The 53,420-nt window shown below is 44.7% G+C and carries 41 protein-coding genes and 2 tRNA genes (1 of these 43 only partly in view); 29 read left to right on the top strand and 14 right to left on the bottom strand.

The features are described 5' to 3' along the window. Positions 1–372 precede the first annotated feature (372 nt). From ACE1CD_RS23100 to moaC, 6 genes are all read right to left on the bottom strand, one after another. Positions 373–678, bottom strand: coding sequence for a DUF3181 family protein (locus ACE1CD_RS23100; RefSeq protein ID WP_374826365.1), 306 nt, complete (start codon positions 676–678; stop codon positions 373–375). A gap of 88 nt (positions 679–766) precedes the next feature. Further along, on the bottom strand, positions 767–1,048 hold the full coding sequence (locus ACE1CD_RS23095; protein ID WP_374793162.1) for a 2TM domain-containing protein: 282 nt from the start codon (positions 1,046–1,048) through the stop codon (positions 767–769). A 50-nt stretch (positions 1,049–1,098) separates the two neighbouring features. Further along, entirely contained in the window at positions 1,099–1,614 is a 516-nt protein-coding gene (locus tag ACE1CD_RS23090) for a DUF4276 family protein (RefSeq protein ID WP_374826364.1), read from the bottom strand. Next, positions 1,614–1,781 (bottom strand): hypothetical protein, encoded by a 168-nt coding sequence (locus tag ACE1CD_RS23085; protein ID WP_374826363.1) that lies wholly within the window; start codon positions 1,779–1,781, stop codon positions 1,614–1,616. The genes ACE1CD_RS23090 and ACE1CD_RS23085 overlap by 1 nt, the downstream gene beginning before the upstream one ends. A gap of 278 nt (positions 1,782–2,059) precedes the next feature. Next, positions 2,060–3,580, bottom strand: a complete 1,521-nt coding sequence (locus tag ACE1CD_RS23080) for an alpha-amylase (RefSeq protein WP_374826362.1) — start codon at positions 3,578–3,580, stop codon at positions 2,060–2,062. A gap of 114 nt (positions 3,581–3,694) precedes the next feature. Beyond that, a complete protein-coding gene (moaC, locus tag ACE1CD_RS23075; RefSeq protein ID WP_374826361.1) occupies positions 3,695–4,189 on the bottom strand; it encodes a cyclic pyranopterin monophosphate synthase MoaC in 495 nt (164 codons plus the stop codon). Positions 4,190–4,226: 37 nt separating this feature from the next. Between moaC and ACE1CD_RS23070 the strand changes: the two genes are divergently transcribed. Further along, positions 4,227–4,300 (top strand) — tRNA-Arg (locus ACE1CD_RS23070). A 126-nt stretch (positions 4,301–4,426) separates the two neighbouring features. Here ACE1CD_RS23070 and ACE1CD_RS23065 read toward each other — a convergent pair. The 3 genes from ACE1CD_RS23065 to ACE1CD_RS23055 form a co-directional block, all read right to left on the bottom strand. Then, positions 4,427–5,704, bottom strand: a complete 1,278-nt coding sequence (locus ACE1CD_RS23065; protein ID WP_374826360.1) for an MFS transporter — start codon at positions 5,702–5,704, stop codon at positions 4,427–4,429. Positions 5,705–5,806: 102 nt separating this feature from the next. Beyond that, positions 5,807–6,826 (bottom strand): glycosyltransferase family 2 protein, encoded by a 1,020-nt coding sequence (locus ACE1CD_RS23060; RefSeq protein WP_374793183.1) that lies wholly within the window; start codon positions 6,824–6,826, stop codon positions 5,807–5,809. 163 nt (positions 6,827–6,989) lie between these two features. Then, the gene (locus ACE1CD_RS23055) at positions 6,990–7,670 is read right to left on the bottom strand and encodes an NlpC/P60 family protein (RefSeq protein ID WP_374793185.1); all 681 of its coding nucleotides are present in this window, start codon (positions 7,668–7,670) and stop codon (positions 6,990–6,992) included. A gap of 109 nt (positions 7,671–7,779) precedes the next feature. Between ACE1CD_RS23055 and ACE1CD_RS23050 the strand changes: the two genes are divergently transcribed. Further along, positions 7,780–8,730 carry a serine hydrolase gene (locus ACE1CD_RS23050; RefSeq protein WP_374826359.1) on the top strand — a complete coding sequence of 317 codons (951 nt, stop codon included), beginning with the start codon at positions 7,780–7,782 and terminating at the stop codon, positions 8,728–8,730. A 490-nt stretch (positions 8,731–9,220) separates the two neighbouring features. After that, positions 9,221–10,048: a hypothetical protein gene (locus tag ACE1CD_RS23045; protein WP_374826358.1), complete on the top strand. Its 828-nt coding sequence runs from the start codon at positions 9,221–9,223 to the stop codon at positions 10,046–10,048. 116 nt (positions 10,049–10,164) lie between these two features. Here ACE1CD_RS23045 and ACE1CD_RS23040 read toward each other — a convergent pair whose 3' ends face one another. Both ACE1CD_RS23040 and ACE1CD_RS23035 read right to left on the bottom strand, forming a co-directional pair. Further along, positions 10,165–11,538: an ABC transporter substrate-binding protein gene (locus ACE1CD_RS23040; RefSeq protein ID WP_374793191.1), complete on the bottom strand. Its 1,374-nt coding sequence runs from the start codon at positions 11,536–11,538 to the stop codon at positions 10,165–10,167. Positions 11,539–11,871: 333 nt separating this feature from the next. Further along, positions 11,872–11,963: transfer RNA gene (locus ACE1CD_RS23035), tRNA-Ser, on the bottom strand. 273 nt (positions 11,964–12,236) lie between these two features. Here ACE1CD_RS23035 and ACE1CD_RS23030 point away from each other — a divergent pair. Next, positions 12,237–13,505, top strand: a complete 1,269-nt coding sequence (locus ACE1CD_RS23030; RefSeq protein ID WP_374826357.1) for a glycosyltransferase family 4 protein — start codon at positions 12,237–12,239, stop codon at positions 13,503–13,505. Positions 13,506–13,585: 80 nt separating this feature from the next. Here ACE1CD_RS23030 and ACE1CD_RS23025 read toward each other — a convergent pair whose 3' ends face one another. Beyond that, positions 13,586–15,709: a GumC family protein gene (locus ACE1CD_RS23025; RefSeq protein ID WP_374826356.1), complete on the bottom strand. Its 2,124-nt coding sequence runs from the start codon at positions 15,707–15,709 to the stop codon at positions 13,586–13,588. Positions 15,710–16,537: 828 nt separating this feature from the next. Here ACE1CD_RS23025 and ACE1CD_RS23020 point away from each other — a divergent pair. The 15 genes from ACE1CD_RS23020 to ACE1CD_RS22950 all read left to right on the top strand — a co-directional run bounded on the left by ACE1CD_RS23020 (position 16,538) and on the right by ACE1CD_RS22950 (position 34,364). Continuing rightward, a complete protein-coding gene (locus ACE1CD_RS23020) occupies positions 16,538–18,913 on the top strand; it encodes a polysaccharide biosynthesis protein (RefSeq protein WP_374826355.1) in 2,376 nt (791 codons plus the stop codon). A 160-nt stretch (positions 18,914–19,073) separates the two neighbouring features. Further along, positions 19,074–20,429, top strand: a complete 1,356-nt coding sequence (locus ACE1CD_RS23015) for a lipopolysaccharide biosynthesis protein (protein WP_374826354.1) — start codon at positions 19,074–19,076, stop codon at positions 20,427–20,429. Next, positions 20,395–21,588, top strand: coding sequence for a glycosyltransferase family 1 protein (locus ACE1CD_RS23010; protein ID WP_374826353.1), 1,194 nt, complete (start codon positions 20,395–20,397; stop codon positions 21,586–21,588). Before ACE1CD_RS23015 ends, ACE1CD_RS23010 begins: the two co-directional genes overlap by 35 nt. After that, positions 21,566–22,930, top strand: a complete 1,365-nt coding sequence (locus tag ACE1CD_RS23005) for an O-antigen ligase family protein (RefSeq protein ID WP_374826352.1) — start codon at positions 21,566–21,568, stop codon at positions 22,928–22,930. Before ACE1CD_RS23010 ends, ACE1CD_RS23005 begins: the two co-directional genes overlap by 23 nt. Further along, a complete protein-coding gene (locus ACE1CD_RS23000) occupies positions 22,927–24,117 on the top strand; it encodes a hypothetical protein (protein ID WP_374826351.1) in 1,191 nt (396 codons plus the stop codon). Before ACE1CD_RS23005 ends, ACE1CD_RS23000 begins: the two co-directional genes overlap by 4 nt. 38 nt (positions 24,118–24,155) lie before the next feature. Continuing rightward, positions 24,156–25,346, top strand: a complete 1,191-nt coding sequence (locus ACE1CD_RS22995) for a glycosyltransferase (protein ID WP_374826350.1) — start codon at positions 24,156–24,158, stop codon at positions 25,344–25,346. After that, positions 25,343–26,488 carry a glycosyltransferase family 4 protein gene (locus ACE1CD_RS22990; protein WP_374826349.1) on the top strand — a complete coding sequence of 382 codons (1,146 nt, stop codon included), beginning with the start codon at positions 25,343–25,345 and terminating at the stop codon, positions 26,486–26,488. The genes ACE1CD_RS22995 and ACE1CD_RS22990 overlap by 4 nt, the downstream gene beginning before the upstream one ends. Further along, entirely contained in the window at positions 26,485–27,624 is a 1,140-nt protein-coding gene (locus ACE1CD_RS22985; RefSeq protein WP_374826348.1) for a DegT/DnrJ/EryC1/StrS family aminotransferase, read from the top strand. The genes ACE1CD_RS22990 and ACE1CD_RS22985 overlap by 4 nt, the downstream gene beginning before the upstream one ends. 66 nt (positions 27,625–27,690) lie before the next feature. Beyond that, entirely contained in the window at positions 27,691–28,890 is a 1,200-nt protein-coding gene (locus tag ACE1CD_RS22980) for an ATP-grasp domain-containing protein (RefSeq protein ID WP_374826347.1), read from the top strand. Positions 28,891–28,892: 2 nt separating this feature from the next. After that, positions 28,893–29,519 carry a sugar transferase gene (locus ACE1CD_RS22975; protein WP_374826346.1) on the top strand — a complete coding sequence of 209 codons (627 nt, stop codon included), beginning with the start codon at positions 28,893–28,895 and terminating at the stop codon, positions 29,517–29,519. Positions 29,520–29,547: 28 nt separating this feature from the next. Continuing rightward, positions 29,548–30,477: a hypothetical protein gene (locus tag ACE1CD_RS22970; protein WP_374826345.1), complete on the top strand. Its 930-nt coding sequence runs from the start codon at positions 29,548–29,550 to the stop codon at positions 30,475–30,477. Positions 30,478–30,752: 275 nt separating this feature from the next. After that, positions 30,753–31,400, top strand: a complete 648-nt coding sequence (locus tag ACE1CD_RS22965; protein WP_374826344.1) for a sugar transferase — start codon at positions 30,753–30,755, stop codon at positions 31,398–31,400. Beyond that, a complete protein-coding gene (locus ACE1CD_RS22960) occupies positions 31,375–32,172 on the top strand; it encodes a GNAT family N-acetyltransferase (protein ID WP_374826343.1) in 798 nt (265 codons plus the stop codon). Before ACE1CD_RS22965 ends, ACE1CD_RS22960 begins: the two co-directional genes overlap by 26 nt. Beyond that, positions 32,153–33,232 carry a FemAB family protein gene (locus ACE1CD_RS22955; RefSeq protein ID WP_374826342.1) on the top strand — a complete coding sequence of 360 codons (1,080 nt, stop codon included), beginning with the start codon at positions 32,153–32,155 and terminating at the stop codon, positions 33,230–33,232. Before ACE1CD_RS22960 ends, ACE1CD_RS22955 begins: the two co-directional genes overlap by 20 nt. 1 nt (position 33,233) lies before the next feature. Next, complete coding sequence (locus tag ACE1CD_RS22950; RefSeq protein WP_374826341.1) at positions 33,234–34,364, top strand: DegT/DnrJ/EryC1/StrS family aminotransferase; 1,131 nt, start codon at positions 33,234–33,236, stop codon at positions 34,362–34,364. On the opposite strand, the gene ACE1CD_RS22945 is transcribed toward ACE1CD_RS22950, so the two are convergent. Both ACE1CD_RS22945 and alr read right to left on the bottom strand, forming a co-directional pair. Further along, on the bottom strand, positions 34,320–35,207 hold the full coding sequence (locus ACE1CD_RS22945) for a mechanosensitive ion channel family protein (protein WP_374826340.1): 888 nt from the start codon (positions 35,205–35,207) through the stop codon (positions 34,320–34,322). The two genes, ACE1CD_RS22950 and ACE1CD_RS22945, sit on opposite strands and share 45 nt — an antisense overlap. A gap of 130 nt (positions 35,208–35,337) precedes the next feature. Further along, positions 35,338–36,519 (bottom strand): alanine racemase, encoded by a 1,182-nt coding sequence (gene alr / locus ACE1CD_RS22940; protein ID WP_374826369.1) that lies wholly within the window; start codon positions 36,517–36,519, stop codon positions 35,338–35,340. A gap of 223 nt (positions 36,520–36,742) precedes the next feature. Between alr and ACE1CD_RS22935 the strand changes: the two genes are divergently transcribed. The 10 genes from ACE1CD_RS22935 to nuoH form a co-directional block, all read left to right on the top strand. Continuing rightward, complete coding sequence (locus tag ACE1CD_RS22935; RefSeq protein ID WP_374826339.1) at positions 36,743–40,693, top strand: adenylate/guanylate cyclase domain-containing protein; 3,951 nt, start codon at positions 36,743–36,745, stop codon at positions 40,691–40,693. A 333-nt stretch (positions 40,694–41,026) separates the two neighbouring features. Continuing rightward, on the top strand, positions 41,027–41,197 hold the full coding sequence (locus ACE1CD_RS22930; protein ID WP_374793229.1) for a hypothetical protein: 171 nt from the start codon (positions 41,027–41,029) through the stop codon (positions 41,195–41,197). Continuing rightward, on the top strand, positions 41,187–44,492 hold the full coding sequence (locus ACE1CD_RS22925; protein WP_374826338.1) for a PAS domain S-box protein: 3,306 nt from the start codon (positions 41,187–41,189) through the stop codon (positions 44,490–44,492). Before ACE1CD_RS22930 ends, ACE1CD_RS22925 begins: the two co-directional genes overlap by 11 nt. Before the next feature lie 80 nt (positions 44,493–44,572). Continuing rightward, positions 44,573–45,070, top strand: a complete 498-nt coding sequence (locus ACE1CD_RS22920) for an HNH endonuclease (RefSeq protein ID WP_374793233.1) — start codon at positions 44,573–44,575, stop codon at positions 45,068–45,070. Between the two features lie 224 nt (positions 45,071–45,294). Further along, complete coding sequence (locus tag ACE1CD_RS22915; protein WP_374793235.1) at positions 45,295–46,575, top strand: bifunctional oligoribonuclease/PAP phosphatase NrnA; 1,281 nt, start codon at positions 45,295–45,297, stop codon at positions 46,573–46,575. Positions 46,576–46,766: 191 nt separating this feature from the next. Next, positions 46,767–47,948 carry an RNA-guided endonuclease InsQ/TnpB family protein gene (locus ACE1CD_RS22910; protein ID WP_374826368.1) on the top strand — a complete coding sequence of 394 codons (1,182 nt, stop codon included), beginning with the start codon at positions 46,767–46,769 and terminating at the stop codon, positions 47,946–47,948. A 1-nt stretch (position 47,949) separates the two neighbouring features. Beyond that, positions 47,950–48,501 (top strand): phosphohistidine phosphatase SixA, encoded by a 552-nt coding sequence (sixA, locus tag ACE1CD_RS22905; RefSeq protein WP_374826337.1) that lies wholly within the window; start codon positions 47,950–47,952, stop codon positions 48,499–48,501. Between the two features lie 247 nt (positions 48,502–48,748). Then, entirely contained in the window at positions 48,749–49,885 is a 1,137-nt protein-coding gene (locus tag ACE1CD_RS22900) for a citrate synthase (RefSeq protein ID WP_374793243.1), read from the top strand. Between the two features lie 307 nt (positions 49,886–50,192). Next, a complete protein-coding gene (locus tag ACE1CD_RS22895; protein ID WP_374826336.1) occupies positions 50,193–52,013 on the top strand; it encodes a DUF6745 domain-containing protein in 1,821 nt (606 codons plus the stop codon). A gap of 833 nt (positions 52,014–52,846) precedes the next feature. After that, a protein-coding gene (nuoH, locus tag ACE1CD_RS22890; RefSeq protein WP_374793247.1) for an NADH-quinone oxidoreductase subunit NuoH crosses the window boundary here: on the top strand, positions 52,847–53,420 show its 5' portion. 545 nt of this gene lie beyond the right edge of the window; 574 of the gene's 1,119 nt are visible here — the first part of the coding sequence; its start codon is at positions 52,847–52,849; its stop codon lies off the right edge, out of view.

The following is a 53,420-nucleotide window of genomic DNA, read 5'->3' as shown; positions in this document are numbered from 1 at the left end:
GCTGTATTTGCCATTCAGTTGAAGTTGCCAGAAGTCGATATTTTTGTCTCCCGTATCCGCCAACGATTTGTTAAAAAAAGCTAGAATTTGGTAGGTTGGGTTGAGGCACGAAACCCAACGCTAAATGGGTGGTTGTTGGGTTTGGCTATCGCTCAACCCAACCTACAATTTTCTATTGCCATTTAGTTGAAGTTGCCAGAAGTCGATATTTTTGTCTCCCGTATCCGCCAACGATTTGTTAAAAAAAGCTAGAATTTGGTAGGTTGGGTTGAGGCACGAAACCCAACGCTAAATGGGTGGTTGTTGGGTTTCGCTATCGCTCAACCCAACCTACAATTTTCTTAACCGAGCAGGCAATGCCCACCCAAACGGCTACATTTTGCGTTGAAATTCTTCCAGAATATCCATCAAATTCACCTGACTGGCTGTAGGTATCAAATCTGCAAGAGGAATTTCCCGTTTTCCGCCTATCTTGACAGGAAGATCTGAGAGAATTTGTAGTACCTTACTTTCTTCAAGAGAATTATTCTGAAGCATGGGATAAACCCGTTGCGCCAGGGCGGTGTGTAAATGAGCTTCCCGCAAGTAGAGATGCCACTTGGCAATGTCGATATAAACATTTTCGCCAATTTCTGCGGCTAGTTTTTCGATCGCTTCAGAAGTATTGGTTTTTGCCATAGGACTTACTCCGATAAAAAGCTACCTCGATCCTAATTGAATCAACTCCAGTCCCGGCGTAAATCCCTGCTTAGCAAGATTTTTCAATCTATCCTTGGGGAGATTTTGTCGGCGTTTCCGATGTCAGTTGGGGTTGGGAGTAGTTTGCGATCGCAAAAATATACACAGCATGGGCCACCAAAACCAGCGCCCATCCACCCGTCACCCACTTGGCCCAAGGCCATTCAGCATTTTTCAGGATATCGAAAAACCACATACCGGAATTACTAGCAGCAAAAATTGCTACATGAATAGCGAAATTCATGCGATCGTCTAGTTTACGATAGGCGGGGTCATTGCGATCGGGTTTGCGGGGCCAACGAGGAGGCATAAAGTATTTCTATTGAGTGAAACAGAGTTAGTACTTATCTAGATTGTAGGTTAAGACTGAATAATTCTTTTGATTGAACTGATAAAATGATAAAAACTGCGCGAGCGTGTGTTTTCAATATTTAAGTAAGGTGCTATTATCCGAGAACCGTTTATCTTCTGGTATTCAGGTACAAGCGATTTCAATTCTTGTGATGGATTTCCAAGCTCATCGGGATTTCGGAATTTCTTTTCATTTTGTCGTGAAGAAAGATTGCTTAGATCGTAAGCTTTTTCCACCGCCTCTAGATCGGAAAGATACCAGCTTTCCAGTTCGCGACAGGCAATACGTACAATAGCTTGAGACTTATTTGCTTCTTCGCATTTTTGTTTAAGTTTCGTTTTAATATCTTGGCAGTCGCCAGAATCTCGATCGCGCAAAATAATAAATGTTGCATCCGGATTCTTATATTTTTGGAGTTTTCGTACCATCTGCTTTTCCAGGTCTTGTTTCCCCTCAAACACAATATACCGAACAACTATATCCAGTTCTGTCGATATTATTTTCGGTAAAATACCTTCAATCATTACTTGTGCCGATAGTTCTTCTTATTAGCAACTCTAATTTCGGCTAAACGTTTTTTATATTTTTGGTTTACCTCCAAAGTAAAATCAGCTAATTCCTTCATTTGAAGCTCGGTAATTTTAGCTAGTTCGAGCAGTTCTTTCATTTTAGCTAATTCGACTTCACTCATAGATGGTTATGTCACGCTCAATCCTCCAAACGAGTTTTAAGTTGATTAGCATTCATTTTAACTCAGTGAAGTGAAATCAGCGGCTATAAATCAACCCAAAGATAGATAGCGAAAGCACCTCGTTCCTGAGTAGTGTAAAGCTGTATTGAAAAAAGTGAATAAGCGATCGCACTTGTCAGCACGATCGCCAAAACATCAGCAGTCTTCAACCAAAAAACAGACTACCGCAGTCGAGAGAAATATAGCTCGAACTTATTACTTTGATTGAGTTAGAAGTACTATTGTTCGATCCAGACGGAAACGGAACCGCCATCGCAGGGAAACTCGCCCCAGCCCTCCTCATTAGTATGCACGGGTTCTTTGATATATTCCATTAGATCGACAAAAGTCGAGTTAGGTTTACCGACTTCCATCCACTTGCTGCCTCCAGGCCCATCGCTCATCATCACAGCCATTCCCTTGGGATGTTCCGAGTCGCCCAAGCGCGTCCAGCCGATAATATTGGGATGGTCGAAATAGTCGTACTGAGGCCCATAGCCATAGTGTTTGCGAGCGTAAAGAAACTTATCGATCGCATAACGGTGAGATGGCATATTGATGTGAATCCCTTTGTCGTCATACTCTGCGCCGTAATAGTCAGCATAGAAAACGCAGGGATAACCTTCCTGCCTTAACAAGATGAGAGCATAAGCCAACGGCTTGAACCAAGAGGCTATAGACGATTCCAACGACTGCAAAGGTTGGGAATCGTGGTTTTCCACAAACGTCACCGCCAAAGAAGGCTGTTGCTGCATCAGAGTGTTATTTAAAATATGCCGCATATCGTAGTGTCCCGCCCCTTGGCTAGCAGTATGGAAATTGAAGTGCAGCGGCACATCAAAAAGGGACATTCGCCCACCAGTATTATTGATATACCAGTGCAGCGACTCCAGATCGGATGTCCAGTACTCACCGACAACAAAGAAATTGCGTTGCGCGTACCGACGCATTTCATCCAACCAGTCTACAAAAAACCAGGAAGAGATATGTTTGATCGCATCCAGTCGGAAACCATCTACACCTGTGGTGTCCAGATACCATTTGCCCCAGCGTGCTAGTTCTTCCCGCACCTCTTCACTTTCCATATCCAAGTCACACCCAAGCAGAAAAGCGAAATTGCCCTGTTCCAGACTGACAAAATCGTCAAAACTTTTACCTTCCAGCAGATAAACGGTGTTCAAATCCTCCGGACGCTGGTGATTGTAGTTAACCGCATCAAAATGCCACCAGTGCCATTCCATAGGGGAATACTTGCCTTTGCGACCGGGGAATTTAAAGTGTGTGTAGGCTTCAATTTCCTGAAGTTCGCCGCTTGGGGTACTACGATCGTGTCCGTAGAATGGTGTCGCCTTCACCATTTCCGTGTCATCCGCACCATCTTTGTGGTTGAGAACCACATCGGCATAGACCTCAATTCCCTCAGCTTGTAACGCCTTAATCGCAGCCAAGTACTGTTCGCGGGTGCCGTACTTTGTTCGCACACTCCCTTTCTGGTCAAATTCACCCAAATCGAACAAATCGTACACCCCATAGCCCACATCTTCCGCGCCGCTTTTGCCCTTAAAAGCCGGTGGTAGCCACAGTGCTGTAAACCCCGCTTCAGCCAGTTCTTTAGCTTTTTTCTGTACTTCCTCCCAATAAGTACCATCGTTGGAGTTGTACCAATGGAAATACTGCATCATCACGCCATTAGTTTCTGCCATATTTACGCCTAAAGATAAGGTTTGGATTGCAAATCGCTCAAAATCAGCATAAGTCACCTGCTTTCCCAACTTGGATTCACAAGCAAACTTAAAACTGCCTCAAATTATCAACATTAAAGCAGTTTTTAAAAGAGTTGCCAGTTCTGGCAATTGGCAGGCTTGTGGAATTATCTAACTTTCTTGCCGATAATCTCCCGATTTTCCACCCGTTTTACTCAGCAAACGAATTCCTTCAATCTGCATCGATTTCTCTAAAGCTTTCGCCATATCGTATAGAGTGAGCGCCGCTACCGACACCGCCGTCAGCGCTTCCATTTCCACCCCCGTTTCCGCCTTAGTCTTGACTTCCGCCCGAATTTGATATCCCGGCAATTCCGGATCGGCTGTTATTTGCACTTCCACCTTAGAAAGCGGCAGGGGATGACACAAGGGTATCAATTGGGCAGTCTGTTTCGCCGCCATAATGCCGGCTAACCTCGCCGTTCCCAACACATCCCCTTTGGGGGCATTACCAGCTTGTATCGCTGCCAATGTTTTGGGTGACATCCGCACCTGACCGGCTGCTACTGCCTGCCGCACAGTTACCTCTTTGGCTGAAACGTCCACCATATGGGCTTCGCCGCGATCGTCTAAATGCGTCAGTTTATTTTCAGAAAATTGTTGCATTATCTAATTAGCCTGTGTTACTATAAATTTCTGGCAAGGGCTTGTAGCTTAGTGGATTAGAGCGTGTGGCTACGGACCACAAGGTCGGGGGTTCGAGTCCCTCCAAGCCCGTCCCAAACTAAAAAATAAAAGTAAAAAGGCAAAAGAAGCAACCTTTTGCCTTTTTACTTTTATTTTGGCTGAGACGATCGAACATGAGGATTTTTGTTTGGAAAACATCCTGTCAGTTTCCAGTCCCTAATCCCCAGTCAAGAGTCCCCTTCCTTCCTGAAAGGCATACATATCTTTTTCCTGTCCCAAGGCAAACTTGAGCGAATGACCCAAATCTTTGCTACAGGAAGTGATGAAAACGAGCAAAGCTAAAGTAACCAATCCGCTGCAAACAGCGAAAATGTTCGCGTAGCCGATATACTGGGCAAGAGAACCAAAAGTCGGCGCTGCGATCGCCGCTCCCAAATCGAACCCGCTAATGCAGACCGCAAAAATTCGCCCTCTTTCTAGAGGAGAAGAACGATCGGACAGCAAAGCAACCATCATGGGCAGCAACGTTCCCAAACCTGCACCTTCAATTAAACCAGCGAACAAAAAGCCGATCGCACTTTTCGCCTGCCACAGCATCAACATTGCCACACAATAGCAGAGAATACTAGCTGTGATAAACAGTCCCCGTCCGTAGCGATCAGAAGCGCGACCGATGAAGACCCGGACGCTGAAACTCGATATTGCAGCTGCTGTGTAAAACCACCCAGCATTCAAATCCACCTTTGCCGCCGCCACATACAAAGGTACAAACGTACTCAACGCCCCAAAAGCAAAACCAACCAGCAACAGCACTAAAGATGGAATCACCAAAGCAGGCGCGGTCAAAATTTTCCATATAGGTTTGACCTGCGGTTGTCCGAAAATATCTGACTTGTTTGCTTGTTTCTTACTTTTGAGTTTTCTTGCTTCTTCGATCAGACCGACACCGAAGTAACTGCTAATTCCCAATGCAGCTGCGAAGAGAAACAAGCGATCGTAACCCGCCCCAGCCTGTAGCAATCCCCCTATTGCTGGGCCAAGCGCTACGCCGATCGGAGTTACCAGACTCATATAGCCGATCAACTCACCTCGTTGGCTTATCGGCGACAAATCTACCACCAAAGCACTATAGGCAGTAGTAAAGGCAGCAATAGCAATACCGTGAAAAGCGCGAATTGCGATCAGCAGGGGGATAGACTGTACGAACAAGTAGCCAAAAGGTGCGATCGCAGCCACAAAAGCACCCAGCAACAACACCAGTTTGCGACTGCGGCGATCTGCTAACTGTCCCAGCCAAGGACGAAATAATAACAGCCCGATCGCAAAAGCGCCCATCACAATTCCTACCTGTCGATCCGTACCCCCTACGTGCTGGACGTAGAGAGGTAGCGTCGGCAGCAGAGAACCCATACAAGTCCAAAACAATAAGCCAGAAGCGAACAATATTAGTAAATTACGTCGCTCTGGCGGTTGAAGAGTCCAAAAAACTTTCACTTGTTAATTGCTATTTGCTATTCGCTATTTGTTGGTTGCCATTAGCCTGATTCCCAGCTCTGGGACTGGTAATGCCATTAGCAACAAACAAAACTTCTACTGTTAACTATTTTTAACGATCGGCTCCACAACTTCCCTCACCCGATAGATTGGTCTTCCTTGGGATTCGTGATAAGTTCGCATTAACAGCTCCGCCAGCAACCCAAAACTGAACAGCTGGATACCAGTCAACAACAGCAATACTGTCAAAATCAGTAATGGGCGATTGCCGATCGTCTCTCCCAATCCCAGTTTCAGGAAAGTGAGATAGCCTCCCAGCACTACTCCCAAAAACATAGAAAGCAAACCCAACAACCCAAAAACGTGCATGGGTCGTGTGAGGAACTTCTTCATAAACCAGATGGTTAACAAATCCATCAGCACTCGGAATGTCCGCCCCAAACCGTACTTACTGCGCCCGTAGCGACGGGAGTGATGTCCCACCGGTATTTCTGTAATTCTCGCTCCTTCGATGTAAGCTAAAGCAGGCAGAAAGCGATGTAATTCGCCGTAAAGGTTCAAATCTGCCACCAATTCGGCTCGATAAGCTTTGAGAGAACAGCCGTAATCGTGCAACTGCACACCCGTAACTCGCCCAATTAACCAGTTGGCAATTTTGGAAGGTAGCAAACGAGTGAGAGTGTCATCCTTTCTGTGCTTGCGCCAGCCGCTCACCATATCGTACCCTTCTGCCAACTTGGCCAGCAGTACGGGAATATCAGCCGGATCGTTCTGCAAATCCGCATCTAAAGTGACGATCGCTTTCCCTCGCGCATAATTAAATCCAGCCGCCATCGCCGCCGTTTGACCGTAGTTGCGACGTAGCAGCACAGCTTTGAGATCGGAACGGAGAAGCGCTTGTTGTTTGAGAAATTCTGCCGATCCATCTTTAGAGCCATCATCCACGCAGATGATTTCATAAGACAATTGGCAAGAGGTGAGAGTGGTAGCGATCGCCTCGATCAAATGCGGCAAACTCTCCACTTCGTCGCAAATCGGTACGATCGCAGATATATCCGGAGTGCCTAGCCCAGAAAAACCATTCCTTGTCCCTGCTGTTGCGGAAAATAACGAAGTGTTCATAGTAGTAGCCAGCCTTGTCACCTCACACCGACGAGCTAGTTATATCACGCACTGGGGGAGCCAAAAGTCAAAAGTCAAAAGTCAAAAGTCAAAAGTCAAAATTTCTCCTCTTCCCGACGCCCTAACCCCTAACTCCTAATCCCTAACCCCTAACCCCTAACCCCTAGCTATAGCTTTTTACCACTCGCCCAGGTCGTCGCAACTGCCGATAATAAGACTGACTGATGGCATCTCCCTGTTCCGAAAGCACATCGATGCCAATACCATTACGACCGACTGTTTGACCGGAACTGTGGATGTAGCGCCCCTCACCTAAATAAAGTCCGACGTGGGTAGTTTTTTCTGGAGTCCCGAAAAATATTAAATCTCCCGGTAGAAGATCCTCAATCGGAATTGGCTGAGTAAAAGCTTCCTGCTGATAGGAATCTCTGGGTAACCAAATACCCACCGAAGCAAATGCTGCCTGCATTAACCCAGAACAATCGTAATTTGGCCCCACCGTACCGCCCCACAGGTAATAATTGGGCTGTTTCATGGCATTTTGAGTAAAGGCAATCACTGCGGGCAATCGTGCTTGGATTTCGATCGCTGAAAGATCGATCGCCTGATAAGGGGTTGCCGTTTCCTCAAGATAGCTCCTATCTTGGATTGACAGCCAGCCCGGATAATCATCCTCGCACAGACACACCTCAACAGATGTATCAGATATATCCCCATTCGGCGATACTACTCGTAGATGACGCCCAAGCGCCGCCTGAGTTGCCAAACGGGTGCAGCTAGGAGAATCGTAAATATTGACATTGCGTCGGCATCGGTACTCGATCGACTGGAAATTTTCGTTCACGATCTGTCTGTGGTTTGCGGTTCGCAGTTTATTGTTTGCGGACGAAGACGTTGCCACGAACAATGTACTACGAACAATCTCAAATCTAAAATCTCAAATCTAAAATCGAATGACTTTTTTCCGCAAAGACGAACAACTGCAACAGCTGGGCAATCAAATCCTTTCTGCAACTTGGGCCGAGTTTCCAGACCTAGCCCGCAACCAAATCGCCCTTACTTGGATTGTCTACGATCCGCCCGTGCCTGTAAATACAGGTGGAGCCCTTAGCCCGCAAGCTTTTTGGAACCACGAAGTTCGAGGTTTCAGCTATCGAGGTAGCGATCGCATCTATCCCGCCAGCGTCGTCAAGCTGTTTTACCTGGTGGCAGTATACGAGTGGTTGGAAAAAGGCATGATTCAGACAACCGCCGAGTTGGAACGCGCTATCCGGGATACGATCGTCGATTCTAGCAACGACGCCACCAGTCTGGTCGTGGATGTCTTGACGGGCACCACCAGCGGCCCGGAACTATCCCACGGGCCGTTCCAAACCTGGCAGTTACAGCGTAACATTGTCAATCGCTACTTTCACTCGTTGGGCTGGCCGGAGTTAGAAGCAATCAACGTTAACCAAAAAACCTGGTGTGATGGCCCCTACGGACGCGAGCGCATTTTTGTGGGCGAATTGATGGAAAATCGCAATATGCTGACCACTAACGCTACAGCTCGTCTCCTGCACAGCATTATCGGCGGAGTAGCGGTATCCTCAAAAGCTTCGCAAAGTATGATGGCCTTGATGAAACGCAGTCTTAACCCAGGCGATTTAACAACCGACGACGAAAATCAGGTAACCGGTTTTCTGGGGGAAGGTTTGCCCCAGAATGCCTTACTGTGGTCTAAAGCTGGATGGACTAGCCAAGTACGCCACGACGCTGGCTATATCGAGATACCGGGCAAGCAGCCCTATTTGTTAGTTGTATTTACAGAAGGAAGGGCACACAGTAAAAACAAAGCGATTTTGCCTTTTGTTTCTCGTCAAGTTGCTGCCGCAGTGGACGAAGCCGATGCTGGCGAAATATAAGCGCTTCACTGGTGCGGTCTGCTGTTTGCAGATATTGGGCCCAAAGTCTCTCCAAACAGGAAACTGGAAAAAGAGCCTAAAGCTGCTTTTTTATGGGGTAACCGCACAATCATCCGAACTATAGAGGTCGCTACTGCGGATTTTCTTGTATATTTAGCATTAGGCCGAACAACTCGCGTCTGTATGCCTTTTTTCGGTTGCAGTCGGATAAGATTCGCGCCAATCGAGCCATCCAATATGGCGAAGATTGGCAACTCTTGAGCGCAATACAGTCAATGCTGTGCTGTAAGCAAGAGGTGTATTTTGCACAAGTCGAAGCATCAAAAGCCAAACTTTCCCGAACTGTGTAGCTCATGCTCCCAAGGATTTGAGCCTGCAAGTGCATCATTTTCCTGAGTGCGGCTATAGCTGTCACCGATACTAGGATTAAATTCTGATATAAAATTTCGCTGGGATTAACTATTGTCCCGATCTTTGTCGAGGAGTGAATGTGAATACGAATCCTTTTCAACGTAGTGTTTTCTTTGTGAGTTTGGCAGCGATCGCAGGTGTAAGTAGCGGCTTGCCTGCTATGGCCCAATCCACGGTCGCCGCACCCGCTGCGATCGATCGCGGTTCCAACTTTGCCGTCACTCAGACTCAACTGTCGCAGTCAGAATCCTTAAGCAACTCACCCACGCTTGAGAGCGAATTATATAGCTCTGGGGTATACGACCTGCTTGAGGAATCGGCGATCGGATCGGATGATACGGCAAAAAAGCAGCCAGCTCCAGGTACAGCAGAAACTTCGGCTTCAGCTCTATTCGGTCGGTCGGCATCTCGCCAAACAGCACCAGCAAACGCACCAGCTAAAAAAGGCCAGCAGGTGGCTCAAGCCGAATTAGAACCAGGTCGCGCCACTCGTTCTGGGTCTAGCTATCTCGGTGTCGGCGGTAATTTGGGTTTGACGGGAGACACCGCTTTGGGCGATAGTGGCTTTACGATTTTCAGTAAAATCGGACTGACAAGAGTCTTTTCCGTGCGCCCTTCCGTAGTGATAGGCGATGACACCGACTTCATCATTCCAGTAACTTACGATTTTCCCGTCCAAGCGGAACCTTTTCAAAGAATCAACTTTGCTCCTTACGTTGGTGCTGGTGTCATCATTTCCACTGATGGAGATAGCAATCTTGGCTTTGCTCTGACAGGGGGTGTCGATGTGCCGATCAGCAATCAATTTACGGCTACAGCTGCTGTAACGGCGGGCTTTATCGATACGACTGACTTGGGTATCATGTTGGGCATTGGCTATAACTTCGGTACTGGATTCCGATTCTAGTCATAACTCAAGTTGTTAGTTAGATTCAGTAGGGTGCGTCAGATAGCAGAATTTTGGATCTAATCCCTAGTGTTATCGCTCTGACGCACCCTACTCTATATAACTGGCAATTTGGGTTACTGAGGGCTTACTTTACCGGTAACCTCCAGTTTGCCATCGTCTTTGACCGCCCAAACATCGTAACTGCCCACTACATCGCCGTTTTCATCAATATCCACGTTGCTGCTGGCTCCCTGATAGTTAATATCTTTACCTTGGCGCACTAATTCCAGTGCTTTGCAGACATCGCTGACTTCTTCCCCCGGTGCATTGGCGACTTCTCTGATTTTGCTCTTGATGCCTTCCCCTGTATTGGACTTAGCTGCTTCTGCTGCTAGCACTAACAAAGCCGCAGCATCCCAAGAGTGAGGCACAAAAGCACCTACTTCTGTACCTTTCTTCTCTTTCCATAATTTGGTGAATTCGGCGAGTGACTGACCGTTAGCACCGGGAACTGTGCCTACTGCTCCACCCAGGATAAACTTATCGTTGCTGGTTTTGCCCACCTTTCCGGGAAACTGTGGCGAGTAAACGCCATCGGTGAGCATCACCGTTACTCCTTTACTCACACCTTGCTCGGCAGCAGCTTTAAGTAATAAACTGCCTGTGTCTTCGTACAGAACTGCAACTACGGCATCCGGCTTACCGGCAAAGGCACTGGCTGCTTCGGTATCAAACGTAGTGGCTTTGGGATCGTAGCGGGTTGGCTTGCTTTCGTTGACAACGGTTCCACCCAGTTTTTTGAATGCTTGCACAAATTCTTTTTCAAAACCGACGCCGTAATCATTATTAATAACGACGGTGGAAACTCGCTTGAAGCCTTTTTCGCTGGCTAGTTTCGCCAAAGCTTGCGCTTGATAGGTATCGGGTGGTGCGGTGCGTGCCCAATAACCTTGATATTTGCCTTCTTTTGCAGCTGTAGTAAAGACGGGACTGGTGCTGCCAGGAGAGATGAGCATGACTTTGTTCCGCACTGCAATATCTACGGCAGCAGTGGAAACGCTGCTGGCAAAGGAACCGACTACACCAGCTACTTTGTCGGCTTCTGCTAGCTTGGTCATCCCGGCAGCACCTGCTTCTGGTTTGGTTTGGTCGTCTTCAGAAATGAGGGTAACGGGTTGACCGTTAACGCCGCCGCATTTGTTGACGGTTTCGACTAACAAAGGGACAGCAGCAATCATACCCTGTCCGATCGATGAGAGGTCACCGGTGGCGGGTAGCAGGGTGCCGATTTTTAGTCCTTTGGCGTTGGTAGCTGCGGGTGTGGTGACTGAGGTTTGGCTGACCGCAGCTGTGGTGCTATTGGGAGCGGGGGCTGTCGGGCTCGAACTGGTGTTAGTGCTGCTGGTGTTTTGACAAGCAGCGGTGACAAAACCTGTGCCCAGTGCGACAAAAGCTAGTGCTAGAGCTTTGCTGTACTTGAAACTTCTCTCTTGACGCGATTTACTCATTTCTTCTTCCCATCCTCAACAATCCGCAACAAAAGGGTTGCATCAAATATTACATCTATCTTCTGTTTTGCAACAGAATTGTCACATTTTACCTTGCCAGTATCCCAAATCGGGAAAGTTATGGTATAGTGTTATCTTCGCGAGTTTGCCGATCGCACTTATAGGGAAAAATCAGCTTAAAATCTGCCGCAAACAGAAAAAATGGCTTTGAAACGCATTTTTTCCGATAAGTGCGATCGACAAGCGATCTTATATATCTGTTTTAATTTTGATTTTTGAGTTTTAACTTTTGAGTTTTAACTAGGGAGCTTTTAACTAGGGAGCTTTTAACTACGGAGAGGGAGGGATTCGAACCCTCGGTACGGAGTTACCTGCCGTACAACAGATTAGCAATCTGCCGCTTTCGACCACTCAGCCACCTCTCCAGGGTGACAGAATCTTATATTAGCACAGCATTTAGAGAAAGTATAGTGTTTTGCGATCGAGATCTGAAAAAATCCGCACCCGCAGCACCTGCAATGACCCAAGTGGGGACAAGATCATCCCAAAGACTGAAGGTGGGGGGCGTGAGACATCAGTCCGCTAGAAGATGATCCCGTCCGGCTCAATACCTACCCTTTAAGTCAAAGGGTCTCTTAGATTTGACTAGGCCGACCTTTCGCCCTCCATTTCGTTGAATCCCCACACCAACTAAACCTATGGTTTCCACTATCAAACAGCACATTGCTTTGATCTCTGTTCACGGCGATCCGGCAATTGAAATCGGTAAGGAAGAAGCTGGCGGACAAAACGTTTATGTGCGTCAAGTGGGCGAAGCACTCGCCAGACAGGGGTGGCACGTAGATATGTTTACCCGCTGTTCGAGTTCCGCACAATCTACAATTGTCCAACACAGTCCCAATTGTCGCACGATTCGACTGCAAGCAGGGCCGAAGGAATTTGTACCCCGCGACAATATTTTTGAATATCTACCGGAGTTTGTAGAAGAACTGCTAAAGTTTCAAAAGCAGTCTGGCATCACCTATCGCTTGGTACACACGAATTACTGGCTTTCTGCTTGGGTGGGAATGCAGCTGAAAAAAATTCAAGGTGTCAAGCAAGTACATACTTATCACTCTCTCGGTGCTGTCAAATATAAGTCGGTGACAACTATTCCCATGATTGCGACCACGCGGTTAGCAACTGAAAAGGCAGTCTTGGAAACAGGAGATAGAATTGTCGCGACTAGCCCGCAGGAAAAAGAACATATGCGTAGTCTCGTTTCCGCTAAGGGCAAAATCGATATTATTCCTTGCGGCACCAATATCGAGAGATTTGGTGGTGTTAGCAGAGAAGAAGGACGACAGAAATTGGGAATAAAGCCGAATAGTAAGGTTGTTCTCTACGTGGGAAGGTTCGATCGTCGCAAAGGGATCGAAACTTTAGTTAGGGCTGTCGGTCGTTCTCAGTTGCGCGGTAAGGAAGATTTACAAATAATAATTGGTGGTGGCAGTCGTCCTGGCGAAAGTGATGGCATGGAACGCGATCGCATTGAGGGTATTGTTGAGGAACTGGGATTGAGGGAAATTACGACTTTTCCAGGCAGGCTCGATCGAGATATCTTGCCATTTTACTACGCTGCTGCTGATGTTACTGTCGTTCCCAGTCACTACGAACCGTTTGGATTGGTGACTATTGAAGCGATGGCTTGTCGTACACCGGTGGTAGGCAGCGATGTGGGCGGTCTGCAATTTACTATAGTACCGGAAGAAACTGGCTTGCTGTGTCCGCCGCAAGATGAAGTCGCTTTTGCGATGGCGATCGATCGCATTCTCAGTCATCCAGAATGGGGCCAAAAGCTGGGTCAAGCGGCAAGAAAGCGAGTAGAAAAAATGTTTAGCTGGGATGGGGTAGCATCTCAGTTAGGCGAACTCTACAATAATTTGCTGCAACAAACCGCAGTAGGATTGCAAAAGGTAGGTGCTTAATGTTTTTTTATAGTCATCAGTCATCAGTTAGATGTCATTAGCCAGAAACAATCAAATAACTACTGACTGTTGACTGCTGACTAATTCCTTTTTGGAAAGCCAACAACTAAACCGAGAACATTCTGACGCGATTTCTCCAAAAAGTCGCGAGCAACATTAGCACTGGTTAAATCCAGTACGCCAAGGCGAGAAACTAATAAAACCCCATCAGCCATTTTACCCAAGAAGAGAGCGTCAGTAGACACTTTCAAGGAAGGAGCGTCAACTATAGTTAAATCGTATTTAGCTGAAAATTTGTTGATTAATGATGCTACTCCAGGAGAGTCCATCACTGCGGTTGAATTGCTGGCAAGGCTCCCAGAAGTAAGCACTTCCAAATTAACCATTACTTGTTCGGTGGTAATTATTTGTTCTTGTCCGACAATAACATTGCCCAAACCTCGATCGGAAAGTGCGGAAACTTGATGGGAGCGGGGATTTAGTGCATCTGTATCTACCAGTAAGACTCGACGCCCCATTTGCGCCATAGCCACAGCTAAATTAGCACAAACTGTAGATTTACCCTCTTTAGGTAATGAACTGGTTACTACAATTATTTTGAGGTCTTTATCGGAATTGAGAAAATACAGGTTAGTTTGCAGCATTCGGTAAGCCGTACTGACAGGAGAATCGGGCGCTTCTGTGACAACAATATCGAGAACGGATCGCTTTGAATCGCTGTGCTTTTGTAAAAACGGCTTGCGCTCGACCTTACTAATTTTTTTATACTTTTTATCGAAAGGTATCGTTCCCAGTAAGCTAAACCCAAATACTTCCCTTACCTCTTCCACGGTTCTGATAGATTTGTCAGTTGCTTCTAAAATAAGGGCAGTACTTATAGAAAGCATACTACCCAGGAAAACTCCTATGACTGCGAATAAAGCTTTACGAGAAGCAACAGGTTCTTGCGGAAAAACGGCGGCTTCTATAATGCGAGCGTTACCCATATTCTGATTTTCAGCTATCCGGATTTCCTGAAGTTTTTGCAGCAGAAGTGTATAAGTAGATTGGGCTGCTTGTAATTTACTTTCCAACTCGCGCTGTTGTTGTTCGAGCCTGGGTATAATATTTACCCGTTCCCGATAGACGGCTTGTTCTTTGGATAAGGCATAAACTTGGCTTGCCAAACCTCGGCGTTTCGCTTCTATTTTGACGAATTCTTCAATCAGTCTAGGTTTAACTTCTCCTATTTGTAAATTCGCATTTTGCGATTGTTTCTGACTACCGACAGAATTTTGTATTTGTTCTTGGAGGAGCGCTTTCAAAGAAGATTCTTTGCTTTTTAATTCAACAATCAAAGGGTGTGTTTCCTGAAAGCGAATTCTCTCAATTGCTAACTGCCTTTCTACCTGTTGGTATTCTTTGAAAGCTTCTTGTACTGCGGGGGATTGGCTGAGAGAAGTTGCTGTCAATCCTTGCTGTGCATTCATCCGCAATTGGTTTTGAAATGCTTCCGATGCGGCATTTGCATCTGCGAATTGAGATTTAGCATCCGCAATTTTTTCTTCTAATTTGCCAATAACTTCTACTGCTGATTTTGCTTCTTCTTGGAGAGACACAACTTTGTTCTGTTCTTTGAATCGACGCAGAGAAACTTCGGCTTGACGCACAGAGGCTTCGGCATTCGGCAACTGTTTTTCCAGAAACTCGCGGGCATATACTGCTTCAGCCCGATTCAGAATTTGATTGTTCTCGATATAGATATGTATGAGTGTGTTGACAATTTCTGCGATTTTTTGGGGATTTTTATCTTTGTATGATACTGACAGTATATCTGTTCCTTTGATATTTGCCACTGACAGGTTTTTCAGAAAATCCTTTACTTTTAGGGGGGCTTTTTTTTCATCGATTAGATTAAGTGTACTGATGGTTTTCAGTACAATTGACTCTGAACGAATTACTTCTATCTCTGTGTTCAGAGGGTTACTTTGCTCTCCTACAGGAGCAAACTCTCCGATTTCTTTTCCCAATCCCGTTATGGAAGAAGTAGGATTTGTCTTTTTCAATAAAAGCTTTGCTTCCGCTTCATAAACAGGCTTTTGCCGTGAGGTATACAGGAGTGCTAGGACGACAACCAACCCAAAGACAGCTGCGGCGGGTAACCAACGTCGCTTTAGGATAAACCAGTATTGCTGAAAACCTATAGAAGATTCTGTGGACTCCATAAATAATTCCTGAAGTGGCTTTTAGAAACTGAAGCTCAAAACAAATATCATTAAATTATACTATTGTCAACTAACTCAAGTCTATATTTTTTTGATTAATTTTTTTGAAAAAATAAAATACAGGGTCAAGAATTTATGAAGACTCAGATCTTGCACAATTCTCAATAAAGATTGGAAAACCCGGGCTTATTTACGAAAAATCTTGGTTCTTGCGAATAGAAGGCAAGAACCTCGTTTTTAGTCCGGATTCAAGATCTGAGAAGACAAACTCCCGCACCAAAATGATGAAAACTCGGAAAACAAGAGCTTGCTACCTTGGACAACAGAGTTATGAATTTCTCAAATTTATTTAATTATATTATCAATATATTTTTTTGGTAAAGATTTACTAAAGATACGATCGATCTAAAGAGGGATGCCATATTCTAGATAGTACAGTATGAGTCGGGGGGTGGATAAAAAAGTTATGCTGACGAATCTTAAAGAAAATAGAGGGTATACCCGTGGTCAGTTTTGCGTGGAATGAGTCTCAGCAGTCTAAGGCGCATCTGGCCAAAGTTTCAGGACGAGCGGGAATAGCGATCGCAAAATCTGCCATAAGCGGAAAAGAACTAAAAGACAGACTATACAACCCATACAACTTAGATAGCTCGAAAAAGTGAAAAAGTGGTGAATATCAAAGTGAAAAAGTACAGGACAGGGAAGAGGCAGCTTAACCAATGAAATCTATAATTGCCTTGAGACGTAGCTAATTAAGCGAGGCAGTGAAAATTTTGGCTGGATTTAACATAAATTGACAGAACTGTCTTTAAGGGGAGAGTAGTTTAAATGAATAGACTTTTAAATTTGCTAAAATTCTCAAAAAATCGCAAATTTTTAATAGGCGATATCATTATTTTCGTAATCACGCCCGTATTAGCTTTGGCAATTCGGTTAGACGATAATTTTACGCTTGAGCCATACAAATACGGGTTAATAGTAGCAACGCTAATGTTTTTAGCGATTAAAATAACAGTATTTTATAAGTGGGGATTTTACAAGCATTACTGGCGCTATGCAACTGTTGATGAACTGGAGCATATGGTGATGCTTACAGTAGCGGCTACAGTATTGCAAACGATAGGTTTTAAGATGCTGTTTTATCTGAGCGATCTGGGGGTGGATAGCTTGCCGCGATCGCTCCCCTTGCTGGACGGTATGCTGAGTTTACTGCTAGTGGCTGCTAGCCGTTTCAGCATTCCCACTATAGCCAGACTGAGGCAAGGACGAAAGAAATCTTACAAACGCGATCGCGTCCTGATCGTGGGAGCGGGCAACGCAGGCATATCCCTAGTCCAAAAAATGCAACAGAGCCCCGATCTGGGTGTTTCTCCCGTCGGATTTATTGACGACGATCGCAAAAAATTCAACTTAAATATTTGCAGAATACCTGTACTGGGCGATCGCTATAAAATTCCCGAAGTGGTTCGCTCTATGCACATCAGTAAAATCATTATTGCCATGCCTACAGCTCCTGGCAGAGACATTCGGGAAATCGTAGAAATTTGTCAATCAGCGGGAGTTGGAACGAGTACGCTACCGCCCATCCATGAAATCCTCAATGGCGATCTCAAGATGAACAGCGTTCGGGATGTACAGATCGAGGATCTGCTGCGTCGCGAACCGATCCAAACTGAGGCGGATAAAATCTCTAGATTGCTAAAAGGTAAAACAGTTCTGATTACCGGAGGGGGAGGATCGATCGGCAGCGAACTTTGTCGCCAAATTTTCAAGTGCCGCCCTGCGGAAATGATACTGATAGGACACGGAGAAAATTCCGTATTCAATATCCAACAAGAACTGCAACAGCTTGTGCAAGAATTGAAACACAATGGGGAAAAGCAAGAAGAGATTCCTCGCATTACAGCATCGATCGCAGATATTCGATTTTCCTCCCGACTGAAGTACATTTTTGAGAAATACAGGCCAGAAATAATTTTTCACGCTGCGGCTCACAAGCACGTCCCCATGATGGAATTAAACCCGCCAGAAGCAATCACTAATAACGTGCGGGGTACAAAAAATCTGGTGGATATGGCATTGCAATACAATGTCCAACACTTTGTCATGATCTCCACAGACAAAGCCGTTAATCCCACCAATATTATGGGAGCTAGCAAGCGAATTGCCGAAATGATGGTACTGCGAGCAGCCCAAAAAACTGGTAGACAGTTTGTCGTGACTCGTTTTGGCAATGTCTTGGGCAGTAGGGGTAGCGTTGTGCCAACCTTTAAGCGGCAAATTGCGGAAGGAGGCCCGATTACGATTACCCATCCAGATATCACTCGTTATTTTATGACCATTCCAGAAGCAGTACAGCTTGTGTTGCAGGCAGCAGTTCTGGGTAAGGGTGGTGAAGTATTCATGTTCAATATGGGACAACCAGTCAAAATCTTTGACTTAGCCAAAGATTTGATTCGCCTCTCCGGATATGAAGTAGGCAAAGACATCGATATTGTTTTCACCGGATTGCGTCCGGGGGAAAAATTATACGAAGAACTGTTTATCGAAGGCGAAAAATACGACCCCACCCAACACGAAAAAATTATGACGGTTGCGAATGCTGCTGGCATCGTACCGGAAATTGTTGATTTTAAGGTGGATGCTCTCTGTGCGGCAGCAGATAAAAACGATACCTATTCGATCGTCTTTTTGCTCAAGCAGTTATTACCGGAATACAAGCCGAATCGGCCACCTGACGAGCCAGTGCTGGAAGAAACAAGCTCAAATCTGAGCGTTAACTGGCGGTTACTTTATGAAGCTTGCCGTCAGATGCAGCTTTGGCAGCACGAATCTTCTAATGATGCGGGGATCACAGTAGACGTTAACCTTACTAGCGAACAATTTTTCCAAGCTGACTTCGCCGATCAGTTACGCCAAATCATCCAGGAAACCAATATCAATCCGGCTTGTTTGAGACTGGTAATTCCCGAAGATGCACTCGCTCAAAATCCCAGTTTCGCTACCATTGCTTATGCCCAAATAAAAAGGTTGGGCGTGCAATTAAAACTAGATAACTGGGATAAATTAATTCCTTCTTTAGTTTCAAGTTTAATCGCTTTGTCGCCATCAACAAAAATAAATTACGATAAAAAAGATGAGATAAAGGAGGATAAATATGCCGAAATAGAAGAAGGTGAAAATCAAATAAGACCGATTGTGTAAAAATCGAATTTATGAAAGCAGACAAGTTAGGATGTTGGCCTAGTATCTCAATACTGGTGGGGAATAAGTATGATAAAAAATGTAAATTAATAGCGCATTTGATCGTACTGATGTTGCTTTCAATAAGCCAAGCTACTGTTGCTAACTATGCGGGGTAGTAATGAGTAATCGAGATTGCAAAGAAATGCAAAACAGCAAGCCACTATCATTACGACGCAATTTTTCTTGGACTTTCGTGGGTAATGCCGTCTATGCGGCTTCCCAATGGGGAATGCTGGTGGTGCTGGCGAAACTCGGCAGTCCAGAAATGGTCGGTCAATTTACCTTGGGTCTGGCAGTGTCAGCACCAGTAGTAATGTTTACTAACCTGCAATTGCGGCAAATCCAAGCCACAGATGCCAAACAACAGTATCTGTTTGGGGACTATCTGGGGCTGAGACTGATCTGCACGGGACTAGCATTGGTAGCGATCGCCATAATTACGATTGCCGCCGGATATCGCTGGGAAACATCGCTGGCGATCCTAGTTATCGGTTTAGCAAAGGGATTCGAGTCGATCAGCGATGTATTTTACGGATTGATCCAAAATCACGAACGTATGGATCGGATTGCGATGTCGTTGATGATTAAAGGGCCGCTGTCTCTATTAACATTAGGGGTGGGAGTATATTTAACTGGGAATGTCTTGGGAGGAGCAATAGGGCTAGCATTTACCTGGGCTTTTATTTTGCTCTGCTTTGACATTCCCAATGGTGCATTTATATTAAAAACTTATCCCGAAGTAAAGGCAGAAAGTGGGGAAGTTGAAAAAAGCCCAAGCCAAAATTCCCTGTTACGACCGAACTTTCACTACAAAACTATTCGTAAATTGGTCTGGTTGGCTTTGCCTTTGGGTTTTGTGATGATGCTGATTTCCCTAAATACAAATATCCCTCGATACTTTATCGAGCGTTATTGGGGAGAGCGGGAACTTGGCATTTTTTCTGCTTTATCTTATTTAATGGTGGCAGGAAATATGGTGGTAAGTGCGCTAGCACAATCAGCTAGTCCGCGCTTGGCGAAATATTATGCTGCTGGAAAAAGTAAAGATTTTCACAGTCTTCTACTCAAGTTACTATTAATTGGTGTGCTGCTGGGTAGTGCGGCTGTTGTGGTAGCTGCGATCGCAGGTAAGCCAATCCTCACCCTCCTTTATCGTCCCGAATACGCACAGCAGGTGGATTTGTTCATCTGGCTGATGGTAGCAGCTGGACTCGGATATGTCGCCTCGTTCCTGGGATACGGTATGATGGCGGCGCGATACTTCCGCATTCAAATGCCTTTATTTGCGGTGGTGACAGGTATCTCAGCCCTAACTTGCTTTTGGTTAGTTCCCACTAGAGGACTGCAAGGGGCAGCATTAGCGTTGATTATCGGCGCAATCGTACAAACAGTGTTTAGCTTAGGAGTGATTTTCCATGCCGTCCAAAAACTCGACAAATATGGAAAAACAGAAGAACCAAACTCCATTAGCTAAACAGTCTACCATCCGCATCCTGCAAGTTGTAGGTGGGATGAACCGAGGTGGAATCGAAACTTGGTTGATGCACGTTTTGCGAAATATCGATCGCGATCGCTTTCAAATGGACTTTCTAGTTCATACAACAGAACCCTGTGCTTATGATGAAGAAGTTCGCGATCTTGGCAGTCGGATTATATCTTGTCCTCGCGCATCTCAACCGTTGCGTTACGGCTCTAATTTTAAACGGATTCTCCGGGAAAATGGATCTTATGATATAGTCCACAGCCACGTTCAGCACTTTAACGGTTACGTTCTTTGGTTAGCAAAGCAGGCTGGTGTACCCATCCGCATTGCCCACAGCCATAACGATACCTCTGCCGTAGAAGCTAAGGCTAGCCCAACGCGAAAGTTGTATCTCAATTTAACAAAATGGTTAATTTCTCGCTATGCCACGATCGGTTTAGCAGCTAGTTGTCCATCTGCCCAATCTTTGTTCGGTTCTCATTGGAAAAATGAGCCGCGCTGGCGAGTGCTTTACTGTGGTGTCGATTTGACTCCTTTTCGCCAATCTGTCGATCGACAAGCAATACGCAATAAATTAGGCATTCCTGCCGATGCTTTTGCGATCGGTCATGTTGGTAGATTTGAAGAACAAAAAAACCATCATTTCATCTTAGATATTGCTAGTTTTATAGCTCAGAAAGATGCTGATATTCGCTTTTTATTGGTAGGTGATGGCCCTTTGCGGGTGCAGATGCAGGAAAAAGTCGATCGGATGAATTTGCGCGATCGAGTTATTTTGGCAGGCGTGCGATCGGATGTTCCTCAATTGATGTTAGGCGCAATGGATCTGTTCCTCTTGCCTTCCCTGCACGAGGGATTACCTCTCGTCTTGATGGAAGCACAAGCTGCTGGTTTACCCTGTATCTTGTCTGATGTAATTACTCAGGAAGTAGAGGTAGTTCAGCCATTGATGCAATGGCTTTCCCTATCCCAGTCTGCATCTGTATGGTCTGAAGCGATCCTAACTATTAAAAACGCCAAACCGAAAATTAACCAAACAGAAGCTTATCAATTGGTTGAGCAAAGTTCGTTCAATATTCACAATAGCCTTAAACAATTAGAGGCACTCTACCAGGAGCAATATTTTAATGAACTTAAGAACAAAAACTAAATCTGTTAAACCTAACCCTATTGCTATATCGTCATCGCAGTTAAAAGGAACAAAATGGTTATTTATTGCTTTGTGCTGTTATTTGTTATCTCAATGTTTCACTGTCCCGATCTTACCGATCGGGCCTTGGGCACTTTGGCCTTGTTTTTCTGATTTAGCATTCTTCTCGATCATCTTCACCTTTATCTGCTGCCGTCGATATACTACTCCCCTATCCCTACCCAATCAAAAAATATTTTCGATTTTTATAGTTATTTTATTGGGAAGCATTTTATCGTATATTTCCTACTTGGCTACTGCCGATGAAAACGCTCTCGGCCTTCCTTTCGGTGCTTTTCAAATTTATCGTTTAGCGCAATATTTTAGCTTATTTTGGTTAATTGGTCGTATTCCATTAACACCAGAACGACTTCAGAGAATGAGGCAAATTGTTGATGGGGTACTAATTTTTGTTTGCTTGGGAGTTTTCTTAACATACGCTGGTATAGTACCTCTGGGATTAGTTACTGCCCATTTACCGAAAGTGGGAGCTTGGCAATACTATGCCAGTGTTGGTGAAATCGGAACTAAGGGTTTAGGTTTTGTCGGTTACAACCATGCTTATGTGGCAGCCCAAGTAATGATGCTTTTAATTTTAAGGTTGCACTTAGGCAGCAGTCAAACAAAGGATATATCTAATACTATTTTGCTTATTCTTTCCGCGCTTACTGTATTTATCAGCGAATCTCGTTCCGGTTTTGGAGCTATCCTGTTTTTGTTGTCAGTTTATTTGGTAAGTAAACCATTTTATGTCTTAGTTATCTTTAATATTGCATGGATTTTACCTGTACTGGCATCTTCGCTCGGACTCAAAGGTATTGAGCTAAATTCCTATGAAGGTTCGATTATCGATCGCCAATTAACCGTGTTCCAAGCTAATAAGGCTGAAAACTTAAGCGGACGGGATGAAAGATGGGCTGCTCATCTAGCTGCATTAGATGAAAATCAAGTTAATTGGATTGTCGGAAATGGATTTGGTTCTGCGATCGATCGCGGTGATAATGCCCATATGCTTTATCTACAAATAACTTCCGAAACTGGTTTGATCGGTTTATGTATATTTGCCGTATTATTTAGCATGATTACATTCTATTTGTATAAAATAGAAATAAAAGAAAAACCATTTTTTTGGGGAACTGTTACCTTTCTACTTACTGCTCTTAGTCAAGAGACTTTTTATCCAGAACCTGCTCTAGGCCAGTTTCTCGGGCTTTATCTCAGTTCGGTAGCAATTACCCTGCGAACTCCTTATTTCCTAGAAGAATCTTTAAATAATTCAAAAGGCTTAAGTGAAAAAATATGAAAGAGCAAAAAAAATGCTATAATAATTATAAATGGGTAGCAATATTCGGGTTAATGTTAGTAATAATTGTGGCCATCACACCGAATAATAAATCATCCTGCGCTTCTCAAGCAGCAATTATAAATCAACCATTAGGTCATAGGGTTAATATTGTTAACGGTATCACTATAGTCAATGGTAAACCATTTTTTCCTTTCGGATTTTATCATGTTTCCTGGAAATCAAAACCAGAAGATTTAATAAAAGATATGCAGGATATTGCAGCAGTTGGATTCAACACAATTCACGCTTCCGCCACTGAAGTTAATAGTTACGCTCAGTTTTTGAACGAAGCCGATCGCCTGGGCATTTATGTTTTCAGCGAACAAGGGATTGGGTTAGTTAACATGGTTAATTCCTTCAAAGAAAAACCTGCTGTTTTGGGTTGGAATATTGCGGATGATGTTGATAATGGTAAACTCGTTCCCCAGGAAGTGCTAAAATTTCATCAACAAGCGAAATTAGCCGATCCGTATCATATCACTTATATAAGTGGTTATTCAAATAAAATTAAAAATTTTGGAAATTGTGCTGACGTACTTGCCATGCAGTCTTATCCTATTGGTAACGGAGATGATGAAATATCATTAACCTACGATCGGGTTTCCCTTGTCCGCGATGCAGTTGCTCCATATCAGAAAGCTGTTTATGCTAACGTACAAGCTTTTGCTTGGCAAAACAAAAAACAAGGCGAATCCCATCCCATTCGCATACCAACCTTTGATGAAGTGAGAAATATGACCTACCAAGCACTGTTAGCAGGTGCAAAAGGAATTATATACTATACTTATCACGATAACGATTGGCATTTACCATCGCACCCTGATTTGTGGGCAGGAATGAAAACTTTAGTGCCAGAAATAAAAGCAATTAATTCCCTAATATTAAATGGGATATTCAAAATAATTGATGTGGGCGTAGATAAGGTAATAGCTGGAATATGGACTTATCAAAACAAAGCCTTAGTTGTAATACTTAACCGTTCTTACGCTCGCCAAGAAGTATCGATCGCCATACCATCAAAAATTACGAACCTAAAACCTATGTTTGAAAATCATCCTGACAAGCTAGCATTAAACGGCACTCGACTATCTGGATTTCTCAAACCTTTAGATGTGGTAGTTTATCAAGCAACTAACAAAATTTAGATTCGATCGCTCTTTCATTCCCTATGATTCCCTAAACTATGACGAACGTTGTTGTAACTCTCGAACATCGCTTCGATCGCACCCCAGATGACAAGGTGTGGACGCAAACAACCTTCCCCTATTCCTTTTGGATGCGCTACTTACAAGTATTCGATCGCGTGCGCGTCGTAGCCCGCGTGCGAGATGTCCCGAAGGTGCCTTCTGACTGGAAACAAGCAAACGGAGAAGGAGTTGAGTTTGCCGCCATACCCTATTACATTGGCCCTTGGCAATATCTGCTCAAAGCATGGCAAGTACGGCGCAGCGCCAGAAATGCAGTCCAACCAAATGATGCGGTAATTTTGCGGGTTGGTTCCACGATCGCTGGCCATATCCAATCCATGCTACGCCAAACTGGGCATCCTTATGCCGTGGAAGTAGTAGCAGATCCCTATGATGTCTTTGCACCTGGGTCAGTAAAACATCCCCTGCGCCCATTTTTTCGGTGGTCATCTCCCCGAAGACTGCGGCGTCATTGTCGAGAAGCAGCAGCAGCAGCTTATGTTACCAAATACGCTTTGCAGCAACGATACCCTTGTGCTAACTTTTCCGTAGGTGTATCGGACGTAGATCTTCCAGAACGCACGCTAGTTTCTTCATCTCGGCTACCTCAGAAACAAGGAACTTTTAATCTCGTTTTTGTCGGTACGATGGCGCAACTTTATAAAGCGCCCGATGTATTGATCGATGCAGTTGGCGCTTGCGTGCAAGAGGGACTAGACCTCAAATTAACTTTAATTGGAGATGGCAAACATCGATCGGAATTAGAAGCTAGAGCCAAATCCCTTGGTTTAGGAGAACGAGTATCTTTCCTCGGTCAGTTATCCAGTGGTGAAGCAGTAATGACCCAATTGGATCGCGCCGATTTGTTCGTTCTGCCTTCCCACCAAGAAGGTTTACCTAGAGCAATGGTAGAAGCAATGGCGCGAGCGTTGCCTTGTATTGGTTCCACAGTAGGAGGTATCCCGGAATTGCTACCCCCAGAAGATATGGTGCCCCCCGGCAATGTCACAGCATTGGCAACTAAAATTCGCGAAGTAATTACTGATTGCGATCGTATGGCGCAAATGTCTGCGCGTAACTTAGAAACAGCTAAAGAATATCGAGATGAAATTCTCCAAAAACAACGCATCGAATTTTATCGTTACGTGCGCGAAATCACAGCAGCTTGGTTAGAGAAAAAAAGATGAACAAACTATTACATATTACTACTATTGAAGGTACTCTTCGTGCTTTTTTGCTGCCTTTTGCTTCCCATTTTCGGTCTAAAGGTTGGCAGGTAGATGGAATGGCTCAAAATATTTCAAAAGTAGCGGAATCCGTGCAAGCTTTCGATAAAGTTTGGGAAATAGAATGGTCTCGCAATCCTTTAGATCCCAAGAACTTTATCGCGGCTCCAAAAGTCATTAAAGAAGCAATGGAACGAGAAGAATACGACATTGTTCACGTTCATACTCCTGTTGCTGCTTTTGTGAGTAGAGCTACTCTCAATAACTTCAGAAAGAAAGGCAAATGCAAGGTAATATATACCGCGCATGGGTTTCACTTTCATCCGGGAGGAAGCAAATTAAAAAATGCCATCTATCTGAACTTGGAAAAATTAGGCGGACATTGGACTGATTATTTAGTCACCATCAATCGCGAAGATGAAGCAGCTGCCAAGAAACATCATCTGCTGCCATCCGATCGCATTCGTTATATGCCGGGAATTGGCGTCGATTTAGATTATTACAATCCCGATGCCGTTTCCGAACAGGCAGTAGCGCAGGTGCGACAGGAGTTAGGCTTAACTAATGAAACTCCTTTGTTCCTAACAGTGGCAGAATTGATTCCCCGCAAGCGCCATCGCGATGTTATTCAAGCCTTTGCTGCCTTGGCTCGACCGGAAGTACATTTAGCTTTGGCTGGCCCTGCCAAAGCCGAGATCCTAGAAGAAATGCAGCAATTAGCATCAGATTTGGGAGTGAAAAATCGAGTCCACTTTTTAGGGATGAGAAAAGATATTCCTGTTCTGATGAAAGCTGCGATCGCTACTATATTAGTTTCCTCACAAGAGGGATTGGCTAGATGCGTTTTGGAATCTTTATCGATGGGAGTTCCGACGATCGGCACTAAAATTCGGGGCATTCAAGAGTTAGTTGAAGACGAATGCGGTTTGCTCGTAGAAGTAGGAGATATTCCTGGCATCACAAGAGCAATGGCTTGGGTTTTAGAACATCCACAGGAAGTCCAACAAATGGGTAAAAACGGACGATTGAAAATGCAAAAATACCAAATTAATCACATCGTCAAACTCCATGAAGACCTTTATGCGGAAGCCCTGAGTCAATGAAAAAACACATTCGCATCAACATACCGGATTGGGGTACGTCGGAACTGGCAAATGCAGCGCTAGCTTTAGTGGGACGCAGCTACATACAGGCGCTAGCTGAAGAATTGCAGGCATTTGCGCCATCAGACTGGCAACCGCATTTGCTGGCATCGGCGCGTTACAGTCTGGCACTGGCAGTTAAGGCGTTGGGCGTGCGTCGCGTGGCTGTACCCGGTTATATTTGTCCGGCGGCGCTGACGGGTCTGCGGGCAGGCGGTGCGGAAATTGTGGCGGTTGATTGCGGGGCGTCGTCCGTGCGGTTCGATCGGGAAAAATTAACGGAAACAGTAGGTGCTGGGCGCGTGGATGCAATTCTAGCTGCCAATACTTACGGACTAGACCAAGACTACGGGCTGCTTAAGAGTTTGGGCTTGCCAGTAATCGAGGATGCGGCTTATCAATCCGGCTATAACAACTGTGGCTTTCGTGGCGCGGCGGGTGTGTGGAGTTTCAACTTCAAAGCCCTCACAGCAGTTGGCGGTGGAGTTTTATGGCTCAAGTCGGGTACTGTGACGCCAAATTTGCCAGACCAAAGACCGACGCTGAAAGAGCAATTACCGCTGTTCGTTAATTATGCTTTGCGGGCAATTGTCCGTGAGTATTTGCCGAAAGCGTTGGGCGGGGCGGCACCGCCATCGCGGGAGAAGGAGAGCCAAGTACGGGCGGTGTTGCAGGAAATGCGTGCCGGACAGATGTCCGAATTGCAAGCTGCGATCGCACTCAAACAGTGGCAGCGACGCGAGCGACTAGCAGCGCGACAGCGGGAAAATACGCGGATTTTCTACGAAGTGCTGGCAAGTTGTAAAACGCTTCAAACATTGGCTGATACGGCGGGTCAGACGAAAATCCATCTGTTTCCTTTGCTGGTCAATACCACGCCGGAACAAGCGCAGGAGTCAGTGTATCGCGTGCGTTGTTCTCTGTACGATCGCGGTATCCAGACGGAAACACCTTACCCTCTATTGCTGGGCGGGTCAGAAGAACTTCCCAACGCCCGCGCCCTAGCAGAACGGTTAATCCTCGTGCCTGGGAACGCTAGCTTGAGTGAAACGTCTATTAAAGATATTGCAACTGCTTTAGAAAGCATTGCTATATAACAACTGCATCGAGAATTTCTGCGGCAGCTTTCTGTTCGTAAATTATTAACTTAATCAAGGAAAATCATGCGCGTTTTATTAACTTATGGATGGTGTCGCACGGCTTATGTAGCCGCAGAAAGTCTTTCCCGTGCTGGCTGGGAAGTTTATGTATGCGATTTTACTGGTTTGAGCATGACCCGTTTTTCCAGGTTCGTGCGGGGCTTCGATTTCGTTCCCCATCCATTTAAAGAGCCAGAACAATATGTTACGGAGTTAGCTGCGATCGTCAAACGCCGACAAATTGATGTTTTGTTACCAGTACACGAAGATAATTTGCCGATCCAAACTTATCGCGATCGCTTACCTGCCAATCTCATAATTGCCTGCCCTTCTCGCAGCGACTTAGTGAAGGTAATGGATAAATATGAAATTATTAAAATTGCCGAATCAGCTAAAGTAGCCGTTCCCAAAACTCTTACACCTGCCAGTCTTTCCGAAGTAGATTCGATGGCGAGAAAATTGGGATTCCCACTGGTAATTAAAACCCGTCGCGGTAACAGTGGCAAAGGCGTGTTTCGGTGCGATTCCCCAGAGGAAACCGTTCAAAAATACCGAGAAATTGTCGAAGATTTTGGTTTGGCAAATAACCAAATGCCCATTCTGCAAGAATATATAGAAGGTAGTATTTATGGCAGTTGCTTTTTAGCCAAAGAAGGCGAAGTTAAAGCTTGTTTTACCGAACGCTATCTGCGCTGTAAGGAAGGCGGATTTGGTACCAGCGTTTTTCGGGAACGTTGCCATTTTCCCCTTTTAGAAGATTATGCCAAAAAGATGGCAAAGGAACTTAACTGGACTGGTATCGGCCATTTTGATTTCGTTGTCGAGCCTGGACAATCTTCTGCCTATTTGATCGAAATGAACCCTCGTTTTTGGGGTGCGATCGATCTAGCTGTCAAAAATGGCTTTGATTTTCCGAGAGGGCTAGTAACTATGCTATCTACAGGCGAACCAGATGCCCAGTCTTTTCAACCCGTATCGCCATCGATTTCTAGCCTTTGGATCGTGGGTGAAACTATTGCTAGCGTTGGCGAACTGCGCCGAGGGCAACCGCTGGCTCCATTGGCTTCTCTCAGACGCATTTTCTTGCCCGGTCGTCGTTGTAGCTACGATGACTTTCGTTTGCTAGATCCTTTACCTTTATTGGTGGAATTTGCTTATTATGGCAGTTCGTTTTTAGCTTCTGGTGGCAATATTAATCCTGTAGCTGTGGAGATGATGCAATAATTATGCTGAATCCAACCGATCGCAATCAAAAATTGAATTTATACCTGCTATTTGGCAAGCGCATATTCGATTTTACAGCCGCTTTTTTGGGATTGATAATCTTCGCAATTCCTATTGGGATAATCGGAATTATTATTTGGGTAACAGACGGTCGTCCCATCCTCTTTACTCAACAGAGAGTCGGGAAAGCAGGTAAGCTTTTTCATATTAAGAAATTTCGCACAATGTATGTTCGGAAAGAAGAAGATAGTACAATTACTGTGGCGGGTGACCAAAGAATTACACCGATCGGTCGTTATTTACGTCGTTTTAAGCTTGACGAATTGCCACAATTGTGGAACGTACTGGTAGGAGAAATGAGTTTTGTTGGCCCTAGACCTGATGTTCCTGGGTATGCAGATAAACTACAAGGGGAAGAGCGTAAGCTCCTATTACTTAGACCGGGGATTACTGGTCCAGCTACTTTAGCTTACCGAAACGAAGAAGAAATATTAGCTAATGTTAGCGACCCCATTCAATACAATGATGAAGTGATTTATCCAGATAAAGTACGCAAAAATCTAGAGTATTTAGAAAAGGCTTCTTTTTGGCAAGATTTAGCGTATATTTATCAAACTGTGTTTGATTAGTTGAAAGATTGTGTGAGTAGGAAGTAAGATGCCAATTAGATATTTTCAGGACAAAGATCTTTCAGATGCAAGATTGATGTTACTGAAAGAAAAAGAGTTTGCCGATATTCTTCGCGAATCTGGAACTCATGTTTTTGCGTATCGCGATCGCTATTGGAAAGAGACTTATCCCGGTTTTTACGAACCAGTTCATTGGATGGCTAGTTTGAAGGCAGAACAAGCTACCCGTCCGTCACCATTGTGTTGGGGATTTCGCGCATCTTTAGACGACAATTCTTTAGCTGCTGCCAATGGAGGAATGCCTATAATCTTGTTGCAAGATTTGCAATCTTATACTTTGGAAAGTCTTTGTTCAAAACGCAGAAGCCATATCCGTAAATGCCAAAGAAGGGTTAAACTGGTTCAATTAAATGGAGAACCAGCGAAAGCATTATTAAAACAACAGGGATATCAAATATTTGCATCTGCAATGAAGCGGTTTAAAAACCAGAAATTTCTATCGCGAGAAGAATACCTGCAAAAAATGAATAATTATATCGATTCCGGGCATTATTTCGTAATGGGAGGTATCCTGGGTAACGAATTAATTGGATATCTAACTGCGATCGCGATCGATGGAACTGCTTATATGGATGAAAGGTTGGTGAGGACGGACGCATTAAAAACCGATCTGGGTAGTACGTTGACTTTTGAATTTGCTCAATTGTGTAAACGCTTTGGCAATATTCGCGAAATTGTCAGCGGTCAACATTCTCCAGAAAAGCAGTCTTTAACTGAATTCAAACTATCAATGGGATTTCAAGTAACTTACGTTCCCGTCAAGGTAGAGATAAATCCCATTATCGATCGATTCATTCGCTGGCGATATCCAAACAAATATTATCGTTTAAAAGGGCCAACCTCTTTGCAAACAGTCAACAGTCAACAGTCAATAGGTGATAGAGAGCATTTCCCTTAATTGTAAAACCCTTAGACTTGGGTAATGGAGAAGGCGTCAAAAAAATTGATTCGATGGAAGAAATCAAAAAATATATTTATAACAGAAAAACTCTTGGAATAGGTAGCCAATGGTTGAGTAGATATAAGAGAATTTGATATTGCTTATGGATGGTTGAGCCCTATCAAATAGCCAAAAAGAAGTTGACAGTACTGTACAATTTAAGAAGTTGGCAAATAAATCTTTCCAACAATCGAAAACAGGGAATCTACACTCACCTTATAAGTAATTCAGCAATGATTATCGAAAAAAGTCCACTCGACAAATTGAGCTTTTCGATTAAGTGTATCCTGGATAGAGTTGTAGCTGCGATCGCACTGCTGATTTTTTCTCCTGTCATTCTCATCGTGGCGATCGCTATCCATATCCGGATGGGTAGTCCAGTTGTCTTTACCCAAGCGCGTCCGGGTAAATACAGTCGCATTTTTAACGTCTACAAGTTTCGCACTATGACGGACGATCGCGACGCCGACGGAAATTTACTCCCCGATACCCAACGCCTTACATCTCTAGGTAAGTTCTTACGTAAAACGAGTTTGGACGAACTTCCTCAACTTTGGAATGTTGTTCGCGGTGAGATGAGTTTTGTTGGGCCAAGACCGCTTTTACCCAGATATTTACCTTACTATTCCGACCGAGAAAAAAAGCGGCACAATGTAGTTCCCGGTATTACCGGTTTAGCGCAAATTAACGGTCGTAACAACCTACCTTGGGATGAAAGACTTGCTTTAGATGTTGAGTATGTAGAAAATTGGTCTTTATTTTTGGATCTAAAAATTTTAGTTAAAACCGTTGCCAAAGTGCTACTCAGAGAATCAGTTGCTGTTGCTCCCAGTGAAATCTTGAAGGACTTAGATGATGAACGAAAACAGAGCCATCGTTAGCAAAGCTTTACCATCGGAAAGTAGCCAGATAGAAACCATACATAGAAATGCTTTTCCCCAGGATTTTATCTGCGATTGGCTTTTTTTAAGCCCTCTAGTATCGCGCTACATTAGGAAAGCGATCGAAGCTGGGGATTTGATGCAAACATACCCCGAATTTTTTACAGCAAAGTTAGCAGGAAATCTAGCTGGATATGTAAATGCCAAAATTTACGACGAAAGTTTAAGTATAAATTATATCGCCGTTGCTCCTAAATTTCAACGTCAAGGTATAGCCAAACAACTGTTAACTTACATTGAGGTAGAATGCCAAAATCATCACCACATAAAAAACATCACCTTAGATGTAGATATCAACAACAAACCTGGTTTAAGTTTATACAAAAAACTTGGCTATGAAATCAAGTATTCTAAATTTTTATACGAAATACCTATCGATTACTTTGACACGCAACAATGCTCGTTTGAAATTAAGAACTGGCTGGAAGCAGAAGCATGGCAATATAGCTATGGCTTCTCCTATGTAATGCTGTCTGTTAATAATTCGGATCTTCTCAAAATAGGTAGGTTAGGTAACGATTACTGGCGCATAACCGATTTAAGTTATATCATAAATTACCGAGGATTAACCCATGCCTTAAAATCCATCGAGCCAAATCGGAGCAAGATTTTTGTTAGGTCTGCTCAAATAATTTCCGAGTTGCCAAATCGACCGATAAATTTTTTGAATATGGAAAAAACACTTCCTCTTTATGGATACACAAATTCTTAATTTGTCAAGTAATTTGTGGAAATCGACTCTGCAAAAACTACGTCATGATATTTATCATTGGCCAGAGTATATAAAGCTAGAGGCACAAAGAACAGAATATAGCCCCGAAGCGATTTTAATAGTTGATGATGATAAAATTTTCTTTTTGCCCTATCTTGTCCGTCAGTGCGATCGAGTTTCGGAACAAAATATACCTGAAGTATTTGATGTGGTATCCCCTTATGGCTATCCGGGAATTCTCCTGAATGAAGCAGCATCTGTCACACCTACATTTATTAATTCAGCCATAAATGAGTTAACGCGGATATTACGCACCAAAAACGTATGTTCTGCCTTCTTTCGGCTGCATCCCATACTTAATCAAGGGTTAGAAGAAATTTTAAATCCGGCTATTTGTCAAATTACAGGAGAAACGGTTGCGATTGACTTGCGAATTTCTGAAGCTGAAATGTGGCAGGGAACAAGACGTAACCAGCGACAGTCAATAACCAAGTGCAAGCAGGCTGGGTTTACCGCTAAAATGGTGCCAATTAATTTATATCTAGATAAATTTGTAGAAATTTATCAAATCACTATGCAGCGCGTAGAAGCAGCCCAATACTATTATTCTTTCAACTTAGAGTATTTGCTGAATATGGCAGATGCCTTGGGAGAAAAAATGCACCTTTGTCTGGTTGAATTGCAGGACGAAATTGCCAGTGGTGGTTTGTATACAGAATGTTGCGGTATCGTTCAGAGCATCTTTAGCGCCACGCAAAACAAATTTTTAAAACAATCCCCTAATAGTTTACAAATAGAGTATACTCGATTATGGGCAAAAGAGCGTGGCAATGAAATTTTGCATTTGGGAGGTGGAGTCGGATGTGAAAAAGATTCTCTGTTTCATTTTAAATCAGGGTTTTCCAAGCAAACTCAAAAATACTTAACAATCCGCTTAATTGTAGATGAAGAAAAATATAATTATCTGGTCAGATTAAGGGCTCAATATTTAAATATTGAGACAGAAAAATTAGAGAAATCAAAATTTTTCCCAGCCTATCGTTCCTCCAAATTAGATTAAGATGACAAAACAAATTCTGCTATCAACTCCCCACATGGGCGATCTCGAACAAAAGTTTGTCCAAGAAGCTTTTGATACCAACTGGATCGCGCCCGTTGGTCCCCACGTCGATGCTTTCGAGCAAGAATTCTGTCAAGTAGTAGGCGCTAAACACGCGGCTGCTGTTAGTTCCGGTACTGCTGCTTTACACTTGGCTTTAGAATTAGCAGGTATTCAACCTGGAGATGAAGTTTTTTGCTCGACTTTGACTTTTATTGCTAGTGCTAGTCCGATTACTTATTTGAAAGCTAAACCAGTTTTTATCGATAGCGATCGCACTACCTGGAACATCGACCCCAACTTATTGCGGGAAGCATTAGAAAAACGAGCAAAACTTGGCAAATTACCCAAAGCTGTCGTTATCGTACACCTTTACGGACAAAGTGCCGATATCGATCCCATTTTAGCTGCTTGTTCCGAATACGAAGTTCCCCTAATTGAAGACGCCGCCGAATCATTAGGCGCAACCTATAAAGGTAAATCACCCGGTATATTTGGTAAAATCGGAATTTTCTCATTTAACGGCAATAAAATTATCACCACTTCCGGCGGCGGAATGTTAGTTTCCGATGATGAAAACATCGTCAAAAGAGCGCGTTTTCTGGCTACCCAAGCTCGCGATAATGCACCCCATTACCAACATTCCGTAGTTGGCTACAACTATCGCCTCAGCAACGTTTTAGCTGGAATCGGTCGCGGTCAATTGCGCGTTTTAGAAGACCGAGTAAATGCGAGAAGACACAATTGTGAGGTTTACCAAGAAGCTTTAGGAAAATTGCCAGGAATAGAATTTATGCCAGAAGCCGAATTCGGACGCTCTACGCGCTGGCTGACTTGTTTAACCATCGATCCGGCGGCTTTTGGAGTCGATCGCGAAAAAGTCAGAACGGAACTTGCTAACCAAAAAATAGAAGCGCGTCCCGTTTGGAAACCCCTGCATTTACAACCAGTATTTGCTGAGTGCGAAACTATTGGCGGTGCGATCGCAGAAGACTTATTCGATCGCGGTTTGTGCTTACCTTCAGGTTCTAATTTAACCGCAGAAGATTTACAGCGAGTCACTCAGGCGATCGCGGAAATTTACACTGGTTAGAGGGTTATTCAAAACTTCTTTAACTTGTTGTTGTATTTGCGATCGCACTATTTCGTAAACTTTTGCATCGCACCAAGGACGTAGATACAAAACAGTACTTTTAGCTGCAATAGAAGCAACCTCACAAGTAGGCTGCGGATCTTTTAACACTAAAGGATGCTGTTCCACAACATATAAAAGCAAATTAATCGTAGGTTCGATTTGTCGATCGCCAATATCGATCGACAAATCAACCCTTCGCGTCCCCATAGCAGTAGTATTCTTCACCGTGCTGGTAAAAAGATTGCCATTGGGTACGGTAATTTTCACATTGTCTGCTGTCACCAACGTAGTAAAGAAAATACCGATACTATTCACCACACCAGAAACCCCAGCACCTTCAATAAAATCTCCCACCTCAAACGGACGCAGACTAATCAGCATTATCCCAGCAGCAAAGTGTGATAGAGTATTTTGTAAAGCCAAGCCGATCGCCAAACCAGCAGCACCGATCGCCGCGACTATACTATTTGCTTGAATACCCAAAGCATTGAGAAAAGCAACAACTCCCACGACCAACGTCAAAATTTCAGATGTTTGGATTAAGAAATTCCGCACAGTTGGCTGAGCGTTTATGAGAGCTTTGCGAGTAATATGACCGACAATATTAATAGATATTCGTGTTAGTAATAAAATGCCGATCGCCCACAAAATTTGCGGGATAACATTAAAGGCAAGTTCGAGTATTTTTTTACCAAACTCCAACCACAAATCCGATGATTGTTTCCCGTCAGCAACCGCTTGCTGAATTCTAATAATTGAATTTGTTAAAAAGACAAATACCAAATCCGTCTCAACTCTCATCGTTAATTTGGATCTCCTTTGAGAGACTTAAAAGGCAGAGGGAAAAGGGATGAGGGAAAATCTTAATTCCCCCACTCCCCCACTCCCCCACTCCCCTAACCCCTAACCCCTAACCCCTAACCCCTAACCCCTAGTGACTCACCGCCACACGGGGTAGCCGATGCTTGAAGCTACAGAGAATTTCCCAGGAAATAGTTCCCAAAGTCGCCGCCCAATTATCGGCTAAAATCTCGATATCGCCATCTTTACCCAGCACAGTTACCACTTCGCCAACTTGCAAATCGGGTAAATCGCTGACATCCAACATCAGTTGATCCATCGTAATCGCTCCCACTTGACGAACAAGCTGACCTCGGATCGCCACCTTCATTTTGTTAGAAAGATTGCGGGGAACGCCATCAGCGTAACCGATACCGACAACCGCCAGACGCATATCGCGATCGGCGACAAATTGATAACCGTAGCTGACACCAGTACCGACTGTAATAGTTTTTACCTGAGTAACTCGCGCCTTTACCTGCATAACAGGCTTTAGTTCCACCACCCGCTGCAAATGTTCGGCTGGGTAAAGACCGTAGGTAGCCAAACCAGCCCGTACCATATCGTAATGTAAAGTAGGGCTGGACAAAATGGCGGCAGAATTAGCCAAATGCAGTTGCGGTGATGGCAATCCCAAAGATTTTATTTGTGCGATCGCATCCTCATATCGCTGCTGCTGCTGCTTCATCACCGTCGGATCGGGACTGTCCGCCGTTGCCAAGTGCGAATAGATACTGGCAATTTGGAGATTCGGCAAAGTATTCACCAGCTGCACAAACTCCGCCGCTTGCTGCCAAGATGTCCCCAGACGCGACATTCCCGTATCCAACTTGATATGCACCGGCAGTGTCAAGTTAGATGAAGTTAAAGTTTCTGAAAAAGCCAAAGCTTGTTGAGGCGTACAAATAGTAGGCTGCAATCGCCAGTATGCGATCGCCCGAATTTGCTCCGGCGTATGAGTCGCCCCTAAAATCAAAATGGGAGCCTCAATACCGGCCTCTCGCAGTTCGATCCCCTCCGGAATTGTCGCCACCCCCAGCCAGCTAGCACCATTTTGCAACGCAGTTCGAGCAACAGTGACAGCACCGTGTCCGTAAGCATCCGCTTTCACCACCGCCATCAATGCCGTCTGCGGCGATAAAATGCTTTTAAGCTGCCGCACGTTATGCCCTAAAGCAGCTAAATCGATTTCCACCCAAGCGCGTTGGCAGAGTCCGCCATAGGCACTCACCTTAGAAATTAGATTCGAGTTGCTATCTAGGGATACTCCCATAGGGGTTTTGGCTGTATCAACCATTCCATTCACTCCTCTACTCACACTATTCACAATTTAAGTCCTTTTATTATGGAAGCGGGGTAAGGACAGGCTATACAGATTAAGCAGGTAGTTTATCCCCACATCGGGATTGGCACAAGTTGAACTGTGGGGATATTCATCCGTTTGAGACTGATCGATATCGCTCGATCGGGCAGGAATTTGTAGTGATAATACGAATATGAAATTCCGCCTTTTACCTTACATTGCAGGGATATCGGCAGCGGCGTTGATGATTGCCGGTGTGTGGATTGTGGACAGATCCGAGCAACAGCGTTTCCTTCTGAGCGATCGCGCCGATGTTCTCAACCAGCTCAGTACCGTGCAAGCTAAACTCCAAGGTGGGCTAACCTCTAGGATATTTCTCGAACGGGGTCTGGTAGCATACGTCTCGATCGATCCAGAAATCGCGCTCGGAGAATTTGAACGGCTGGGTAGAGCGATCGCAGCACAGCAAACAGGCATCCGCAGCATAGCGCTGTATAAAAACACAGCACTCAGCCATATTTATCCGTTTAAAGGGCAAGAAGGGAAAATAGGCTTTAAACCGACTTCGATTCCCGAACATCGGCAGGCGATCGATCGGGCAATCAAGACCCGCAATACCGTCGTTATCGGGCCATACGATTTACCCGCTTCCGGGTGCAAGATTGGCAATTCCCCCCATGCCCCATGCCCCATCCCCCCTTCTCAGGTATTTGTCACCTACACCCCCATTTTCGTCACGCCTACCCAAGAAACTCCCCAAAGGAGTTCCTACTGGGGTCTGGCAAGCACAATTATCGATCGCGATACTCTCTTTGAGGAAGCGAGATTGCTCGATCGCGCCAGTAGCGAAAAGTCCGCGCTGAGTGATTCCCGATTGCAATTTGCCCTACTCAGTCAAAATAAGTTCAGTTCCTCTAGGTCAGTCTTTTTCGGCGACCCGACCATCTTCCAGAAAAACCCAGTCATCCTCAAGGTACAATTGCCCAACAGTTCCTGGCAGTTAGCCGCAATTCCAGAGAAAGGATGGCAAACTCAAGCATCCATGTCTTGGGCGTTGCGAGCGAGCGGAACAGTGCTGGCGCTAGTGACCGGCATTTTGGTGTTTACCTGGGTGCGATCGCCAGAAAAATTACGACAAACTGTAGAAAAAGCTACAACCGCACTGAGACAATCCGAAACCAAATATCGAGAACAAGGAAACCTTACAGAAATATTGGCGATCGGTAACGAAATTAACGAAATCAAAGCTATCCAAGCCAAACTTGCCCAATCCGAGCATAAATTCCGCACGCTCTACGAATCAACGATCGATGCAGTCATGCTGCTAGAAGGAAATGCTTTCTTCGATTGCAACCGCGCCACATTAGAAATGTTTGGCTGCGTAGAGAAAGCACAATTTTGCGGTAAACAGCCCAGCAATTTCTCACCGCCATTGCAACCAGATGGCTCAAACTCAGCCGCATTAGCAGCACAAAAAATTGCCACAGCTTTTCGAGAAGGGAGTTGTCGCTTTGAATGGCTTCACAGTCGTTTAGATGGCTCAGTCTTTCCCGCAGAAGTGTGGCTAACCGCAGTAGATTTTGGATTCGATCGTAGCAATGAAAATCCCAAATCGCGTAGAGTGTTGCAAGCCGTAGTGCGCGATATCAGCGATCGCAAAGCTAGAGAAGAGGCGCTGCGGACATCCCAGGAAATGCTGGCTAGAGTGATGGATAATATCCCCCAAGCCGTTTTCTGGAAAGATCGAAACTCAGTTTACCTGGGTTGCAATCATAAACTCGTAACAGATCTTGGTTTGGCATCCACCGATGACATCGTTGGCAAAACAGACTACGACTTATCTGCCACAAAAGAACAAGCCGACTCCTTTTATGAAGTTGACCGACAAATCATCGCCGCAGATATCCCCGCATATCATATCAGCGAAACCTTACGCCTTGCCAACGGTCAGACAGCTTGGATAGATACCAGCAAAGTACCACTCCACGACGCCCAAGGAAATGTGGTGGGAATTTTAGGGACTTACGAAGATGTGACCGATCGCAAACGTACAGAAGAAGCATTAAGAGAAAGCGAAAATAAGTTCCGCTTGCTGTTTGAAAAGTCAGCAGATGCCATTCTTTTATTAGATGGAGATGTCTTCATCGATTGCAACCAAGCAGCTGTAGCCATGCTGCGTGCCAAAAGTAAAGAAGAATTATTAAACCTGCATCCCTCCCAGCTATCTCCCGAAATACAACCCGATGGTCGTTCCTCTTTTGAAAAAGCTAACGAGAACAACACCGCCGCCCTAGCCAATGGCTGTTTGCGGTTTGAGTGGGTACATCGTCGCGCCGATGGGACAGATTTCCCAGTCGAAGTATTGCTCACCGCCATCCCCCTCGATGGCAAACAAATTCTTTATGTAGTCTGGAGAGATATTACCGAACGCAAGTGGGCGGAAGAAACCCTGCGAGCTAGTGAAAGACGCCTCCGCAGACATAGCATCGCTTTGTTGGATTTAGCTACGCGCAAGACAATCGCTACCGGAGATTTAAATGCGGCTGTGCGGGAAATTACAGAAGTTGCTACGGATATTCTGGAAGTAGAGCGAGCTAGCGTTTGGTTATTTAACGAGGAGCGATCGGTAATTCAATGCTTAGATCTATACAAACGCAGTGCGGGCGATCGTAGCTCTGGATTGGAGCTAAAAGCAGTTGACTTTCCCGCTTATTTCTATGCTTTGCAAGCAGAACGCATTATCGCCGCCCACGATGCCCATACCGACCCCAGAACAAGCGAATTTTCGGCTACCTATCTGACACCCTGGGGTATTAATTCTATCTTGAATGCACCGATTCGCGTCGGTGGCAAGATGGTCGGCGTCATCTGCCACGAACATATCGGCCCCGCCCGTCAGTGGGCCTTAGAAGAAGAGCATTTTGCAGGTTCTTTAGCGAATTTTATTGCTTTGGCAATGGAAGCGGCTTCCCGCAAACAGGCGCAAGAAGCTCTACAAAAGGCAAATGAAGAGTTAGAAATGAGAGTTGAGGAGCGTACCGCTGTCTTAAAAGAAACGAATCGGCAACTATTAGTGGAAATTCTCGAACGGAAGCGATCGGAAGAGGCTTTGCGCGTTTCCGAAGAAAAGTTTTCTCTGATCTTTCATTCCTGTCCGGACATGATTTCCATCAGTACGCTGGAAGAGGGGCGCTTGATCGAGGTGAACGAAAGTTTTTTGATAAACTCAGGCTTCGTGCGCGAAGAAGTCATCGGTCGAACAGCAACAGAACTGGGGATATGGGTCAATCCCCAAGATCGGGATAGAATTAGGCAAATGTTGGCCCAAAACGGGTTTGTTCGCAACCAGGAGTGCGCGTTTCGTAGCAAGTCAGCGTCAATAATTGTGGGGCTGCTATCAGCGGAGAAGATCCATTTGAATGGTGAGCCGTGCTTGCTCGTCGTAACGACCGATATCACCTACCGCGTGCGAATGGAAGAAGCGCTGCGCTATCAACAGCAACAAACTGAGCGTCTGCTGCTCAATATTCTACCTGCGGCGATCGCCGATCGCCTCAAACTGGAAGAAACCACAATTGCCGACAGCTTTGAGGAAAGTACGGTTTTGTTTGCGGATATCGTTGGCTTTACAGAACTTTCTGCTGTGAGAGACCCGGTAGCACTGGTAGAACTGCTCAACAAAATTTTCTCAAGCTTTGATTCGCTTACCGATCGCTATGGGTTGGAAAAAATCAAGACGATCGGCGATGCTTATATGGTAGTGGGAGGACTGCCGATGCCCAGGCGAGACCACGCCGAAGCAGTAGCAGAATTAGCCCTCGATATGCAAATGCAAATTAATATCTTCAACGCCGAAACCCGTCAAAACCTGCAACTGCGGGTGGGTATAAATACTGGCCCCGTTGTTGCCGGTGTGATCGGTACCAAAAAGTTTATTTACGATTTGTGGGGCGATACTGTAAATACTGCCAGCCGCATGGAATCTCACGGCATTCCCGGCCAAATTCAGGTTACAGCTAGCACTTATACCCTACTGCGAGATAAATATTTGTTTGAAGAGCGGGGTCCCATCCCTATCAAAGGTAAAGGCGAAATGACTACTTATTTTCTCATAGGTAGAAAAGATTGTGGTTTATCTATTTAACGATCTAGCAACCGCCAGGGCGCTTAGGGCATCCTAAAACGCCAGAACCAATTCACAGCAAGCATTTCAATGAGTGACTTTTGACTGAGTGACTTTTGCTATATCTAAAGTTTTTTGTACTTTCAAAAAACTAGCGATCGTCTTTTGCAACCTCTTTGCTAGTCTCGTGCTAATAGGGTGTCAGCGAGCGAACATTAACGAGCTACTTCAAAATCTAATCCCAAATCCTGGTTGATTACCCAGGTTATTCTCTCCCTCTGATTCTTGGCGTCCTTGGCGTCTTGCGGAGAGTTCACTCAGGGGGTAGTTAATCCGGATTTAGTATAAGTACTAATGGCAAACTCGATCGGCTCTTCCCTACTGAATCTGGAAAACGGTTCTTTTTGGGCAAGAGAGCATCAGGAATCCGGTATGAGCAATGCTTATACCGTCAGGATTATGGCAGATCGATCGGGTTTACTTATCACGCTATGTACGAGAGAACCTGTCAAATATGATAATTAAGCGCCGTCTATTAGCTAAAAATCTGGCTTTGCTGTTTGTTTTTGCCGCCATCTTACCTTTAATAGCTGGAGGTACTTTATCTATTTATAGTGGATTTCGATTTAGCAATCAAGAGATCGCTACTCGCCAAGAAAGTATAATTGCTTTGGGCAATACTTACATTTCCACTTACGTCGATCGCATTTTTTATAACTTAAATTTAATTGGAAATTTTACCAGAAATTATACCGAAAACGCTAGACAATCTTTAGAACAGATATGCCAAAAACCCGGTTTCTTTAAACCGGGTTTTTACCAAAAAATTACATTAGCAACCAGTCAAGGCCAAGAATTATACAGTTTAGTTGAATGTCAACCAGTTGCGTCCAATAAATTAACAAATATTTCCCAGACAGAGGCTTTCTTTCGCGCCAAACAAGAAGGAGAGTTTATCAGTAAAGTTTCCTTTGTTAAGGATAAACCTTTGGTAACGATATCGCAAGCGAGCGAAACAAAAAATGGTTCCCAATTTGTGGTAATAGCGGTAGTAAAATTTGAAAATTTATGGACAAGACTGAGTAGCCTTGAACCTGGGAAAAGCAGCTACTTTTATATAGTCGATCGAGAAGGTAATTTAATTGGATACAAAGATATAACAGTAGTCGGAGAACGAAAAAATTTGGCATCATTTCCGACTGTCAGCCCCCTAATTAAAAGAGGTAAGGGAATCACAGCCAAACGATATATTGGTTTGTTAGGTGTAGAAGTTATCGGGACATCAACTTTAATCAGAAGAACAGGTTGGGGTATTATTGTCGAACAGCCAGTAGCCCAGGCATTAGCTGCACCGCAGAGATTGATTCTCCATTTTACTTTGTTAACAGTAGCTGTTAGCTTTGTGGCAATTGCTGCGGCAATTATGTTGGCTCAATATATCGTGCGTCCAATTAATTTATTAGCTCAAGGTGCTGAAGCGATCGCGCAAGGAGATTTATCTTACTTTATCGAAATTAATTCCAAAAATGAAATCGGGATACTGGCTCACACTTTTAATCAAATGACCCGCCAGTTAAAAATATCCCGCGAAACATTGGAGGAATACAACCGCACTCTGGAACAAAGAGTGGAGCGACGAACTAAAGAACTAAAAAAATCGCAACAAAGACTTTCCCTGCTTTTCCAACAGACACCTTTAGCAGTGATTGAATTTAACACAAATTTTGAAGTCATTGAATGGAATCCAGCGGCAGAACAAATTTTTGGTTATACTAAAGATGAAGCGATCGGCCATCATTTAACTGACCTGATCGTACCCGAAAATGCTAAAGTAGAAGTCAACCAATTTATCGAAGCCCTTTTAGCAAAATGCAGTCCAACTCGCAACACAAACGAGAACCTTACTAAAGATGGGAAAAGCATTATTTGCGAGTGGTATAGCACACCTTTGATCGACAGCGATGGAAATGCGATCGGCATAGCTTCAATGGCACTCGATATCACCGCTCGCAAACAGGTGGAAGAAGAACTGCGAACAAGCAAAGAATATCTGCGCCTGATTATAGATAATATTCCTCAGCAAGTTTTCTGGAAAGACACTAATTTGGTTTTCCAAGGTTGCAACAAAAATTGGGCAAAATCCGCTCAACTGGAAAATCCGGAAGCAGTAGTAGGCAAAACAGATTACGACTTGATTCCCAAACGAGAAGTAGCCGAATTATTCCGCGTCCAAGATCTTCACATCATGGAAACGGATACACCCGAATTACACGTAATTGCTACCAAACAAAAACCCTCAGCAGAAGGGAAAACTATTTGGCTCGATATCAGCAAAATTCCGATTCACGACTCTACCGGAAAAGTCATCGGTATAGTAGGTGTAGTGGAAGATATTACCGATCGCAAATATACAGAAGCAATATTACAGCGTCAAGCAGCAGTAATCGAAGCAGCACTCGACGGGATTTCTCTCCTCAATTACGAAGGTGAATTTCTGTATACTAACAAAGCATTTGCCGAGATTAACGGCTACCAAAATCCAGCCGAATTAATTGGGAAAAGCTGGAAAGTTATGTATTCAGAAGACGACTTACAGAGAGCAGAACAACAATATCAACAAGAAATTCTACCTGCACTCCTAAAAGACCGGCAGTGGCGGGGAGAAAAAGCAATGGTAAGGAAAGATGGAAGGAAAATTTCACTGGAAGTTTTGCACTATATTCTGGAGAGTGGCGAGCAAGTTTGCATAACACGGGATATTACCGCACGCACGCAAGCAGAGTCAGCATTGCGGGAGAGAGAAGAACAATATCACAGCATATTTGAAGCCACTAGCGATGGTTTAATTATTAATGATTTTGAAGGTTACGTTGTTGAAGCTAATACCGCTGCTTGCCAGATGTATGGATATCCTTACGAAGAATTTATCGGTATGCACGGAAGCGAATTTATCCATCCTCTAGAACACGAACGCGCCTTAAACGATCTCCAAAAATTGTTTAAAATAGGCGGTTATTTTAAAATCCAAGGAACTCATGTGCGGAAGGACGGTACTGCCTTTCCAATGGAGGTACACGCCATGAGTTTTCTTTATAAAGGTAAACTGCATATGATGTCGGTAATTCGCGATATTACAGAGCGCAAGCAAGCAGAAGAAGCCATTCGCCTTGAAAAAGAAAAATCTGAGCAACTGCTGTTGAATATTTTACCGGGAGCGATCGCCGATCGCTTGAAAGAAGATCGAGGCTACATTGCCGATAGTTTCCCGGAAGTAACGGTTTTGTTTGCCGATATCGTTGGCTTTACAGACCTTTCCACCCGTCTATCACCGACTGAACTTGTGGAAATGCTCAACGTAATTTTCTCCGAATTTGACCGACTGGCGGAAAAACACGGTTTGGAGAAAATCAAAACAATTGGCGACGCATATATGGTGGTAGGCGGATTGCCAAGACCCCGGACAGATCACGCAGAAGCGATCGCTGAAATGGCGCTGGATATGCAAGTAGAAATTGCACAATTTAACGCTTCCATCAATCGATCGTTCAGCATCCGCATCGGCATTAACAGTGGCCCAGTCGTAGCAGGAGTGATCGGGATCAAGAAATTTATCTACGATTTATGGGGCGATACCGTGAATACAGCCAGCCGGATGGAGTCTCACGGCATACCGGGCTGCATCCAGGTCACAGCCGCCACTTATGAGATATTACAACGTAAATATCTGTTTGAGGAACGCGGCCCTATCCCGATCAAAGGCAAAGGCGAAATGGTTACTTATTTCCTGACGGGGAGAAAAGCGCTTGGCGATCGGCCCTAAAAGATCGAACTCGATCCCCAGTCTCCTGTCTGCTGAGACTATAATCTTGACATAGAAAACATTTTATCGATCGAACTCAAATGGGCAAGGTTCTGGTGTTAAATGCCTCCTACGAACCGCTCAACATCACCAGCTGGCGGCGGGCGGTTGTTCTATTGATTAAAGGCAAGGCAGAGCAAGTCGAACACAACGGCAAATACCTCTATTCCGAATTTCCCCTCCCAACAGTGATTAGGCTGCGCCATTACGTCCGGGTTCCTTACAAAGAAATACCCTTAACCCGCCGTAATATACTGCACCGCGATAGTCACAGTTGTCAATACTGCGGTTACACAGGTGACGACTTAACCTTAGACCATGTGCTACCCCGTTCTCGCGGTGGTGGCGATTCCTGGGAAAATATGGTAACGGCTTGTGTCCGCTGCAACATCAAAAAAGGGAACCGGACACCACAAGAAGCGAATATGCTTTTACGGCACACTCCGCGCAAACCCTACAGCAGTTTATACTTTGAAGTTGCCAAACACGTAAAGAGCGGAACGCATCAAGAGTGGAGTAAATATGTCATCGGTACTTAACAAACCTGCACCCCAGAAAGCGTGCAGGTTTTTTATTAGAAAAGCTTTTCAGACTTCTACCCAGAGGAATGCCCCATAGGAGGGTATGTTGAAAGCTGGTTTTTTTGCGAAGATCTTAATAAGTAGCAATTCACTCTCAACCTATAGCGTCGTGCTGAATGACAGCATAGCCGTGAATAGGTTTCTGGATATACTTGTCTAACACACCAGTTCCTCTTCCCCATATGCAATCTCGTTCGCTCCAGCCGCTTGACCGATTGACTTTAGCAGCAGAGCCGCAATCTGTGGAGGCAAAGGCGGATACAGCCTCTGTAGAACCTACGGCAACAAAGCGATCGATAACGTCGCTGAGTGAAGCTGCTTGCGAACAAGCTAAGCGATCGCCTAACCAACCGTTCGGTCAAAAGCTGGAAGCTTTGCGGCAAACCTTGGAGCGACACCGGGAGGAACGCCAGCTCATCGTCGTACAAGACTTCCCAGACCCAGATGGTTTATCCTCTGCTTGGACGTATAAATTGATCGCCCAGCAATACGATATCCACTGCGAGATCGTCTATGCTGGCACCCTCTCTCACCAAGAAAATATCGCGCTGGTAAAGCTGACAAATCTACCAGCAGAACGCTGGACAATTCAGACAATCAAGAATAAAGATTTGTCAGCCTATCAGGGCTTGATTTTGATCGATAATCAAGGCACGACCAGTCAGTTAATGCCTTTCTTACAGCAAGCGGGTATCCCCACAACGGTAGTGATAGACCATCACAAACTGCAAGGGAACCTACAAGCTGAGTTTGTCGATATTCGGCCTAGCGTGCGAGCAACCGCCACCATTTTGACGCAATACCTGCAAGCAGGGTTGCTCAATATGGATAGCAGTATCAGCGAACACGTTAAATGTGCCACATCTCTGATGCACGGGTTGCGATCGGACACCAACGCGCTCAGACAAGCACAAGAAGAAGATTTTCTGGCTGCTGCCTATCTCAGTCGATTCTACGACGCTCAGCTGCTCAATGCCGTCCTACAAACAAATCGCTCTAAGCGAGTTATGGACGTGATCGAGCGCAGTCTCAAAAATCGCTCTGTACAAAACAACTTTTCGATTGCCGGTGTCGGTTACTTGCGCTACGATAACCGCGATGCCATCCCCCAAGCGGCAGACTTCTTAGTAACGGAAGAAAATGTCCATACCGCGCTTGTGTACGGGATTGTCCACAATGAAGACGAAGGGATAGAAATGGTGATAGGGTCGCTGCGAACCACGAAGCTCACTCTCGACCCCGATGAATTTCTCAAAGAAGCATTCGGTCAAGATAATCAAGGGCGCTTTTTTGGCGGCGGACGGATGATGGCTGGTGGCTTTGAAATCCCGATCGGCTTCTTGGGTGGCAGCAACGAAAACTCCGAGTATGCCAAGCTGAAGTGGGAAGTGTTCGATACCCAAATTAAGCAAAAGCTCTTAAAGTTGATTAACCCCACTCACGATTTGATCGACAGCGAGTAAGTAGGTGCGGTGATTTGCGATCGCTTAACGCTAAGTTCTGACAACTGACAACTGACACTGACCGGTGACTAATGACCAATAAACTGGGTACAAGCCTCCCCCTTCTAGGGGGACTTTTGGATCGAATGTCGCCATTGAGGATTTTGAATAAACACATACCCATTTATTCAGAAAGTGAAGATAATGGTTGTATGTTAAATCTAACCTACGAGTACAAACTCATTCCTACCGACGCGCAACGTGAAACCTTCGACTACTGGCTAGAAATTTGTCGGAAGGTCTACAACTATGCGTTGCGAGAACGGAAGGATTGGGTCAATTCTCGAAAGTGTGATGCTAACTCGTGCAGCATTAGGCAGGAGTACATTATTTCTGTCGATACACCACGTCCAACCTTTGCGCGTCAATGTTTTACATTGGCACAAGCAAAGAAGTCAATTTCTGAGTTGAAGATACCTCACACTCATGTTTTGCAACAGGTGTTGCGTCAGTTAGAAGCAGCGTTTGTAGCTATGTGGGAGCGTGGACATGGTTTTCCTAGATTCAAAAAACGGATGCGCTCATTTGTGTTTCCTCAACTCAATCAGGAGTCCGTCAAGTGTTTTGATGGTGCAGACTGGGTTAACCTGCCGAAGATTGGCTTAGTCAAAATGCACTTGTCGCGTCCAATTCCTCAAGGATTTGAGGTCAAACAGATTCGCGTAGTTAGACGGGCATCTGGTTACTATGCCATGCTCACTTTGCAGTGCGATGTCGAAGTGCCTCAAGCATCACCTTCAGGTCATGGCGTCGGGATTGATTTAGGTTTGGAACACTTTTTAGCAACGTCTGATGGCGAGTTGATTGATAGACCTCGATTCTTTGTTGATGGACAAAGCAAGCTGAAATCGCTGCAACGTCAACTCAAGCGCAAGAAAAAGGGTTCTAGAAAGTTTCGTCAATTGCACCATCAAATTGCTAAACACCACGAGTACATCTCGAATAGTCGCAAAGACTTTCATTTTAAGACCGCTCATCATTTGTGCGACCGAGCGCAAACCATTTTCGCTGAAGATTTGAATCTCAAAGCTATGTCAGCAGGGATGCTTTGCAAACATACGTTGGATGCTGGCTTTGGGCAGTTTCTTAGTATTCTTGGTCATGTTTGCTTTCAGCGAGGTGCATATTTCGCCAAGGTAGATCCTAATGGAACGACGCAAGAGTGTCCTAGATGCCAAACGCATACAGGCAAAAAGTTATTATCTCAGAGAGTCCACAAGTGTCCTGAATGCGGTTATGAAACCAATCGAGATGTTGCAGCAGCGCAAGTCGTTTTGCAGCGTGGCTATACAGCGGTGGGACACATCGCAGTGAATTTTGGGGAGGGCAAGTAGCATGAGCTATCCCGATGAACCAAGAATCCCCTCGCCTTCAGGCAGGGGAGTTGTCAAAGAACTATACTTAATCCGTCACGGGATAGCTGCCGAACCAGAACAATATTCTCACGATCGCGATCGACCCCTGACCGATGAAGGCAAACGCAAAACTCGCAAAGTCGCCGCCAGACTCTCCGAATTGAATCTCCATTTCGGTTTGATTCTCACCAGTCCCCTCCTGCGTGCGCGTCAAACCGCCGAAATTCTCATCGCAGCTGGGTTGAGTTCCCAACTGGAAGAATCAAACGACCTCGCCTTTGACGGCGACATCCAAAACTGGCTAACTTGGTTCGAGGAATGGCAACAGAAAGGCAGCACCCGCCTAGCGCTGGTCGGTCACGAACCAAACTTGGGAAATTGGGCGGAAATCTTGACTTGGGGTGAAATTCGAGGCTCTTTGGTCGTCAAAAAAGCCGGTATCGTCGGTTTAACGCTTCCGGAAACCGGATCTCCAGTCGGTCGCAGTCAGCTATTTTGGCTAGCATCCCCCAAGTTACTTTTTCTAGCTTGACATACAGCGGCTTGCGAGCAGGGGAGCAGGGGGGCAGGGGGGCAGGAAGAAATTCTTAATTTTGACTTTTGACTTTTGACTTTTGACTTTTGACTTTCCCTCTTCCCTCTCCCCTCTTCCCTCTTCCCTAACCCCTAGTCCCTAACCCCTAACCAGATATAAAAGATTTTTGTGCAGTCGGCAACAATACGTAAGTTGCTGGTAAGTTAGCCTAAAATATATTTCACATAAGATTAACGGTAAAGTTATGACTGTCTGCGAGTATAAGCCAGGTCTGGAAGGCATTCCCGCTGCCCAATCAAGCGTTAGCTACGTGGATGGACAGCAAGGTATATTGCAATATCGGGGTATCCGTATCGAAGAACTCGCAGAAAAAAGTACCTTTCTGGAAACATCCTATCTTTTGATTTGGGGTACGCTGCCAACTAAAGAAGAACTGGAAGCCTTTGAGCATGAAATTCGCTACCATCGGCGAATTAAATATCGGATTCGGGATATGATGAAATGCTTTCCCGAAAGCGGACACCCGATGGATGCGCTGCAAGCTTCAGCCGCTGCATTGGGTTTGTTCTATTCGCGCAGAGATTTAGATAACCCGGCTTATATCCGCGCTGCGGTAGTGCGACTTTTGGCGAAAATTCCCACAATGGTGGCAGCTTTTCAGCTGATGCGGAAGGGGAATGACCCCGTACAGCCACGCGATGATTTGGGCTATTCGGCGAATTTTCTGTATATGCTGAACGAGCGGGAACCAGATCCTCTGGCAGCTAGGATATTCGATGTCTGTTTAACCCTGCACGCAGAACATACGATGAATGCTTCCACGTTTTCAGCGCGGGTGACAGCTTCAACTCTGACAGATCCTTACGCAGTCATGGCTTCGGCGGTGGGCACTCTGGGTGGCCCACTGCACGGGGGCGCAAATGAAGAAGTGATTGCGATGTTGGAAGAAATTGGCTCGGTGGAAAATGTCCGTCCTTTTCTGGAAGATCGCCTGGAACGCAAAGCCAAAATTATGGGCTTCGGACACCGAGTATACAAGGTAAAAGATCCGCGAGCAACTATTCTGCAAAATCTGGCCGAGCAGTTGTTTGAAAAGTTCGGTCGCGATAAGTACTACGATATTGCGGTGGAGTTGGAAAAAGCTGTAGAAGAAAAACTCGCTCACAAGGGAATCTACCCGAACGTAGATTTCTACTCTGGCCTGGTTTACAGTAAGATGGGTATTCCGACGGATTTGTTTACGCCGATTTTTGCGATCGCTCGCGTGGCGGGTTGGTTAGCTCACTGGAAAGAACAGCTCGAAGAAAACCGCATCTACCGTCCGACTCAAGTTTACACGGGACTGCACGAAGCTGGATATATACCGATCGAACAACGCTAGTCCAGCCTACGTAAGTCAAAAGTCAAAAGTCAAAAGTCAAAAGTCAAAAGTCAAAAGTCAAAAGTCAAAAGTCAAAAGTCAAAAATTTTGACATCTCGTTCCCAGGTTGAACCTGGGAACGAAAATATAGAGGCTCTGCCTCTTGGTAAAATATGTAAGTATGTTTAAATCTTGCGTTTGTCTGGAAAGCTAATTTGCGGTTCAAACGCCTGCGTCATAGCTTAAGTCCACTTAAATGGACTAATCAAAAATCGGTTTTTAAAACCTCGTTTTTGCTAACACTTTCCAATTTATTCATCGAAGAAATGTGATTGCAAAACTAACGCGAGAGCAAGAAGCTCTGATTCCAGTTTATCTAGAAAAGTGGCGAAGTATAGCCCTCTCGACGGAACCGATTGACCGTCAAAAAGCTTCCGAAGCAGTCAAAGCAGTTTATGAGTTAATTGGCGAACAAGAGCCATTAATTGTTTTTTTTGATAGTCCATATTCGGCTATAATTCATAAGGAAAGTCTGCACATAAAACAGGTCGGTAAAAAACTGAAGGGTGCAGTAATTAAGAAATTGTGGAAACCATTAGAAATTCAGTTAGGCAAACAAGTAGATAGCCAACTAAAACAGTGGTTGCACAGCCAACTCCTCAAGAGTCAAATGGGCAGCATCCAGATGAGTGAATTAAGGGAAAAGTTGGCGATAAAACTAGAAAAACATAACTGTATTCGACCGGAAATATGGAGTTTGAATTGCTGTAAAGCAGAGTTTTATATTAATGTTTTAAATTGCCAGAGCGATCGAAACAAAGAGTGGGAAGTTTTTCAGACACTTATGAAAGATTGTGGATGGATTCTTCCTTATAGAAAGCTGTGCATAATATGCGATCGGCCCAGCAAAATATCTTTAGATGAGCGAGGACATTTCCATGCAGAAGGAGAACCTGCAATTGAATTTGTTGATAGATTTAATATCTATGCTTATCGCGGCGTAAGATTGCCTGAAAAATACAGTAAATTGCCTCCTTCTCACTGGCAAAGACAGTGGATAGGTGAAGAGGATAATCCTGCATTGAGGCGAGTTTTAGCTGAGGGATGTGGCTACAAAATCATTAACGAGTTTACGCCAGAGCAAGAAGCTTTAATTCAGGTTTACAAGGAAAAGTGGGATGCGCTCCTACTTTCCACACAGCGAATCGATCGCCAAAAAGCCCAGGATGCAATAAAATCAGCTTATGCAACTATTGGTAAAAATGAGGTAGAGGTTCTTTTTTTTGATAGCCCTTATGCTGCTGCTTTAGAAATAAAGAAACAAGGAGAAATAAAATTAGGTAACCCAATAAGAATGGAACTGGATAGCCAGTTAGCGGGAAAACTGTGGCGACAAGTGGAGAGCCAATTAGAATTGCGATTGAAAAATCAATTGTGGGAGCGACAGCGAAGTATGCTGGCATGGCGATTGGAGATTTCACTTCGGCGAGAAATGAGTAGGCAATTACAGGATAATCGATGGGGAAAATTTCCCAAAGCTTTTATCCGGAAAATAGGTACTTCTTGGGCAAAGGAGATTGAATTTTATATTACGGCGGTAGGTTGCCAGCATAACTTTGAAAAGGAATGGGAATTGTTTCAGTTATTGGTAAAAAATGCCTTTTGGATTTTTGCTTACGAAAATGTTTGCTTTGTATGCGATCGACCGACGAAAATAAACTTTGACGATCGACAAAGATTGCACGCAGAAGAAGAACCAGCCATAGAGTTTGCCGATGGATACAGTCTGTACGCTTATCGCGGCGTAAACTTACCTCGTAAATACGGATACCTGCACCCGAAAAAGTGGCGATCGCAATGGCTTTTAGAGGAAACAAACGCGGAGTTAAGGCGAGTCTTAATTCAAGCGATCGGCTACGAGAGAATTTGCCAAGAATTGCAAACAACAGAATTAGACTTATTTCGAGAATACACTTTATTAAAAATAGATGATGCCGATGTCGAGCCAATTCATTTATTGAAGATGACTTGCCCCAGTACCGGACAAATTCACACCTTGCGCGTACCACCAAATCTAACATCTGCACGAGAAGCAATTCGGTGGGTAAATTGGGGAATAGATCCAGAAGAATTCGCAATGGAAACCTGAACGCGGATTTGTGGAGGATAGCTGTAGGGGTAATTCATGAATTACCACTACAGCTATTTCAAATCATCTGCTTAGAGCTTAATATTATGTTCGGTAGTATCGTTTGCTCCAACAACAGAGCGATAATATCTGTGTTCATCTGTGTTCATCTTCCTGCATCTGTGGTTAAATTTAAACTAACAATGACCGCAGAAAATCCAAAATATCGTTGTTACACTAACACAACTTGCTAGTTATAATCCGTAGGGTGCGTCAGAACCTAAAAATTACTGTGAATTGCCCAAATTTAACGCTCTGACGCACCCTACAAACCACAATTTTACCGAAAATTAATAACTAGCAACTTACGTTACTAGATGTCAGTGCAACCGGACAGGATATCAGTCCGGTTTATTGTTGACCAGATACCTGACTTCTTGAAGAAGTCGGGTATCTAGAGCTGGCGAAAGCTTTTTAACTAGCAACTTGAGCTATTGTATTTTCCTATCCACATCATAGACTTCCATCTTTAGTTAATCCTCTAGATAGATGACATTGCCTTTATAGGCACTCAGCACGCACCGGGAAGACCCGCGACAGCACGCCGCACTTATCGCGGTTTGCAGGCGTTGATGATACCTAATTTTTGTCCACTCCCCCACGACCCCCATCGGACACTCCCCCATTCTTTCTTTTGCTGTACCCGATCCTCTTGCAAGCTGCTGTAGTTGCACCAGCAAAGTCTTGCGGCATCCAAAGGTATACTAAACAGTGAAGTTGTAAAAAAAACTTCACAAATCAAAGTAGTAACGGTTGGTTTGGCATTGCCTCAGCCATTTTTGAGAGCGGCAAACATGAACTCAGGAATTGACCTGCAAGCAATCTTTATTGAATCGCTAATGGACTTGGGCGTCCCAGCTGGTGCCGCTAAGGCAATTTGGATGCCCCTGCCAATGGTGCTGATGATTATTGGTGCAACGGTAGGAGTGCTGGTATCAGTCTGGTTAGAGCGAAAAATTTCGGCTGCTGCACAACAGCGGATTGGCCCGGAATTCATGGGGCCATTCGGGATACTGGCACCTGTTGCTGATGGTATGAAGCTCGTCTTCAAAGAAGATATTCTGCCAGCTAAGTCGGATTCCCTTCTCTTCACGCTGGGGCCGATCATCGTGGTGATCCCAGTGTTTCTGTCCTACCTGATCGTACCCTTCGGGCAGAACCTGGTAATCACAAACATCGCCGTTGGTGTATTTCTGTGGGTTGCTCTTTCCAGCGTTGCCCCGATTGGCTTGCTGATGTCAGGGTATGCCTCTAACAACAAATACTCCTTGTTGGGGGGTTTGCGGGCTGCCGCACAGTCGATCAGTTATGAAATTCCCCTGTCGCTGTCGGTGCTGGCAATCGTGATGATGTCCAACAGCCTCAGTA

It is taken from the genome of Aerosakkonema sp. BLCC-F183, assembly GCF_041929145.1.
GTDB lineage: Bacteria > Cyanobacteriota > Cyanobacteriia > Cyanobacteriales > Aerosakkonemataceae > Aerosakkonema.
This window is presented reverse-complemented; position numbering and strand designations above follow the sequence as displayed.

Coding starts and splice junctions, on each gene's coding strand:
- ACE1CD_RS23100 (WP_374826365.1), bottom strand. CDS start 678: ATGGCAAAAACCAATACTTCTGAAGCGATCGAAAAACTAGCCGCAGAA.
- ACE1CD_RS23025 (WP_374826356.1), bottom strand. CDS start 15,709: ATGGAGTCCACAGAATCTTCTATAGGTTTTCAGCAATACTGGTTTATC.
- ACE1CD_RS22965 (WP_374826344.1), top strand. CDS start 30,753: ATGATTATCGAAAAAAGTCCACTCGACAAATTGAGCTTTTCGATTAAG.
- ACE1CD_RS22930 (WP_374793229.1), top strand. CDS start 41,027: ATGGCAAACTCGATCGGCTCTTCCCTACTGAATCTGGAAAACGGTTCT.
- sixA (WP_374826337.1), top strand. CDS start 47,950: ATGAGCTATCCCGATGAACCAAGAATCCCCTCGCCTTCAGGCAGGGGA.
- ACE1CD_RS23095 (WP_374793162.1), bottom strand. CDS start 1,048: ATGCCTCCTCGTTGGCCCCGCAAACCCGATCGCAATGACCCCGCCTAT.
- moaC (WP_374826361.1), bottom strand. CDS start 4,189: ATGCAACAATTTTCTGAAAATAAACTGACGCATTTAGACGATCGCGGC.
- ACE1CD_RS22915 (WP_374793235.1), top strand. CDS start 45,295: ATGCAATCTCGTTCGCTCCAGCCGCTTGACCGATTGACTTTAGCAGCA.
- ACE1CD_RS23090 (WP_374826364.1), bottom strand. CDS start 1,614: ATGATTGAAGGTATTTTACCGAAAATAATATCGACAGAACTGGATATA.
- ACE1CD_RS22955 (WP_374826342.1), top strand. CDS start 32,153: ATGGATACACAAATTCTTAATTTGTCAAGTAATTTGTGGAAATCGACT.
- ACE1CD_RS23060 (WP_374793183.1), bottom strand. CDS start 6,826: ATGAACACTTCGTTATTTTCCGCAACAGCAGGGACAAGGAATGGTTTT.
- ACE1CD_RS23020 (WP_374826355.1), top strand. CDS start 16,538: ATGAATAGACTTTTAAATTTGCTAAAATTCTCAAAAAATCGCAAATTT.
- ACE1CD_RS22970 (WP_374826345.1), top strand. CDS start 29,548: ATGCCAATTAGATATTTTCAGGACAAAGATCTTTCAGATGCAAGATTG.
- ACE1CD_RS22925 (WP_374826338.1), top strand. CDS start 41,187: ATGATAATTAAGCGCCGTCTATTAGCTAAAAATCTGGCTTTGCTGTTT.
- ACE1CD_RS22985 (WP_374826348.1), top strand. CDS start 26,485: ATGAAAAAACACATTCGCATCAACATACCGGATTGGGGTACGTCGGAA.
- ACE1CD_RS23010 (WP_374826353.1), top strand. CDS start 20,395: ATGGAAAAACAGAAGAACCAAACTCCATTAGCTAAACAGTCTACCATC.
- ACE1CD_RS23015 (WP_374826354.1), top strand. CDS start 19,074: ATGAGTAATCGAGATTGCAAAGAAATGCAAAACAGCAAGCCACTATCA.
- ACE1CD_RS23005 (WP_374826352.1), top strand. CDS start 21,566: ATGAACTTAAGAACAAAAACTAAATCTGTTAAACCTAACCCTATTGCT.
- ACE1CD_RS22900 (WP_374793243.1), top strand. CDS start 48,749: ATGACTGTCTGCGAGTATAAGCCAGGTCTGGAAGGCATTCCCGCTGCC.
- ACE1CD_RS22935 (WP_374826339.1), top strand. CDS start 36,743: ATGAAATTCCGCCTTTTACCTTACATTGCAGGGATATCGGCAGCGGCG.
- ACE1CD_RS22950 (WP_374826341.1), top strand. CDS start 33,234: ATGACAAAACAAATTCTGCTATCAACTCCCCACATGGGCGATCTCGAA.
- ACE1CD_RS22960 (WP_374826343.1), top strand. CDS start 31,375: ATGAACGAAAACAGAGCCATCGTTAGCAAAGCTTTACCATCGGAAAGT.
- ACE1CD_RS23040 (WP_374793191.1), bottom strand. CDS start 11,538: ATGAGTAAATCGCGTCAAGAGAGAAGTTTCAAGTACAGCAAAGCTCTA.
- ACE1CD_RS22990 (WP_374826349.1), top strand. CDS start 25,343: ATGAACAAACTATTACATATTACTACTATTGAAGGTACTCTTCGTGCT.
- ACE1CD_RS23030 (WP_374826357.1), top strand. CDS start 12,237: ATGGTTTCCACTATCAAACAGCACATTGCTTTGATCTCTGTTCACGGC.
- ACE1CD_RS23000 (WP_374826351.1), top strand. CDS start 22,927: ATGAAAGAGCAAAAAAAATGCTATAATAATTATAAATGGGTAGCAATA.
- alr (WP_374826369.1), bottom strand. CDS start 36,519: ATGGGAGTATCCCTAGATAGCAACTCGAATCTAATTTCTAAGGTGAGT.
- ACE1CD_RS22995 (WP_374826350.1), top strand. CDS start 24,156: ATGACGAACGTTGTTGTAACTCTCGAACATCGCTTCGATCGCACCCCA.
- ACE1CD_RS22980 (WP_374826347.1), top strand. CDS start 27,691: ATGCGCGTTTTATTAACTTATGGATGGTGTCGCACGGCTTATGTAGCC.
- ACE1CD_RS22910 (WP_374826368.1), top strand. CDS start 46,767: ATGTTAAATCTAACCTACGAGTACAAACTCATTCCTACCGACGCGCAA.
- ACE1CD_RS23085 (WP_374826363.1), bottom strand. CDS start 1,781: ATGAGTGAAGTCGAATTAGCTAAAATGAAAGAACTGCTCGAACTAGCT.
- ACE1CD_RS22945 (WP_374826340.1), bottom strand. CDS start 35,207: ATGAGAGTTGAGACGGATTTGGTATTTGTCTTTTTAACAAATTCAATT.
- ACE1CD_RS23050 (WP_374826359.1), top strand. CDS start 7,780: ATGACTTTTTTCCGCAAAGACGAACAACTGCAACAGCTGGGCAATCAA.
- ACE1CD_RS22920 (WP_374793233.1), top strand. CDS start 44,573: ATGGGCAAGGTTCTGGTGTTAAATGCCTCCTACGAACCGCTCAACATC.
- ACE1CD_RS22975 (WP_374826346.1), top strand. CDS start 28,893: ATGCTGAATCCAACCGATCGCAATCAAAAATTGAATTTATACCTGCTA.